General features: G+C 67.9%; 50 protein-coding genes (2 of these 50 running past the window's edge). 21 read left to right on the top strand and 29 right to left on the bottom strand.

Annotation, left to right across the window (positions count from 1 at the left end; genetic code table 11):
• Together ACTWJ5_RS22895 and ACTWJ5_RS22900 are read right to left on the bottom strand one after the other, a co-directional pair.
• Positions 1-907, bottom strand: the 5' portion of a protein-coding gene (locus ACTWJ5_RS22895) for a polyamine ABC transporter substrate-binding protein (RefSeq protein ID WP_253409863.1). The gene continues 194 nt to the left of window position 1, outside the view; only the first 907 of its 1,101 coding nucleotides appear in the window; the start codon lies at positions 905-907; its stop codon lies off the left edge, out of view.
• A gap of 26 nt (positions 908-933) precedes the next feature.
• Complete coding sequence (locus tag ACTWJ5_RS22900) at positions 934-1,974, bottom strand: histone deacetylase family protein (RefSeq protein WP_253409861.1); 1,041 nt, start codon at positions 1,972-1,974, stop codon at positions 934-936.
• Between the two features lie 223 nt (positions 1,975-2,197).
• Here ACTWJ5_RS22900 and ACTWJ5_RS22905 point away from each other — a divergent pair, with 223 nt between their 5' ends.
• Complete coding sequence (locus ACTWJ5_RS22905; protein WP_253409859.1) at positions 2,198-4,597, top strand: DUF3772 domain-containing protein; 2,400 nt, start codon at positions 2,198-2,200, stop codon at positions 4,595-4,597.
• A gap of 158 nt (positions 4,598-4,755) precedes the next feature.
• Here the strand turns inward: ACTWJ5_RS22905 and ACTWJ5_RS22910 are convergent, their stop codons facing one another.
• Together ACTWJ5_RS22910 and fabF are read right to left on the bottom strand one after the other, a co-directional pair.
• Positions 4,756-6,678, bottom strand: coding sequence for a UvrD-helicase domain-containing protein (locus tag ACTWJ5_RS22910; protein WP_444436622.1), 1,923 nt, complete (start codon positions 6,676-6,678; stop codon positions 4,756-4,758).
• Positions 6,679-6,763: 85 nt separating this feature from the next.
• Positions 6,764-8,041: a beta-ketoacyl-ACP synthase II gene (gene fabF / locus ACTWJ5_RS22915; protein WP_074977175.1), complete on the bottom strand. Its 1,278-nt coding sequence runs from the start codon at positions 8,039-8,041 to the stop codon at positions 6,764-6,766.
• Between the two features lie 154 nt (positions 8,042-8,195).
• Here fabF and ACTWJ5_RS22920 point away from each other — a divergent pair, with 154 nt between their 5' ends.
• Positions 8,196-8,681, top strand: a complete 486-nt coding sequence (locus ACTWJ5_RS22920; RefSeq protein WP_444436623.1) for a GFA family protein — start codon at positions 8,196-8,198, stop codon at positions 8,679-8,681.
• Here the strand turns inward: ACTWJ5_RS22920 and egtB are convergent.
• A complete protein-coding gene (gene egtB, locus ACTWJ5_RS22925; protein ID WP_444436624.1) occupies positions 8,678-10,795 on the bottom strand; it encodes an ergothioneine biosynthesis protein EgtB in 2,118 nt (705 codons plus the stop codon). The two genes, ACTWJ5_RS22920 and egtB, sit on opposite strands and share 4 nt — an antisense overlap.
• Before the next feature lie 268 nt (positions 10,796-11,063).
• On the opposite strand from egtB, the gene bla reads away from it, so the two are divergent.
• Together bla and ACTWJ5_RS22935 are read left to right on the top strand one after the other, a co-directional pair.
• Entirely contained in the window at positions 11,064-11,948 is an 885-nt protein-coding gene (bla, locus tag ACTWJ5_RS22930; protein WP_444436625.1) for a class A beta-lactamase, read from the top strand.
• Between the two features lie 58 nt (positions 11,949-12,006).
• Positions 12,007-12,456, top strand: a complete 450-nt coding sequence (locus ACTWJ5_RS22935; RefSeq protein ID WP_069866639.1) for an NUDIX hydrolase — start codon at positions 12,007-12,009, stop codon at positions 12,454-12,456.
• An 8-nt stretch (positions 12,457-12,464) separates the two neighbouring features.
• Here the strand turns inward: ACTWJ5_RS22935 and ACTWJ5_RS22940 are convergent, their stop codons facing one another.
• Both ACTWJ5_RS22940 and parS read right to left on the bottom strand, forming a co-directional pair.
• Complete coding sequence (locus tag ACTWJ5_RS22940) at positions 12,465-12,932, bottom strand: RES family NAD+ phosphorylase (protein ID WP_074977182.1); 468 nt, start codon at positions 12,930-12,932, stop codon at positions 12,465-12,467.
• Positions 12,932-13,390, bottom strand: a complete 459-nt coding sequence (gene parS, locus ACTWJ5_RS22945; RefSeq protein ID WP_253390844.1) for a type II RES/Xre toxin-antitoxin system antitoxin — start codon at positions 13,388-13,390, stop codon at positions 12,932-12,934. Before parS ends, ACTWJ5_RS22940 begins: the two co-directional genes overlap by 1 nt.
• A 472-nt stretch (positions 13,391-13,862) precedes the next feature.
• On the opposite strand from parS, the gene ACTWJ5_RS22950 reads away from it, so the two are divergent.
• Both ACTWJ5_RS22950 and mdtI read left to right on the top strand, forming a co-directional pair.
• The gene (locus ACTWJ5_RS22950) at positions 13,863-14,222 is read left to right on the top strand and encodes an SMR family transporter (protein ID WP_253390843.1); all 360 of its coding nucleotides are present in this window, start codon (positions 13,863-13,865) and stop codon (positions 14,220-14,222) included.
• The gene (gene mdtI / locus ACTWJ5_RS22955; RefSeq protein WP_261748019.1) at positions 14,216-14,545 is read left to right on the top strand and encodes a multidrug/spermidine efflux SMR transporter subunit MdtI; all 330 of its coding nucleotides are present in this window, start codon (positions 14,216-14,218) and stop codon (positions 14,543-14,545) included. Before ACTWJ5_RS22950 ends, mdtI begins: the two co-directional genes overlap by 7 nt.
• Before the next feature lie 475 nt (positions 14,546-15,020).
• Here mdtI and gabP read toward each other — a convergent pair whose 3' ends face one another.
• The 5 genes from gabP to glaH all read right to left on the bottom strand — a co-directional run bounded on the left by gabP (position 15,021) and on the right by glaH (position 21,707).
• Positions 15,021-16,421, bottom strand: coding sequence for a GABA permease (gene gabP, locus ACTWJ5_RS22960; protein WP_249917359.1), 1,401 nt, complete (start codon positions 16,419-16,421; stop codon positions 15,021-15,023).
• Between the two features lie 143 nt (positions 16,422-16,564).
• Complete coding sequence (gabT, locus tag ACTWJ5_RS22965) at positions 16,565-17,839, bottom strand: 4-aminobutyrate--2-oxoglutarate transaminase (protein WP_444436626.1); 1,275 nt, start codon at positions 17,837-17,839, stop codon at positions 16,565-16,567.
• 36 nt (positions 17,840-17,875) lie between these two features.
• Complete coding sequence (gene gabD, locus ACTWJ5_RS22970) at positions 17,876-19,324, bottom strand: NADP-dependent succinate-semialdehyde dehydrogenase (protein ID WP_444436627.1); 1,449 nt, start codon at positions 19,322-19,324, stop codon at positions 17,876-17,878.
• 30 nt (positions 19,325-19,354) lie between these two features.
• Entirely contained in the window at positions 19,355-20,608 is a 1,254-nt protein-coding gene (gene lhgO, locus ACTWJ5_RS22975; protein ID WP_256512203.1) for an L-2-hydroxyglutarate oxidase, read from the bottom strand.
• Positions 20,609-20,729: 121 nt separating this feature from the next.
• Positions 20,730-21,707 (bottom strand): glutarate dioxygenase GlaH, encoded by a 978-nt coding sequence (gene glaH / locus ACTWJ5_RS22980; protein ID WP_256512204.1) that lies wholly within the window; start codon positions 21,705-21,707, stop codon positions 20,730-20,732.
• Positions 21,708-21,900: 193 nt separating this feature from the next.
• Here glaH and csiR point away from each other — a divergent pair, with 193 nt between their 5' ends.
• The gene (gene csiR, locus ACTWJ5_RS22985) at positions 21,901-22,602 is read left to right on the top strand and encodes a DNA-binding transcriptional regulator CsiR (RefSeq protein ID WP_444436628.1); all 702 of its coding nucleotides are present in this window, start codon (positions 21,901-21,903) and stop codon (positions 22,600-22,602) included.
• Positions 22,603-22,845: 243 nt separating this feature from the next.
• The gene (locus ACTWJ5_RS22990) at positions 22,846-23,889 is read left to right on the top strand and encodes a class I SAM-dependent methyltransferase (RefSeq protein ID WP_444436629.1); all 1,044 of its coding nucleotides are present in this window, start codon (positions 22,846-22,848) and stop codon (positions 23,887-23,889) included.
• 257 nt (positions 23,890-24,146) lie between these two features.
• Here the strand turns inward: ACTWJ5_RS22990 and ACTWJ5_RS22995 are convergent, their stop codons facing one another.
• The 3 genes from ACTWJ5_RS22995 to ACTWJ5_RS23005 form a co-directional block, all read right to left on the bottom strand.
• Complete coding sequence (locus ACTWJ5_RS22995) at positions 24,147-25,166, bottom strand: AraC family transcriptional regulator (protein ID WP_444436630.1); 1,020 nt, start codon at positions 25,164-25,166, stop codon at positions 24,147-24,149.
• Between the two features lie 162 nt (positions 25,167-25,328).
• Entirely contained in the window at positions 25,329-26,510 is a 1,182-nt protein-coding gene (locus ACTWJ5_RS23000; RefSeq protein WP_116423542.1) for a vWA domain-containing protein, read from the bottom strand.
• Between the two features lie 114 nt (positions 26,511-26,624).
• Positions 26,625-27,470: an AAA family ATPase gene (locus ACTWJ5_RS23005; protein WP_009623574.1), complete on the bottom strand. Its 846-nt coding sequence runs from the start codon at positions 27,468-27,470 to the stop codon at positions 26,625-26,627.
• A gap of 285 nt (positions 27,471-27,755) precedes the next feature.
• On the opposite strand from ACTWJ5_RS23005, the gene cysK reads away from it, so the two are divergent.
• The 3 genes from cysK (at position 27,756) to aceK (ending at position 31,860) form a co-directional block, all read left to right on the top strand.
• Positions 27,756-28,730 (top strand): cysteine synthase A, encoded by a 975-nt coding sequence (gene cysK, locus ACTWJ5_RS23010; protein ID WP_074977209.1) that lies wholly within the window; start codon positions 27,756-27,758, stop codon positions 28,728-28,730.
• A 173-nt stretch (positions 28,731-28,903) separates the two neighbouring features.
• Positions 28,904-30,001 (top strand): polyamine ABC transporter substrate-binding protein, encoded by a 1,098-nt coding sequence (locus ACTWJ5_RS23015; protein WP_074977211.1) that lies wholly within the window; start codon positions 28,904-28,906, stop codon positions 29,999-30,001.
• Positions 30,002-30,126: 125 nt separating this feature from the next.
• Positions 30,127-31,860 carry a bifunctional isocitrate dehydrogenase kinase/phosphatase gene (aceK, locus tag ACTWJ5_RS23020; protein WP_436410240.1) on the top strand — a complete coding sequence of 578 codons (1,734 nt, stop codon included), beginning with the start codon at positions 30,127-30,129 and terminating at the stop codon, positions 31,858-31,860.
• 650 nt (positions 31,861-32,510) lie between these two features.
• Here the strand turns inward: aceK and ACTWJ5_RS23025 are convergent.
• Complete coding sequence (locus ACTWJ5_RS23025; protein WP_444436631.1) at positions 32,511-33,464, bottom strand: GlxA family transcriptional regulator; 954 nt, start codon at positions 33,462-33,464, stop codon at positions 32,511-32,513.
• 121 nt (positions 33,465-33,585) lie between these two features.
• Between ACTWJ5_RS23025 and ACTWJ5_RS23030 the strand changes: the two genes are divergently transcribed.
• Positions 33,586-34,215, top strand: coding sequence for a cysteine hydrolase family protein (locus ACTWJ5_RS23030; protein WP_444436632.1), 630 nt, complete (start codon positions 33,586-33,588; stop codon positions 34,213-34,215).
• A 129-nt stretch (positions 34,216-34,344) separates the two neighbouring features.
• Here ACTWJ5_RS23030 and ACTWJ5_RS23035 read toward each other — a convergent pair whose 3' ends face one another.
• From ACTWJ5_RS23035 to ACTWJ5_RS23045, 3 genes are all read right to left on the bottom strand, one after another.
• The gene (locus ACTWJ5_RS23035; protein ID WP_009623586.1) at positions 34,345-34,869 is read right to left on the bottom strand and encodes a DUF2937 family protein; all 525 of its coding nucleotides are present in this window, start codon (positions 34,867-34,869) and stop codon (positions 34,345-34,347) included.
• Positions 34,870-34,882: 13 nt separating this feature from the next.
• Entirely contained in the window at positions 34,883-35,656 is a 774-nt protein-coding gene (locus ACTWJ5_RS23040) for a class II glutamine amidotransferase (RefSeq protein ID WP_074977221.1), read from the bottom strand.
• A gap of 171 nt (positions 35,657-35,827) precedes the next feature.
• The gene (locus ACTWJ5_RS23045; protein ID WP_074977223.1) at positions 35,828-36,304 is read right to left on the bottom strand and encodes an MFS transporter; all 477 of its coding nucleotides are present in this window, start codon (positions 36,302-36,304) and stop codon (positions 35,828-35,830) included.
• Between the two features lie 98 nt (positions 36,305-36,402).
• Between ACTWJ5_RS23045 and ACTWJ5_RS23050 the strand changes: the two genes are divergently transcribed.
• Together ACTWJ5_RS23050 and ACTWJ5_RS23055 are read left to right on the top strand one after the other, a co-directional pair.
• Positions 36,403-38,463: a S9 family peptidase gene (locus ACTWJ5_RS23050; protein WP_116423169.1), complete on the top strand. Its 2,061-nt coding sequence runs from the start codon at positions 36,403-36,405 to the stop codon at positions 38,461-38,463.
• Positions 38,463-38,828, top strand: a complete 366-nt coding sequence (locus ACTWJ5_RS23055; protein ID WP_074977226.1) for a CPCC family cysteine-rich protein — start codon at positions 38,463-38,465, stop codon at positions 38,826-38,828. The genes ACTWJ5_RS23050 and ACTWJ5_RS23055 overlap by 1 nt, the downstream gene beginning before the upstream one ends.
• A gap of 779 nt (positions 38,829-39,607) precedes the next feature.
• Here the strand turns inward: ACTWJ5_RS23055 and ACTWJ5_RS23060 are convergent.
• Positions 39,608-40,057, bottom strand: coding sequence for a YcgN family cysteine cluster protein (locus ACTWJ5_RS23060; protein WP_009623592.1), 450 nt, complete (start codon positions 40,055-40,057; stop codon positions 39,608-39,610).
• A 212-nt stretch (positions 40,058-40,269) separates the two neighbouring features.
• Between ACTWJ5_RS23060 and ACTWJ5_RS23065 the strand changes: the two genes are divergently transcribed.
• Entirely contained in the window at positions 40,270-40,863 is a 594-nt protein-coding gene (locus ACTWJ5_RS23065) for a nitroreductase family protein (protein ID WP_058072850.1), read from the top strand.
• Positions 40,864-40,895: 32 nt separating this feature from the next.
• On the opposite strand, the gene ACTWJ5_RS23070 is transcribed toward ACTWJ5_RS23065, so the two are convergent.
• The 3 genes from ACTWJ5_RS23070 to rnd form a co-directional block, all read right to left on the bottom strand.
• Entirely contained in the window at positions 40,896-41,828 is a 933-nt protein-coding gene (locus ACTWJ5_RS23070) for a D-2-hydroxyacid dehydrogenase (RefSeq protein WP_256512211.1), read from the bottom strand.
• 228 nt (positions 41,829-42,056) lie between these two features.
• Positions 42,057-42,350, bottom strand: a complete 294-nt coding sequence (locus ACTWJ5_RS23075) for a YcgL domain-containing protein (protein WP_009623596.1) — start codon at positions 42,348-42,350, stop codon at positions 42,057-42,059.
• Positions 42,347-43,486, bottom strand: coding sequence for a ribonuclease D (gene rnd, locus ACTWJ5_RS23080; RefSeq protein WP_444436633.1), 1,140 nt, complete (start codon positions 43,484-43,486; stop codon positions 42,347-42,349). The genes ACTWJ5_RS23075 and rnd overlap by 4 nt, the downstream gene beginning before the upstream one ends.
• Before the next feature lie 135 nt (positions 43,487-43,621).
• Here rnd and ACTWJ5_RS23085 point away from each other — a divergent pair, with 135 nt between their 5' ends.
• Positions 43,622-44,680, top strand: a complete 1,059-nt coding sequence (locus tag ACTWJ5_RS23085) for an SMP-30/gluconolactonase/LRE family protein (RefSeq protein WP_444439644.1) — start codon at positions 43,622-43,624, stop codon at positions 44,678-44,680.
• Positions 44,681-44,686: 6 nt separating this feature from the next.
• Here ACTWJ5_RS23085 and ACTWJ5_RS23090 read toward each other — a convergent pair whose 3' ends face one another.
• The gene (locus ACTWJ5_RS23090; RefSeq protein ID WP_444436634.1) at positions 44,687-45,484 is read right to left on the bottom strand and encodes a lysophospholipid acyltransferase family protein; all 798 of its coding nucleotides are present in this window, start codon (positions 45,482-45,484) and stop codon (positions 44,687-44,689) included.
• A 106-nt stretch (positions 45,485-45,590) separates the two neighbouring features.
• Between ACTWJ5_RS23090 and ACTWJ5_RS23095 the strand changes: the two genes are divergently transcribed.
• The 3 genes from ACTWJ5_RS23095 (at position 45,591) to ACTWJ5_RS23105 (ending at position 48,629) form a co-directional block, all read left to right on the top strand.
• Positions 45,591-46,445, top strand: coding sequence for a sulfurtransferase (locus ACTWJ5_RS23095; RefSeq protein ID WP_043270950.1), 855 nt, complete (start codon positions 45,591-45,593; stop codon positions 46,443-46,445).
• Between the two features lie 251 nt (positions 46,446-46,696).
• Positions 46,697-47,176 carry a hypothetical protein gene (locus ACTWJ5_RS23100; protein ID WP_253390830.1) on the top strand — a complete coding sequence of 160 codons (480 nt, stop codon included), beginning with the start codon at positions 46,697-46,699 and terminating at the stop codon, positions 47,174-47,176.
• A gap of 175 nt (positions 47,177-47,351) precedes the next feature.
• Positions 47,352-48,629 carry an outer membrane protein transport protein gene (locus ACTWJ5_RS23105; protein ID WP_074977238.1) on the top strand — a complete coding sequence of 426 codons (1,278 nt, stop codon included), beginning with the start codon at positions 47,352-47,354 and terminating at the stop codon, positions 48,627-48,629.
• 819 nt (positions 48,630-49,448) lie between these two features.
• On the opposite strand, the gene ACTWJ5_RS23110 is transcribed toward ACTWJ5_RS23105, so the two are convergent.
• The 4 genes from ACTWJ5_RS23110 to ACTWJ5_RS23125 form a co-directional block, all read right to left on the bottom strand.
• On the bottom strand, positions 49,449-50,003 hold the full coding sequence (locus ACTWJ5_RS23110) for a glutathione peroxidase (protein ID WP_009623611.1): 555 nt from the start codon (positions 50,001-50,003) through the stop codon (positions 49,449-49,451).
• Between the two features lie 58 nt (positions 50,004-50,061).
• Positions 50,062-50,184: a hypothetical protein gene (locus tag ACTWJ5_RS23115; protein WP_024128567.1), complete on the bottom strand. Its 123-nt coding sequence runs from the start codon at positions 50,182-50,184 to the stop codon at positions 50,062-50,064.
• Complete coding sequence (locus ACTWJ5_RS23120; RefSeq protein ID WP_444439646.1) at positions 50,181-51,377, bottom strand: MFS transporter; 1,197 nt, start codon at positions 51,375-51,377, stop codon at positions 50,181-50,183. The genes ACTWJ5_RS23115 and ACTWJ5_RS23120 overlap by 4 nt, the downstream gene beginning before the upstream one ends.
• A 75-nt stretch (positions 51,378-51,452) precedes the next feature.
• A complete protein-coding gene (locus ACTWJ5_RS23125; protein ID WP_043312766.1) occupies positions 51,453-51,869 on the bottom strand; it encodes a MarR family winged helix-turn-helix transcriptional regulator in 417 nt (138 codons plus the stop codon).
• Between the two features lie 143 nt (positions 51,870-52,012).
• On the opposite strand from ACTWJ5_RS23125, the gene ACTWJ5_RS23130 reads away from it, so the two are divergent.
• A complete protein-coding gene (locus tag ACTWJ5_RS23130) occupies positions 52,013-53,833 on the top strand; it encodes an acyl-CoA dehydrogenase C-terminal domain-containing protein (protein ID WP_444436635.1) in 1,821 nt (606 codons plus the stop codon).
• Between the two features lie 350 nt (positions 53,834-54,183).
• On the opposite strand, the gene ACTWJ5_RS23135 is transcribed toward ACTWJ5_RS23130, so the two are convergent.
• Positions 54,184-55,548, bottom strand: a complete 1,365-nt coding sequence (locus ACTWJ5_RS23135; RefSeq protein ID WP_141679839.1) for a DEAD/DEAH box helicase — start codon at positions 55,546-55,548, stop codon at positions 54,184-54,186.
• Between the two features lie 134 nt (positions 55,549-55,682).
• On the opposite strand from ACTWJ5_RS23135, the gene ACTWJ5_RS23140 reads away from it, so the two are divergent.
• Positions 55,683-55,797, top strand: the 5' end (the start) of a protein-coding gene (locus tag ACTWJ5_RS23140; protein ID WP_444436636.1) for an MFS transporter. It continues 1,250 nt past the right edge of the window; only the first 115 of its 1,365 coding nucleotides appear in the window; it begins with the start codon at positions 55,683-55,685; its stop codon lies beyond the right edge, outside the window.

A 55,797-nucleotide genomic window follows, 5' to 3' on the forward strand; every position in this document is an offset into this window, starting at 1 on the left:
GCGCCACCACCTCCGGGCGCAGCAGGTAGTTGAGGAAGGCGTGGGCCTGCTCGACGTTCTGCGCGTCCCTGGGAATGGTCAGCACGTCGAACCAGGCCGCGGTGCCTTCCTTGGGAATGCGGTATTCGATGTGGATGCCGTTGTTCGCTTCCTTGGCACGGTTGGCCGCCTGCATGGCGCCGCCGGACCAGGCCATGGCCACGCAGACGTCGCCGTTGGCCAGGTCGGTGACGAACTTCGAGGAGCTGAAGTAGGTGATGTACGGGCGCAGGCTGCTGAGCAGCGCCTCGGCCTTGGCATAGTCCGCGGGGTCGTGGCTGTTCGGCGACAACCCCAGGTAATGCAGGGCCTCGGGGATCACCTCGGTGGGCGAGTCAAGGAAAGCCACGCCGCACTGCTTGAGCTTGGCGAGGTTCTCCGGCTTGAAGATCAGGTCCCAGGAATCCACTGGCGCGTTGTCGCCGAGGATGGCCTTCACCTTGTCGACGTTGTAGGCGACGCCATTGGTGCCCCACATGTACGGCATGGCGTACTGGTTGCCCGGGTCCTTGCTCTCCAGCACCTTGAGCAGCGCCGGGTTGAGGTTCTTCCAGTTCGGCAGCTTGCTCTTGTCCAGCTTCTGGAACACGCCGGCCTTGAGGTAGTTGGGCAGGAAGCTGTCGCTGGGCACCACCAGGTCGTAGCCCGAATGCCCGGAGAGCAGCTTGGCCTCCAGCACCTCGTTGCTGTCGTAGACGTCGTACTTGGGCGCGATGCCGCTGTCCTTCTGGAAGCCCTTGAGGGTGTCCGGGCCGATGTAGTCGAACCAGTTGTAGATGCGCACCACTGGTTCGGCGCTGGCGATGCCGGCGGCGGCCAGCAGCGCGGCGCCGAGCAGGCCGCGGATGATCTTGTTGTTCTCGCGCATGACTCGCTCCTCGAAACGGCGCGCCCTCAGCGGGCGGCGCCTTCGTAACCCTGCAGGACGTTGACCGCGTTGACGCCGATGGCCTCGACCGCGTAGCCGCCTTCCATGATGAACAGCGTCGGCAGGCCGAGGGCGGCGATGCGCTCGCCCATGCGCAGGTAGTCCGGGGAGTCCAGCTTGAACTCGGAGATCGGGTCGTCCTTGTAGGTGTCCACGCCCAGGGACACCACCACCGCGTCCGGCGCGTAGGCGGCGATCTTCCGGCAAGCGTCCTCCAGAGCGGCGGACCAGCCGTCCCAGCCGGTGCCGTGGGCCAGCGGGTAGTTGTGGTTGAAGCCTTCGCCCGCGCCTTCGCCGCGCTCGTCGGCGTGGCCGAGGAAGTACGGGTATTCCACCAGCGGGTCGCCGTGGATCGAGGCGAACAGCACGTCGCCACGGTCGTAGAACAGCTCCTGGGTGCCGTTGCCGTGGTGGTAGTCGACGTCGAGGATGGCCACGCGCTTGGCGCCCTGGTCGAGGAAGGCCTGGGCGACCACGGAGGCGTTGTTGATGAAGCAGTAGCCGCCCATGAAGTCGCTGCCGGCGTGGTGGCCCGGCGGACGGCACAGGCCGAAGGCGGTGCGCGCGCCCTGGCGCATGTGGTCCTGGGCGGTCAGCGCGACCTGCGCCGAGCTGTACACGGCCTGCCAGGTGCCGGCGGTGATCGGCGCCTCGGTGTCGAAGCTGTAGTGGCCCAGCTCGCCCATCAGGGCGGTGGGGATGGGGCCGTCGCGGCGCAGGCGGCGGCCCGGGAAGGTGGTGGAGACCAGGTCGCCGCTGTGGCCCTCGGCGGCCCAGCGGGCCCAGGCGCCCTTGAGGAAGGCAACGTACTTCGGATCGTGCACGCGGTGGATGGCATCCAGGCCGAAATCCTTCGGCGCGATGATCTCGCCGAGTTGCTGCGACTTCACCCGGGCCAGCACGGTGTCGGCGCGGCTGGGCATTTCGAAGCAGGGCTGGAGCTTGCCATCGACCAGTTCGGACTGGCCGAAATGCAGGCGGTGATCGTCGCTGTAGACGGTCAGCATGAGTAAAACCTCTCGGCTTTGTTGTTCTTGGTGGGGGGATTCTGCCCATTCGGGCGGCCTCGGCTGAACGGTGGCGGCGGCCAAAAGGGGATAGATATGGCCAACATTTATGGCCCTTTACTACAGTGAACCTGCGTATCCACGCCGGCTCGCTATGCTCTGGGGAATGGCTGCCGGCCCCATCGGTCGAACAGCATGCACCTGGCGAAGGAAGGAAGAAGAGATGTCGGGGGACCGCAAGATCCTGCTCCGTTGCCTGTTGATCCTGAACCTGTTCTGCGCCGGCTGGGCCCTGGCCGCGCCGGCCCCGGGCCTGCCCGCCGACGAGCTGCCGGCGCTGGCCGACGACGCTGGCCTGCCAACCCTGGCCGAGCGCCTGGAAAGCATCCGCCAGGGCGTCTCCGAGCAGGTCGGCGACGACGAGCTGGCGCGCCTGCGCCTGGCCACCCTGGAAGTGCAGAGGATGGCGGGCCAGCACGGCGACGATCTGCAGGCCCGCCTCGACCGCCTGTCCGACCAGCTCAACGTGCTCGGCCCGCCGGTAGAGGGCGAGGCCGCCGCCCTGGCCCTGCAGCGCACCGAGCTGAACCAGCAGAAGGCCGAGCTGCAGGCCCAGGCCACCCAGGCCGCGCAGATCCTGCGTTCGGCCCAGGACCTGGCCGCGCAGATCGTCAACCTGCGCCGCAGCCTGTTCAACTCGCAGATCGCCACCCGCTCCGCGCCGCCCTTCAGCCCCGTCTTCTGGTCCACCCTGACGCGCCCCACCGAGGACGACCTGGCGCGCCTGCGCAACCTGGGCGACAAGTTTACCGCCAGCCTGGAGGACACCTGGCATGGTGCGCGCCTGCCGCTGCTGGCCTGCCTGGTCGCCGCCGTGCTGCTGTGGATACCGGGCCGGCGCCTGCTGGAAAGGTTCGCCGGCTACCTGGCCAGCCACTTCATCCCCGAGGGCCGCCTGCGCCGCAGCAGCCTGGCCCTGGCCATCGCCCTGGCCAGCGTGGTCACCTTCGGCGGCGCCGCCGCGCTGGTCCACCAGGGCCTGGACTGGAACGAGGGCTTCGACAACGGCCTGGCCAACCTGGCCGGGCAGATGGTCACCCTGGCGGTGTTCAGCGCCTTCATCACCGGCCTGGGCCGCGCCCTGCTGATGGTCAGCCGGCCCTCCTGGCGCCTGCTGCCGATCCCGGACGCTGCCGCCAGGGCAGTGGCCCACTTCCCCGGGCTGTTGGCGATAGTGGCCATGCTGCTCGGCGCCCAGGACCGCATCAACAGCGCCATCGGCGCCAGCCTGGCGCTGACCGTGGCGGTCAACGGCCTCACCGCGCTGCTGATCGCCGTGCTCTTCGGCCTGGCCCTGCTGCGCCTGCGCCGCAGCGACGAGGAGGACGAGGAACACCCGCGCCCGGCGCTGGCCGGGGTGATCCACCTCATCGCCCTGCTGGTGGTGCTGCTGATCGTCCTGGCGCTGCTCAGCGGCTACCTGTCGCTGGCCTTCTACCTGGCCACCAAGCTGCTGTGGATCAGCGCCGTGGCGGCGACCGGCTACCTGATCACGGCCTTCTTCGGCGACCTCTGCGACACCCTGCTGTCACCGCGCCAGGACAGCGGCAAGACCCTCGCCCGCGCCCTCGGCCTGTCGCCGCAGCACCAGGCCCAGGCCGCCACCCTGCTGTCCGGGGTGGGCCGCACCCTGCTGGTGCTGATGACGCTGATGGTGATGCTCTCGCCCACCGCCAGCACCCCCGACGAACTGCTCGCCGGCGTCGAGCGCCTGGCCCAGGGCGGCCAGGCGCTGGGCAACCTGAACATCGTCCCGCAGGACATCCTGCTGGCCCTGCTCACCCTGCTCGGCGGGCTGTTCGCCCTGCGCCTGCTCAAGCGCTGGCTGGCCGAGCGGCTGCTGCCGGAAACCAGCATGGACGCCGGCATGCGCGCCTCGCTGGTGACCCTGGTCGGCTACCTCGGCTTCGTCCTGCTCGGCCTGCTGACGCTCTCGGCCCTGCGCATCAACCTGACCAGCCTGACCTGGGTGGTCAGCGCCCTGTCGGTGGGCATCGGCTTCGGCCTGCAGGCCATCGTGCAGAACTTCATCAGCGGCCTGATCCTGCTCACCGAGCGCCCGGTGAAGGTCGGCGACTGGGTCAGCCTCGGCGGCGTGGAAGGCGATATCCGCCGGATCAACGTGCGCGCCACGGAAATCCAGCAGTCGGACAACTCCACGGTGATAGTGCCCAACTCGCAACTGATCACCCAGAACGTGCGCAACGTGACCATGGGTGGCGCCCTGGGCAGCGTCGGCATCAGCCTCACGCTGCCGCTGGACACCGACGTGCACAAGGTCCGCGAACTGCTGCTGGCGGCCTACGCCGAGCACCCGGCGATCCTGGAAACCCCCAGGCCCTCGGTGAGCTTCACCCAGCTCACCGAGCAAGGCCTGACGCTGGCGGCCAGCGGCAGCGTCAGCAGCCCGCGCGGGGTCTCCAGCGCCCGGAGCGACCTGCTGTTCACCATCTTCGGCAGGTTGCGCGAGGAAGGCATCAGCCTGGTGGCGCCAAGGAGTTTGCGCCTGGTGGGGGGTGGCAAGGAACGGATCGAGGATGCCGCGAGCGATACCGGGGCGTAGGGCGGATAACGTTCGACGTTATCCGCCGCCTGACCTTGGCCACAGCCAACTCGAGGTCGAACACGAAGCGCCCCGTGTCGAGCGCCCAGGTCAGCCACGCGGTCGACTATGGGCGGGGTGTAACGGCGTACAACCGCGAACGGTTGTACGCCCTACGCTCACCCTCGCCTCGCCAACAACGCCGCCGCTCCCTGCGCCTTGCGCGAGTACCAGAACACCCGGTTCACCCCGCGCGTCACGGCCACATAGGCCAATCGCAAGCTCTCATCCTGCATCGCCTGGTCATAGCTGTTGCGGAAGAACCCGCTGTGCGCATACAGCACGTTGCGCAACGGATGGCGCTCCGGCGGCGCGCAGTCGTCGATGATGATCGCCACCTCCGCCTGCAGGCCCTTGGCGCGGTGGATGCTCATAGCCTTCACCGGCAGCTTGGCGTCCAATTGCGCCTGGATCTGCTGCAGCGGCTCGTTGCGTCGGCTCAGCAGCATCACCGCGGTGCTCTCGCGGCTGCCGCGCTGGGCCACGTGCTCGCACTGGGCGCGGATGTCGGCCACCAGCCTGGGCAGGTCGCGGGCCAGGTCGAAGCGGGTTTCCACGCGCACGCCGTGGTCGCCCGGCTGCATCGGCTTGAAGGCGCGGCAGGTCTTGGCCTGCTTGAAGTTCACCTCGGCCAGCACCGACTCGGCATCGCGGATCACCGGCTCGATGCTGCGGTAGTTGGTCTCCAGCAGCAGCACCGTGCTCTGGCGGCTACGGCCCTTGCTGGGGAAGTGCTTGTCGAAGTCCATGAACAGCTCCGGCGAGCTGCCGCGCCAGCCGTAGATCGACTGCCAGTCGTCGCCGATGGCCATCAGGCTCGGCGCCTTGCCGCTGCGCGCCAGGAAACGGTGCAGGGCCTGCAGCCAGAGGACGATCTGCGGCGAGATGTCCTGGAACTCGTCGATCAGCAGGTGCGTCATCGGCTCGGCCGCTTCCAGCTTGGCGTCGCCCTCGGCGAAGCGCTTGGTGAGCTGCTGGAAGGCGGCGTTGAAGGTGGTCAGGCGCTGGCGCTTGAGCAGGGCCAGGAAGAAGCTCCAGTAGATGGCCAGGGCTTCGAGGAAGATCTTCTCGCGGGTCGAGCAGCCCAGCTCGGCCACCTTCAGGTCCTGCGGGCGCAGACCGAGGCTTTCCATGAAGCCCGCCTGGGTGTGGAAGACTTCCACCAGCGGCGCCTCGACGAACTCGCCGGGCAGGCGGAACGGCTGGACCGGCGCCGGGCCCGGCACTTCCTCCGGCTTCTCCAGGCCCAGCAGGCGGTGCACCTTGGCGCGGAAGGCGCCGTTGACCGCGTAGCACTCCTCGTAGGCCTCCAGCAGCAGGCGCTGCTGCGCCGGGCGCAGGCGGCCACCGGTGAGGGGGTTGTCCGGCTCGTCGGGGTTGCGCTCTTCCAGTTGCTCGAACCAGCGCTGCTTGCCCAGCAGCTCGCGGGCCTGCACGCCCATGGCCGAGTGGAAGGTACGCACGCATTCGCGGGCGCGGGCCATGTCGAAGGGGTACTGCCAGAAGGCGAGCACGCGCACCAGCTGTTCGCGCAGTTGCGCGCAGGAGGCGTTGGTGAAGGAGATCACCGTGACCTTGTCCGCCTCGATCCCCAGGTGGCAGAGCATGAACACCAGGCGCAGCACCAGGGTGGTGGATTTGCCCGAGCCGGCGCCGGCGAAGATGCGCGCCAGCGGCTGGCGGCACAGGATCATCGCCCACTGCTCGTCCGACGGCGGGCTGATCACGCCGGCGCTGACCGCCTGGCGCACCCGCTCGCGCATCGCCTCGACCTGCTCCGGGCGCACCGCCAGGGCGCGCGCCGGGTAGATGCCGGCGGGGCTTTCCGCCGAAGGTTTCTCGCCCGCCTCAGCCTTGGGTTTGCGCGGCGCGCGGGGCTTGGCCGCGGCGCCGTCCTTCTTCCGCGCCGTGGCGCGCGGCTTCTTCGCCGTTGGCGCCTGGGCGGCCTCGTTCTGCTCGCGCAGGTAGGCGGTGGTGCGCGGGAAATACCGCGCCAGGGATTCGGACAACAGCAGTTTGTAGCGCCTTACGGCAGACAGCATCGGAAGGCTCCGGCCCTGGAGGATGTCGCTGAATGATAAGGGGTTTCAGTGACGATCCGACAGCGCCGGGCGCCTTGCGTTCGCCTCAGGCGCCGGTCCAGCGGCGCAACAGCACGCTGGCGTTGACGCCGCCGAAGCCGAAACCGTTGGACAGCGCGTATTCCGTCTGCAGCGCCCGCGGCGCGCCCCGCACCAGGTCGATGCCGGCGGCGGCTTCGTCCGGCTCGTCGAGGTTGAGGGTCGCCGGGGCCAACTGGTCGCGCAGGGCCAGCAGGGTGAAGATCGCCTCCAGCCCGCCGGCCGCGCCCAGCAGGTGGCCGGTGGCGGACTTGGTGGCGCTCACCGCCACCGAGCCGGTGTCGCCGAACACCGAGCGGATGGCCGCCAGCTCGCCCTTGTCGCCCACCGGCGTGGAAGTGGCGTGGGCGTTCAGGTGGCCGATCGACGCCGGGTCGATGCCGGCCTGGGCGATGGCCAGTTGCATGGCCCGGCGCGCTCCGCTGCCGTCCTCGGGGCCGGCGGTCAAGTGGTAGGCATCGGCGCTGGTGCCGTAGCCGACCACCTCGGCCAGCGGCTGCGCGCCGCGGGCCAGGGCGTGCTCCAGCGACTCGATCACCAGCAGCCCGGCGCCCTCGCCCATGACGAAGCCATCGCGCTGGCGGTCGAAGGGCCGCGAGGCCTGCTGCGGGCGGTCGTTGAAGCCGCTGGACAGTGCCCGCGCCGCGGCGAAGCCGCCCAGGGCGACGCGGTCGATGGAAGCCTCGGCGCCGCCGCACAGGGCGATGTCCGCCTCGCCGGCGCGGATCATCCGCGCGGCGTCGCCGATGGCCTGGACGCTGGCGGCGCAGGCGGTCACCGGCGCGCCGATCGGCCCCTTGAAGCCATGGCGGATGGATACGTGGCCGGCCGCCAGGTTGACCAGGAACGACGGGATGGTGAACGGCGACAGGCGCCGCGGCCCGCGCCCGTCGGTAGTGCGCACGGCGTCGGCGATGGCGCTGAAGCCGCCGATGCCCGAGCCGATCACCGTGGCCGTGCGCGTCTGCCCGCGCTCATCCTGGGGCGCCCAGCCGGCCTGGGCCAGGGCCTCCTCGGCGGCGGCCAGGGCGAAGAGGATGAAGCGGTGCATCTTCTTCTGCTCCTTGGCCGGCGCGGCACGCTCGGCATCGAAGCCGGCCTCGGCGTCCACGGCGATGTCCGGCACCGGGCCGCCCACCTCGCAGGGCAGGTCGCGGACGAATTCGTCGGCCAACCGGACAATGCCGGAGCGCCCCTGCAGCAGGCGCTGCCAGGCCTTCTCGGTGCCACATCCGAGGGGGCTGACCACCCCGGTCCCGGTTACCACGATGCGTTGTACAGCCATGATTTCACCTGCCTGAGGATGGCTTTGCCATCATTGAATTACGATCAACATATAACATCCCGGGCGAGCCGACCATCCGTCGTCGCGCCCGGCGCGGCGGGGCGCGATCGACCACCCTTGCCCAGGCCCCGTATCCCTACAGAGGAGATTAGCCATGCGACTGGAAGGCTCCTGCCATTGCGGCGCCGTGACCTTCAGCCTGGAGAGCGCCCACCCCTATCCCTACCAGCGCTGCTACTGCTCGATCTGCCGCAAGACCCAGGGCGGCGGGGGCTACGCCATCAACCTCGGCGGCGACGCCGCCAGCCTCAAGGTGCGCGGGCGCAAGCACCTGCGCGTCTACCACGCCAAGTTGCGCGAGCCCGGCCAGCGCACCTGCACCAGCACTGCCGAGCGCAACTTCTGCGGCGAATGCGGCAGCGCGCTGTGGCTGTTCAGCCCGGAATGGCCGGAGCTGATCCACCCCTTCGCCTCGGCCATCGACACCCCATTGCCGGTGCCGCCGGAACACACCCACCTGCTGCTGGACTCCAAGGCCCCCTGGGTGGAGGTGGAAAAGCACCCGCGCGACCTGTACTTCGACGGCTACCCGGAGGAATCCATCGCCGACTGGCACCGGCGCCTGGGCCTGGAGCGCTAGGCCTGCAGGCGGAACACCGCGAAGGCCGGCTCGGCGCTGGTCCAGTGCTCGCGCACCAGCCAGCCGCCGCGCTCGGCCAGCGCGCGGAAGTCGTCGATGGCGTACTTGTAGGAGTTCTCCGTGTGCAGGCGCTCGCCGGTGCGGAACAGGTACTCCATGCCGGCGATGCGCACGCGCTGCTCGACGCGGCTGACCAGGTGCATCTCGATGCGGCTGTGCTCGGCGTTCCAGAAGGCCAGGTGGTCGAACTGGTCGAACTGGAAGTCGGCGCCCAGTTCGCGGTTGATGCGCTGCAGCAGGTTGAGGTTGAAGCGCGCGGTCACACCCTCGGCATCGTTGTAGGCGGCCTCCAGCACTTTCACGTCCTTGCGCAGGTCCACCCCGACGATGAAGCTCGCACTCGGCCCCAGCAGTTCGTGGGCGCCCTGGAGGAAGGCCAGGGCCTGCTCCGGGGCGAAGTTGCCGATGGTGGAGCCGGGGAAGAAGCCCAGCCGTGGGCCGTCGGCCAGCGCCGGGGGCAACGCCTCAAGGCGGGTGAAGTCGGCGCACAGGGGCTCGACACGCAGCGCCGGGTAGTCGCGCTGCAGGCGCGCGGCGGCCTTGTCCAGGGCCGCCGGGCTGATGTCGATGGGCACGTAGCGGCGGATCTGCGGCACCGCGTCCAGCAGCAGGCAGGTCTTCTCGCTGGCGCCGCTGCCGAACTCCACCAGGGTGCAGTCGGCCGGGATGCGCTCGGCCAGGGCCGGGGCGATACGCTTGAGCAACGCGGTCTCGCTGCGCGTGGGGTAGTACTCGCGGGTGCGGCAGATGGCCTCGAACAGCTCGGAGCCGGCGGCATCGTAGAAGTACTTGGGCGACAGTTGCCGCGGCTGCAGCGAGAAGCCCGCCTCCAGGTCCTCGGCCAGCTCGCGGGCGCGCGGGTCCAGCGCGGCCTGTTCGGGCAGGTCGCGGGCCAGGCGCAGGCCGGCGAACATCCAGCGCTTCTCGGGGTGGAAGAAGTTGCGGTAGCTGGGCCGCGAATGCCCGGCCGGGGTGATGCAGGCGCCGCCGCGCAGGACCATCTGGCTGACCATGAACTTGCCGTTGTACTCGCCCACCGCCCCGGCGCCGGGGCGGAAGCCGGGATACGCCGCATAGGCGCTCTGCGTCCACTGCCAGGCGGCGTCGTAGAGCTGGCGCAGGCGGCCGTCGCGGGCGGCCACTTCCCACTCCATCTCCGTGGGCAGCCGCGCGCTGGCCCAGTTGGCGTAAGCGCTGGCCTCGTAGTAGCTGACGTGCAACACCGGTGCATCCAGGTCCAGCGGGCGCAGGCCGGCCAGGCCGAACTCGTGCCAGCCGTCATCCTGCCGTCGCCAGTACAGCGGCGCTTCCCAGCCCTCCTCCTGCACTTTGGCCCAGCCGTCGGACAACCAGAATTCCGCGCGCCGGTAACCGCCATCCTCGATGAACGCCAGCCACTGGCCATTGCTCACCAGCGACTCGGCGATCTCGAAGGGCGCCAGGAAGCAGCGGTGCGCCGGCGCCTCGTTGTCGAAGGCAAAACCCTGGCCGTCATGGCCGATGCCCAGCAGCCCGCCCTGGATCGCCAGGAAGCGCTGCGGCCCGCAGGCCGGGGGCGCGTATCCGTCGCCATAGGCCGGCGCCAGCGGCGACAGGCTGAACAGGTGGAGGATGTCCATCAGCAGCAGTTCCTGGTGCTGCTCCTCGTGGGCCAGGCCCAGGCGCACCAGGGCTTCCAGCTCAGCATCGGCTTCCACGGCGAGCAGCGCCTGCATGTGCTCGTCGACGTGCAGCCGGTAGTCGAGCACCCGGTGCAGTGGCGGCCGCGTCAGCATTCCCCGCTGCGGCCGCGGCTGGCGCGCGCCCAGGGCCTCGTAGTAGGAGTTGAACAGGTAGCCGAAGCTGGCATCGAATTCGCTGTACCCGGCCAGCCGCGGCTTGAGCAGGAAGGTCTCGAAGAACCAGGTGGTGTGCGCGATGTGCCACTTGGCCGGGCTGGCGTCGGGCATCGACTGGGTGACCGCGTCCTCGGCGCTGAGGGGGGCGATCAGTTCCTCGCTGTGCCGCCGCACCTGGCGGTAGGCATCGAGCAGAGACGGGGCCTTGCTGGACATGGGGTGGTCCCCTTTTCCGTGGGCGGGTTCGGAACGCAGGCGGTCATTCGTTCTCGAGGTTGACCTTCTCCGGGTGGAAGGCACCGCTGCGGCGCACTCATCGGGTTCGAGCCGCGGCCCTGGACAAAGGTTGCAACGAATTGTCGCCGAGGCCGCACCTTTTCAGGGTAGAAGCGCTCGCCGCGCCGGCCGGGAAAAACCGATGGGCGTGCCCGCTTGCCCCACCCCGCCCGGCTGGCCGATAGTCGCGCTTCGACAAGGAGGCAGAATGTTCAGCAGAAGACAGATCAACCGCGCCATGCTCCTGGCGCCCCTGGCAGGCCTGCTCGCCGGCACCGCGCAGGCGGATGGGCAATCCACGCTGGAGCGCCTGAAGCAACTGGAACGCGACAGCGGCGGACGCCTGGGCGTGGCCGTGCTCGACACCGGCAATGGCCGCCGCTTCGGCCTGCGCGAGGACGAACGTTTCCCGCTGTGCAGCACCTTCAAGCTGCTGCTCGCCGCCTGCGTGCTGGCCCGCGTGGATCGTGGCGAGGAGCAGTTGGCGCGGCGCATCGTCTACGGCCAGGCGGACCTGGTGGAGTATTCGCCGGTCAGCGAGCGCCACGTCGGCCAGCCGGGCATGAGCGTCGCCGACCTCTGCGAGGCGGCGATCACCCTGAGCGACAACGGCGCCGCCAACCTGCTGCTGGCCAGCCTGGGCGGCCCCGCCGGCTTGACCGGCTGGCTGCGCAGCACGGGCGACGACATCAGCCGCCTGGACCGCAACGAGCCCACCCTCAACCAGGCCCTCCCGGACGACCCGCGCGACACCAGCACCCCACGGGCGATGGTCGCCACCCTGCAGCGCCTGCTGCTGGGCGACATCCTGCAACCCGCCTCGCGCGACCAGCTGAATGCCTGGCTGGCGGCCAACAAGACCGGCGACAAACGTATCCGCGCAGGCCTGCCAACGGGCTGGAAAGTCGGCGACAAGACCGGCACCGGCGAGCGCGGCACCAGCAACGACGTGGCCATCCTCCGGCCGCCGGGCCGCGCGCCGATCCTGGTGGCGGCCTACCTCACCGGCAGCCCGGCCCCGGCGGAAAAGCGCGATGCGCTGCTGGCGGAGGTTGGACGGCTGGCGGCGGGGTTGGTGTCGGACCCGGGCTGATATCGCGCTTGAATGGCCGGCGCTATCATTGCCGGCCATTCGTCAGGAGGAAATGAACATGTCCCAGGGACGGATCCGCGCGGTAGCCCTCTGCGTCTTTCACCACCAGGGGCGAATCCTGGTCAATCAGGCCTACGACCCGGTGAAGGAACAGCATTACTACCGCCCGCTGGGCGGCGGCATCGAGTTCGGCGAAAGCAGCGTCCAGGCCGTGGCGCGGGAGATTCGCGAGGAACTGGGCCTGGAAGTGCTCGAACCGCGCCTGCTGGGCGCACTGGAAAACCTCTTCACCTACGCCGGCAGGCCGGGCCACGAGATCGTCATGGTCTACGACGGCCGCTTCGCTGATGCCGAAACCTACCTGCGCACCGAACTGCCGGGCAACGAAAGCGACGGCCAGCCCTTCACCGCCGTCTGGCGCGGCATCGCCGACTTCGATGAAGGCACGCCGCTGTATCCCAATGGACTGGGGGAACTATTGCGCGCCCAGGGACTGTTCGGCGCCTGACAGCCTCGTCAAGCGCGCGCCTGGAACATCCGCTCGTCATACATGAAGTCGTAACTGTCCTCGACCCGCACCCGGCTCATCGCCGGGTGCCGCGGGTTGAGCAGGAGGTTCCACTCCAGCGGCAGCACCGCCGAGGGCACTATCAGGCCGAGCTGTTCGCCGGCCTGCAGCCAGCGGGTGCCGTAGTCCATGCTTGGGCGGTCCGCCGGCAGGCTGTTCCAGCCTTCGGGCAGGTCCCGGGGATCGGGCTTGAGGTAGAGGTCGTCGCCTTCCGGGAGCCGGAAGGCGGTGATCTTCATGGGGAAGGTCGGCCGGCCGCTGGCGTGCACGAAGGTTTCCAGGCAGCAGATGGCCGGCGTCAGGCCCAGGTAGACGACCGGCACGTCGCGGTGGTTCCAGCGCCCGCCGAGGATGGCCGCGCCCTGACCGCTCAGGTCGCTGGCCCGGGCCGCCTTGGCGACGCGCCAGGCCCGCATCAGGCGACCCCGCCCCACTCCAGCGCGTGCAGCACGCGGCGTACCTGGTTGGCGCCTATCTCGGTGTCGCAGAGGCTCAGCGGCGTCAGGCCACCAAGGGCCTGGTTGGGGCGCTCCAGCCACTGGGCTGCGGCGTCCTTGTCCTCGAACACCTGCTCGGCCAGCACGGCCACCGAGGCCAGGCGGTCGAGGCGCTCCGAGGTGACCAGGTCCAGCGCCTGGTCGGCCTTCTTCTTGCGCTCGTAGGTGGACAGGGAGATGTTGAACAGCTCGACGAAGCCGGAGCCGCTGATGCGGAAGGTATCGCGCACCGATTCGACCCAGCGCCAGCTCAGGCCGTGGCGGATGTGCTGCAGCCGCTGGGCCTCGGTGAGGCTGGCATGGTCGTGCACCAGATGCCAGAACACCGGGGACGGCGAGTCGCTGCGACGACGATCTTCCGTCTTGATGGCCAACATGCGACCTCCTCAAATGATGAAAAATAAACCGTCAAATGAAGGCTACTCCTTTCCGGCGGATTTGCCCAGCCAAGATGACAGGAGCGGGCGGGCGCACAGCATAATGAACAAAATATTGCACACATCTTTTGAGCAGCTGATTCCCCGCCTAAGGCTCACTCCAATAAAACAGGGAGATCCGTTGTCATCGACTCATTGCCTGAGCCTATCGATTTGCCAATTTCCCTAAGCTCAGGCAATATACCGTGCATTATGTTGAACACAACGCTTTACCGCCTCTCCACTTCCCGCCTGGTCGCCCGCGAGCGTCACTGGACCGGCGACCTCTAGCGCCCTCCCCGAAGTCACGTCTTTGGTGACGATGCGCCCGAGCGTATCACCGCTCGCCCAGCGTCACCTCCCCGTTCCGACTTTCCGCCTGGCCACGCGTCCGTTCGCGAGGGCAGCGGCTTGCCCAAGGGAGGGCTCGATCATGCGTTCCTGGATCTATCTGTTCGCCGCCATCGGTTTCGAAGTGGTCGGCACCACTTCGATGAAACTCACCACCACCCTGGCCCCGTTCTATGGCCACCTGCTGATGTACGCCATGGTCGGCCTGTCGTACTACTTCCTGTCGCTGGCCATCAAGCGCGTGCCGGTGGGCGTGGCCTACGCCCTCTGGGAGGGCATCGGCATCGTCCTCATCACCCTGGTCAGCGTCGCCTGGCTGGGCGAGAACCTGGCCCCGGAGAAGGTCCTGGGCCTGGCCGTGATGATCGCCGGCATCCTGCTGGTGAAGTCCGGCACCCGCAGCAAGGGCGAGCCGTCCGCAGAGGAGGCCGTCACATGCTGAGCCTCGATTGGGTTCCGTTCGCCTGGCTGGGCCTGGCGATCGTGCTGGAAGTGATCGCCAACCTGCTGCTGAAGTATTCCGACGGCTTCCGCAGGCGCGCCCTGGGCGTCACCTCGATCCTCTGCGTGCTGGGCGCCTTCTCGGCCCTGGCGCAGGCGGTGAAGGACATAGAACTGTCGGTGGCCTACGCGGTGTGGGGTGGCTTCGGCATCCTCGCCACCGTGGCCATGGGCTGGGCGCTGTTCGGCCAGCGCCTGGTGTGGCGTGGTTGGTTGGGGTTGGGCTTGCTGGTGGCGGGGATGGTGCTGTTGAAGCTGGCCTGAGGAAACGAAAACGGGGCGCCGCATTGGCGCCCCGTTTTCGTTTGGGACTGACAGATACCTGTAGGAGCGGGCCCTGCCCGCGATTTCGCGCGCAGGGCGCGCTCCTACAGGGGGCACGGCGTATGGGCAACCTGTAGGAGCGGATCTCATCCGCGAATCGCGCCGGGATGGCCGGCTATCGCGGACAAGGTCCGCTCCTACGGTTGAACTACGTGCCTCACGGAAACCTGTTGTAGGAGCAGGCCCTGCCCGCGATTTCGCGCGCAGGGCGCGCTCCTACAATGGCATGGCGTATGGGCAACCTGTAGGAGCGGATCTCATCCGCGAATCGCGCCGGGATGGCCGGCTATCGCGGACAAGGTCCGCTCCTACGGTTGAGCTACGTGCCTCACGGAAACCTGTAGGAGCGAGCTTGCTCGCGAACCAACCCCGCTGCGGAGCCGTTCGCGAGCAAGCTCGCTCCTACGAAGAGCTATCAGCGCTCGGCCACGCTCAGGCGTGTGGCGCCCTGTTCGCCACGCGCGCGGCGGCGGGTGACCAGCAGGCCGGAGCAGACGATGAGGATGCTCAGCAACGCGGTGGCGGTCACTTCCACGCGGTGGTCCGGGCGCAGCAGCATCAGCACCAGTACGCCGACGATGAACAGGATCACGCCCCAGGTCAGCCAGGGGAACAGCCACATGCGGTACTGCGGCACCTGGCCTTCGGCGTTCATGCGCTTGCGCATGCGCAGCTGGGAGATGGCGATCACCAGGTACACCAGCAGGGCGATGGCGCCGGAGCTGGCCATGAGGAAGCCGAACACCTGCGCGGGCACCAGGTAGTTGGCGATCACCGTGGCGAAGGCCGCGGCGGTCGACAGCAGCACCGCCACCACCGGGGTGCCGGCGCGGCTGGTGATGCGCGCGGCGGCCGGGGCGTCGCCGCGGCTGCTCAGCGAGTAGAGCATGCGCGAGGCGGTGTACAGCGAGGAGTTCAGGCAGCTGGTCACCGAGGTCAGCACCACCACGTCGATCAGCGCCTTGGCGTGGGGCACGCCCAGCACTTCCAGCACGGTCACGTAGGAGCCGTCGGCAGCCAGGCGCGAATCGGTCCAGGGCACCAGGGCGACGACGATGAAGATCGACAGGATGTAGAACAGGGTGATCCGCCAGATCACCGAATTGGTGGCCTTGGAAATCTGCTTTTCGGCAGCGTCCGACTCGGCGGCGGCGATAGTCACCACTTCCGCGCCGAGGAACGAGAACATGGTGATCAGCATGGCGCTGAGCACCGCGCCGAAGCCGTTGGGCATGAAGCCGCCGTTGTCCCACAGGCGCGATACGCCGCTGACGCCGGTATCGGGCAGCAGGCCGAGGATGGCGCAGGCGCCGAGGACGATGAAGCCGACGATGGCGATCACCTTGACCAGCGCCAGCCAGAACTCGAACTCGCCGTAGTTCTTCACGCTGAACAGGTTGGTGACGGTGAGCAGCAGGGTGATGGCCAGGGACAGCACCCAGATGTCCAGCTGCGGCACCCAGCTGTTGATGATGGTGGCGGCGATGTTCGCCTCGATGGGGATCACCAGGACCCAGAACCACCAGTACAGCCAGCCGATGGTGTAGCCGGCCCACTTGCCGATGGCGCGGTCGGCGTAGGTGGAGAAGGAGCCGGTGTCGGGCGACGCCACGGCCATCTCGGCCAGCATGCGCATGACGATCACCACCAGGGCGCCGGCCAGCATGTACGCGAGGATGGCCGCCGGGCCCGCCTCGGCGATGGCGCGGCCGGAGCCGACGAACAGGCCGGCGCCGATCACGCCGGCGATGGACAGCATGGTCACATGCCGCGATTTCAACCCATGGCTCAGGTTGTTCTTGTTGAGCTGTTGCATGGTCTCACCTTGTAAAGCTGCGTCCCTGCGGCGGAAATGGCCCGGCCCACCCGTGCGTGGGCACGGGCGGGTACGGGGTCCGTCTTTGTTCTCTTCGGCGCGACCCCTTCAGGGAAAGGGGCCGCGGGGCACGCGGAGGAACCTCAGGCCAGCTCGTCGAAGCACTCGCCGATGATGCCCAGGCCACGCTGCAGGTCGGCGTCGCTGACGGTCAGCGGCACGAGGATGCGCAGGACGTTGTAGTAGGTGCCGCAGGACAGCAGCACCAGGCCCTTGTCGCGGGCCTTGGCGACGATCTTCGCGGTCAGCTCGGCGGCCGGGGTCTGGCCGTCGGCTTCGAACAGTTCCACCGCGACCATGGCGCCGAGGATGCGCACGTCGCCGACGCTGGCGTGGCGCTCGCCGATCTGGCGCAGGCCGGCGCCGAGGATCTCGCCCACGGCCTGGGCGCGCTGCAGCAGGTTCTCTTCCTCGAAGGCCTCGATCACCGCCAGGGCGGCGGCGCAGGAGATCGGGTTGCCGGCGTAGGTGCCGCCCAGGCCGCCCGGGGCCACCGCGTCCATCAGTTCAGCCTTGCCGGCCACGCCGGCCAGCGGGAAGCCGCCGGCGATGGACTTGGCGAAGGTGGTCAGGTCGGCGGCGACGCCCATCTGCTCCATGGCGAAGAAGGTGCCGGTGCGGCCGGCGCCGGTCTGCACTTCGTCGGCGATCAGCACGATGCCGTGCTCGTCGCACAGGGCGCGCAGGCGCTGCATGAAGTCCTTCGGCGCCGGGTTGAAGCCGCCCTCGCCCTGCACCGGCTCGAGGATGATCGCGGCGATGTCGCGCGGCTGCGCGTCGTTCTTGAAGATGCGCTCGATGCTGGCGATGGCGTCGTCCACCGACACGCCGTGCAGCGCGTTCGGGTACTGCGCGCGGAACACGCCGCCGGGCATCAGGCCAAGGCCGGCGGAGTACGGCACGACCTTGCCGGTCAGCGCCAGGGTGTAGTGGGTGCGGCCGTGGTAGGCGCCGGTGAAGGCGATCACGCCGCTGCGGCCGGTGGCGGCGCGGGCAATCTTGATGGCGTTCTCCACGGCTTCGGCGCCGGTGGTCACCAGCAGGGTCTTCTTCTCGAAGTCGCCGGGGATCATGCCGTTGATCTTCTCGGCCAGGGCCACGTAGCCCTCGTAGCCGAACACGTGGAAGCAGGTGTGGGTCAGCTTGGCCATCTGCGCCTGCACGGCGGCCATCACCTTCGGGTGCAGGTGGCCGGTGTTGAGCACGGCGATGCCGCCGGCGAAGTCCAGGTATTCGCGGCCTTCCACGTCCCAGATGGTGGCGTTCTCGGCGCGCTCGGCGTAGATCTGGTGGATCTGGCCGACGCCGCGCGGGATGGCGGCCATGCGCCGCTCTTGCAGGCTCTGGTTGCTGTTCATAGCTGTCTCCAGGTCAGGAATGGGGGTGGCCGCGGCTTACACGCCGATGCACAGGTATTTGATTTCCAGGTAGTCCTCGATGCCGTACTTGGAGCCTTCGCGGCCCAGGCCCGAGGCCTTGATGCCGCCGAAGGGGGCGACTTCGTTGGAGATGATCCCGGTGTTGATGCCGACGATGCCGTACTCCAGCGCCTCGCCGACGCGGAACACGCGGCCCAGGTCGCGGGCGTAGAAGTAGGCGGCCAGGCCGAACTCGGTGTCGTTGGACATGGCGATCACCTCGGCCTCGTCCTTGAAGCGGAACAGCGGCGCCAGCGGGCCGAAGGTCTCTTCCTTGGCCACGGCGGCGTCGTTCGGCACATCGACCAGAATGGTCGGCTCGAAGAAGGTGCCGCCCAGGGCATGCGGCTTGCCACCGGCGACGACCTTGGCGCCCTTGCCCACGGCGTCGGCGATGTGCTCCTCGACCTTGGCCACGGCCTTGGCATCGATCAGCGGGCCGGTGGTGATGCCCTGCTCCAGGCCGTTGCCGATGTTCAGCTTGGCCACGGCAGCCTTGAGCTTCTCGACGAAGGCGTCGTACACGCCGTCCTGGATGTACAGGCGGTTGGCGCAGACGCAGGTCTGGCCGTTGTTGCGGTACTTGGAGACCAGCGCGCCGTCCACGGCGGCATCCAGGTCGGCGTCGTCGAAGACGATGAAGGGCGCGTTGCCGCCCAGCTCCAGGGAGACTTTCTTGATGTCCTTGGCGCACTCGGCCATCAGCTGGCGGCCGATTTCGGTGGAACCGGTGAAGGTCAGCTTGCGCACGATGGGGTTGCCGGTCAGCTCCCCGCCGACTTCGCCGGCGCTGCCGGTGACCACGCTGAACACGCCTTTCGGAATGCCGGCGCGCTCGGCCAGCTCGGCCAGGGCCAGGGCGGAATACGGCGTCTGCGAAGCGGGCTTGAGCACCATGGTGCAGCCGGCGGCCAGGGCCGGGCCGGCCTTGCGGGTGATCATCGCCGAGGGGAAATTCCACGGGGTGATGGCCGCGGTGACGCCGATGGGCTGCTTGATCACCATCAGGCGCTTGTCCGGCTGGTGGCCGGGGATCATGTCGCCGTAGACGCGCTTGGCTTCCTCGCCGAACCACTCGAGGAAGGAGGCGGCGTAGGCGATCTCGCCCTTCGCCTCGGTCAGCGGCTTGCCCTGCTCGAGGGTCATCAGGCGGGCCAGGTCGTCTTGGTTCTCGATCATCAGTTCGAACCAGCGGCGCAGCTTGTTGGCGCGCTCCTTGGCGGTCAGCGCGCGCCAGGCCGGCAGGGCGCGGTCGGCGGCTTCGATGGCGCGGCGGGTCTCGGCGGCGCCCATCTTCGGCACGCTGCCGATGATCTCGTTGCTGGCCGGGTTGTTGACCTTGAGCGTCTGGCCGTTGTCGGCATCCACCCAGGCACCGTCGATGTAGGCCTGCTGGCGGAACAGGCTGGAGTCTTTGAGTTGCACGCGTTCTTCCTCGTTATCGGTGGGGGCGGCTCAGCCGGCGGCCCGCAGGTTGTTGTCCGGGGTGGCGGCCCTGGCGAAGTCGCCGCCTTGGGCTGCGACCTGTTCGCGGACCTTCTCGACGATGTAGGCGCCGATCGGGATGGCCGAGGTGGCGGCCGGCGACGGCGCGTTGCAGACGTTGACGCTGCGCCTGGTGTTGACGAAGAGGAAGTCGTCGATCAGCTTGCCGTCGCGCGACACCGCCTGGGCGCGCACGCCGGCCGGGTACTCGGTGAGGTCGCTCTTGACGATGCTCGGGCAGTACTTCTGCACTTCCTTGAGGTAGCCGCCCTTGAACAGCGAGTTCTTCATCTCGATCAGGCCCGGGCGCAGGTTCTTCGCCAGCACCTTGAGGATGCCCGGCGAGGTCAGCGTCTCGAACAGGTCGGAGAGGCTGACGTCGGTCTTGCGGTAACCCTCGCGCTTCATCGCCAGCACCGCGTTGGGGCCGACGGTGACGGTGCCGTCGATCATCCGCGTCAGGTGCACGCCGAGGAACGGCATGGACGGGTCGGGGATCGGGTAGATCAGGTGGTTGACGATCTGGTTGTGCTGCTTGGGCAGCAGGTAGTACTCGCCGCGGAACGGGCAGATGATGAACTGCGGCTCCAGGCCCAGCATGCGCACGATGCGGTCGGCCATCAGGCCCGAGCAGGTGACCAGGTAGCGGCCGCGGAATTCGTTGTCGGTGGTGCGCACCACCACTTCCTCGGCGCGCTCATCCAGCGCCGTCACCTCGGCGTTGTAGCGGATCTCGCCACCGGCGGCCTGGAACTCGCGGCCCATGGCGGCGGTGACTTCGGCGTAACTGACGATGCCGCTGGAGGGCACGAAGATGCCGCCCATGCCGACGATGTTCGGCTCGCGCTCGCGCAGCTCGCCGGCGCTCAGCCAATGGCGCTCCAGGCCGTTGGCCGCGGTGCGTTCCCAGAGCGCCCGCATGCGCTCCATCTCCAGCTCGTTGGTGGCCACCAGCAGCTTGCCGCATTCGTCATAGCGGATGCCGTGCTTGTCGCAGAAGGCCTTGGTGGCCTTGTTGCCGGCCAGGCAGAACTTCGCCTTGAGGCTGCCAGGGGTGTAGTAGACGCCGGCGTGGATCACGCCGCTGTTGTGCCCGGTCTGGTGGCGCGCCGGGCCGGCTTCCTTCTCCAGCAGGAGGATCTTCGCGTCCGGGTAGACCTGGGTGAGTTGCATCGCGGTGGACATGCCGACGATGCCGCCGCCGATGATGATGAAATCGTACACAGCCATTACCTCGCGCACTGGCTCAGCTGAAAAAGACCCACAGGAGCGGGCCGCCGGCGAAGACCGTGCGCGGACCTTCGCGGGCGAGCCCGCTCCTGTGGCAAGGGTGACGCTGTCGGAATTACTGGCCGCGCTGATACAGCGGCTTCTGGTAGGCGATGTAGCCGCGCTGGCGCATCAGCTCGCGGCGCAGGCCCTCGTGCGGGGTGAAGCGGTCGCGGCCGTGCAGCCAGAACAGGTTGTTGATCAGCAGGAAGCAGCCCTGGGGCACCGGCACCGAGAGCTTGGCCGGGCTGGTTTCCAGGGACTCGGACAGGGCGTTCAGCCAGATGCCTTCCTCGAAGTCCTTGGGCTGCACGAACTGGTCGATGTAGCGCATGGTCGGGCGACCTTCGGCGTCGCAGTCGAACACCGAATGGAACACGTCCTCGCTGACCTTCTTGCTCGGCGGCGCGGTCCAGCGCATTTCGCGGCGGGCCAGCGGGTGGCGGTAGAACTCGTCCAGCTCGTTCCAGTCGTCCAGGTGCAGCAGCAGCGAGTTGCCGCCCTCCATGTTCTTCTCTTCGATCTTCATCATCAGCACGTAGTCGGTGATCTGATTGACGAAGGTGCCGTCGTTGTGCAGCTCCATCACGCGGTGCGGCTGGCGCAGGTAGCTATCGGAGTTGTCGCTGTTGACCACCACGAAGCGGGCGTAGAACTGGCCGCTCATGGCGTCGTAGTTGGAACGGCCGATCAGGTGCGCGATGGCGGTGGAGAACTTCACCATGTCCTCGGCCTGGGCCACGTCGTCCAGGCCCTCGGGCTTGACCAGCATGCCGCCGGTGGCGCGGTCGAGGATGGTGTTCAGCAGCACCGGGCGCAGGGTGCCTTCGCACAGCTCGTCGAGGATCTGGGCGACGCGGAAGCGCAGGAACGACTTGTACTCCAGGGCCTGCACCGGCCACTGCGCTACCGCCTCGACGAAGGCCTTCACGGTTTCACGGGCGAAGGTCAGTTCCAGCAGGCGCGGCGACTGCGCCGAGGGCGCTACCGAGTAGCCGCGGGTCTCCAGCGGCAGGGGCATGGCGAGGTCCTGGATGGAGGTGAAGGCGTTCATGGCGGTGTCCTGGCAATGATGGGGTGGCGCCGTCCGGCAATGACCTGGATCAGGCGGGCAGGAGAAAAATATCGTCACAAACTAAAAATGTCTACATTTTTATTTTTCGACGACAAATAGGCGTCCTGTCTATTGTTTTTCGTCCATACGACATTTGGGTATGATCCAGCGCAAATCCCCACAGGAGCTGGATTTGGAAGCGATCGCCCCCCGTCAGAACTCGGCCGTCAGCGGTTACGAGTGGCTCAAGAAGGACATCATCCGCGGCGTCTTCAAACCCGGCGAAAAGCTGCTGATGAGCACCCTGAAGGAGCGCTACGACCTGGGCGTGGGCCCGCTGCGCGAGGCCCTGTCGCAACTGGTGGCGGAGCACCTGGTGGTGGCCATCAGCCAGAAGGGCTACCGCGTGGCGCCCATGTCGCTGGAAGAGATGCAGGACATCTACGATGCCCGCGCCAACCTGGAAGCGATGATCGTCGGCCTGGCCATCCAGCGCGGCGACGACGCCTGGGAAGCGCAGGTGCTGGCGCACTCGCACACCCTGGCCAAGGTGGTGGAGGTGAAGACCCGCGAGCAACGCCTGGACGTCTGGGACGAGCGGCACAAGGCCTTCCACACCGCCATCGCCCAGGGCTGCGGCTCCAAGCACCTGCTGCAGGCGCGCACCTACCTGTTCGACCAGGCCGAGCGCTACCGCCACCTGTGGCTGACGCACACGGTGTTCTCCGAACAGGCCCTGGAGCTCAAGCGCCAGGAGCACACCGCGCTGGTGGAGGCGATCCTCGCCCGGGATGCCGCCAAGGCCAGCGAGATGATGCGCAACCACCTGATGACGCCGGTGCCGATCATCGCGCAGATCATGCGCAACGGCGGCCTGGGCGAAGCCGCGCGCTGACGCCGGGCGTCGGCCGGCGCCACCCGCCGCGGCCGCAGCGCTAGACTGAAACGACGCCCCGCCGAGGGGCCGCCCGCCCCGGGCCGGCAATGACGCGCGAACCGCGGCTGCCGGCACGCGCCCGTCCCGGGCCGGCGCCTGCCCTGCCCCGCTGTTCGCCTCGCGTACGGAGAACCGGCACCTCCCGCCATCCACCCGGAGCCCCCCGCCGCCGCGCGGGCGCCCGACAGCGGAGGAGTTGCCATGGACGAAGCCAAACTCAACGACTTCATGGGCCGCCTGGTCGCCGACATGGGCGGCGCGGCCATGCTGGCGAACGTCATCCTCGGCGACGAACTGGGCCTGTACCGGGCCATGGCCGACAACCAGCCGGTAAGCCCGCAGGCCCTGGCCGAGCGCACCGGCTGCAACCCGCGGCTACTGCGCGAATGGCTCAGCGCCCAGGCCGCCGCCGGCTACCTGGAGCACGAAGGCGGCAACTTCCGCCTGCCCGAGGAACAGGCCATGGCCCTGGCCATCGAGGACTCGCCGGTGTACGTGGCCGGCGGCGCCGGCGTGCTGGCTTCGCTGTACCAAGACAAGGACAAGCTGCTGGCCGCCATGCGCGGCGACGGCGCCCTGCCCTGGGGCGACCACCACCCCTGCCTGTTCCGCGGCACCGAGCGTTTCTTCCGCCCCGGCTACCGCGCGCATCTTGTAGAGGAGTGGCTGCCGGCGCTGGACGACGTGGTGGCCAAGCTGCAGAACGGCGCGCGGGTGGCCGACATCGGCTGCGGCCACGGTGCTTCCACGGTGATCATGGCCCAGGCCTTCCCGGCCTCGCGCTTCGCCGGCTTCGACTACCACGCGCCCTCGGTGGAAACCGCCAGCCAGCGCGCCCGCGAGGCCGGCGTCGAAGACCGCGTGGCCTTCTCCCAGGCCAGCGCCAAGGACTACCTGGGCGAGTACGACCTGATCTGCTACTTCGACTGCCTGCACGACATGGGCGACCCGGTGGGCGCCGCCCGCCACGCCCTGCGCCACCTGGCGCCGGACGGCTCGGTGCTGCTGGTGGAGCCCTACGCCGGCGACCGCCTGGAAGACAACCTGACGCCCATCGGCAAGCTGTTCTACGCCGCCTCGACCTTCATCTGCACGCCCAACTCGCTGTCCCAGGAAGTGGGCCTGGGCCTGGGCGCCCAGGCGGGCGAGGCGCGGTTGCGCGCGGTGTTCGAAGAAGCCGGGTTCACCCGCTTCCGCCGGGCGGCGGAGACGCCGTTCAACCTGATCCTGGAGGCGCGGCCATGAGTGGTCGATCGTAGGAGCAACTGTCTTGCAGGCCGCGCCGGGCTGCTCTTCGTAGGAGCGAGCTTGCTCGCGAACAGATTCCGCTGCGGGGTTCCGTTCGCGAGCAAGCTCGCTCCTACGAGAAGCCGTGCCCGCCGGTACGTTCGGCTATCGCGGATAAGCCGTTCCCGGCACCGTGCCTCCTGTAGGAGCGGGCCCTGCCCGCGATTCGCGCGCAGGGCGCGCTCCTACAAAGGAGCAGCATGCACCTACGCAACTCAGGCGCGGAAATGGCTCGGCGGCTGGCCGCTCCAGCGCTGGAAGGCGTGGCGCAGGCTGGCGGTTTCGCTGAAGCCGAGTTCCTCGGCGATGCGGTAGATGGGCATGTCGCCGCCCTGCAGCAGTTCCTTGGCGCGGGCGAAGCGCAGTTCGTCGAGCAGTTGCTGGTAGCTGGTCTGCTGTTGCTGCAGGTGGCGGCGCAGGCTGCGCGAGGAGCAGTTCAGGCGCCGCGCCAGTTCCTCCAGGCCCGGCGGCGACTGCAGGCGCTCGCCGAGGATGCCGCGGACCTTGTCCAGCCAGGCGCGGCGGGCGGCCAGGTCGACGTTCTGCCGGCGGCACTGTTCGAGCATCTCGCGGTGGGTCACCGGGTCGGCCAGCGGCAGGCGGCGCTCCAGCCAGGCGGCGGGGAAGCCGAAGGCGCTGCGCGAGGCGCCGAAGCGCAGGCCGCAGGCGAAGCCTTCGGCGTAGGCGGCCTCGCGCTCAGGCGAGCCGGCATAGTCGAACTCCGCGCACAGCAGCTCCAGCGGCTGGCCCAGCAGGTCGCCGCAGGTGACCTTCATCGAGCCCAGGCACAGTTCGGTGTTGAACGGCCGCAGGGCCTCGTCCTCGCTGTAGCCGGTAGCCACCAGCCAGGCCACCTCGCCTTCGACCTGCAGAGACAGGTGGAAATAGGTGCCCAGCAGCACCGGGTAGCTCAGGCCGATGCGCAGCGCCTCGCCGAGGGTCGGCGCCGAAAGCAGCGCATAGCCCAGCAGGCCGTAGGCGGAAATCCGCGTGCGCAGGCCCAGGCGCAAGCCCAGGGCGGGTTCGGCGGCCAGGCGCTCGGCGTTGGCGAACACCTGCTGCTCCTGCCAGGGGCTGACCAGCCGGCGCAGGTCCACCAGGTCGGCGGCGGTGATACCGCTGCCTTCGAGGATGCCGTCTCGATCATGGCCTTCGGCTTCCAGCAGGGAAACCGTCAGGGTGGTCATGTGCAGGGAGTTGAGCCAGGTGTTGCGGGAGAAGCTGGTTCCGGTCATGTCTTGCCCATCGGTGCGCTGCGCCGTGCCCGCGATGTTACCGTCGCGGGCATGGGATTTGGCAAGGCAAAGGCGGCAATTGTAGGAGCGGGCCCTGCCCGCGATTCGCGCGCAGGGCGCGCTCCTACAGGGGAGCGCGATGGTTGGTGCAGCACAGCGGGCTCAACCGCGCGAAAGGAAGCGCATCCCCTCTTCCAGCCCGCGCAGGGTCAGCGGGTACATCTGGTCCTTCACCAGTTCGCGCACCAGGTTGGTGGAGGCGGTGTAGTTCCAGGTGTCCTTCGGGTACGGGTTGATCCAGATGAGCTTCTTGTACTTCTCCATGAAGCGCTGCATCCACACGTAGCCGGCTTCCTCGTTCCAGTGCTCGACGCTGCCGCCGGCCTGGGTGATCTCGTAGGGCGCCATGGCCGCGTCGCCGACGAACACCACCTTGTAGTCCGGCCCGTACTTGTGCAGCAGGTCGAAGGTGGCGGTGCGCTCGTTGCCGCGGCGCAGGTTGTTCTTCCACACCGACTCGTAGATGAAGTTGTGGAAGTAGAAATATTCCAGGTGCTTGAACTCGGTCTTGCAGGCCGAGAACAGCTCCTCGCAGACCTTCACGTGGGCGTCCATCGAGCCGCCGATGTCCAGCAGCAGCAGGAGCTTCACGGTGTTGCGCCGCTCCGGGCGCATCTGGATGTTGAGCAGCCCGGCGTCCTTGGCCGTGTGGTCGATGGTGCCGTCGATGTCCAGTTCTTCCGCCGCGCCCTCGCGGGCGAACTTGCGCAGGCGGCGCAGGGCGATCTTGATGTTGCGCGTGCCCAGCTCGACCTGGTCGTCGAGGTTCTTGTACTCGCGCTGGTCCCACACCTTGGCCGCCTTGCCCTGGCGCTTGCCGGCGTCGCCCACGCGGATGCCCTCGGGGTTGAAGCCGCCGGAGCCGAACGGGCTGGTGCCGCCGGTGCCGATCCACTTGTTGCCGCCGGCGTGGCGTTCCTTCTGCTCCTCAAGGCGTTTCTTGAACTCCTCGATGAGCTTGTCCAGCCCGCCCAGGGACTGGATCTGCGCGCGCTCCTCGTCGGTCAGCAGGCGCTCGAACTCCTTGCGCAGCCATTCCTCGGGAATCAGCGCCTTGAGGTGGTCGTCGAGCTTCTCCAGGCCCTTGAAGTAGGCGCCGAAGGCCCGGTCGAACTTATCGAAATGGCGCTCGTCCTTCACCATGATGGTGCGGGCGAGGTAGTAGAACTCGTCCATGTCGGCGAACACCACGCGGTGCTGGAGCGCGTTGATCAGGTCCAGCAGCTCGCGCACCGACACCGGCACCTTGGCCGCGCGCATTTCGTTGAACAGGTTGAGCAGCATGGCTGCATCCTCTCGTGAAGCACATGCCCTGTAGGAGCGAGCTTGCTCGCGAACGAGCCCCCGTAGCGGAGTCTGTTCGCGAGCAAGCTCGCTCCTACGAAGAGCCGGTCAAATTCAGCGTGAAGCGCGGCGGCTCATGAACGCCAGGCGCTCGAGCAGTTGCACGTCCTGCTCGTTCTTCACCAGGGCGCCGGCCAGCGGCGGGATGGCCTTGGTCGGGTCACGCTCGCGCAGCACCGCCTCGCCGATGTCGTCGGCCATCAGCAGCTTCAGCCAGTCGACCAGTTCGCTGGTGGAGGGCTTCTTCTTCAGGCCCGGCACCTTGCGCACGTCGAAGAAGATGTCCAGCGCCTCGCTGACCAGCGAGGCCTTGATGCCCGGATAGTGCACGTCGACGATCTTCTGCAGCGTCTCGCGGTCGGGGAACGCGATGTAGTGGAAGAAGCAGCGGCGCAGGAAGGCGTCCGGCAGCTCCTTCTCGTTGTTCGAGGTGATGATGATGATCGGCCGCTGCCTGGCCTTGATGGTCTCGTTGGTCTCGTAGACGTAGAACTCCATCTTGTCGAGTTCCTGCAGCAGGTCGTTGGGGAACTCGATGTCGGCCTTGTCGATCTCGTCGATCAGCAGGATGACGCGCTCGTCAGCCTCGAAGGCCTCCCAGAGCTTGCCCTTCTTGATGTAGTTGCGCACGTCGTGGACCTTGTCCACGCCCAGCTGCGAGTCGCGCAGGCGGCTCACCGCGTCGTACTCGTAGAGGCCCTGGTGGGCCTTGGTGGTGGACTTGATGTGCCAGGTGATCAGCTTGGCGCCGAAGGCTTCGGCCAGCTGCTCGGCGAGCATGGTCTTGCCGGTGCCCGGCTCGCCCTTCACCAGCAGCGGGCGCTGCAGGGTGATGGAGGCGTTGACCGCCAGCTTGAGGTCGTCGGTGGCGACGTAGGACTGGGTGCCTTCGAACTTCATCGGGGAATCCTCGAACGGTATCGGCCGGGCCTATGCCCGGGCTGTAGGAACTGGGAGACAGACTGCGACTATACCGCGCAGCTCCGTCGACTGTGAACGCAGGCATGGCATTCAGTCACTGAATGCGCAGCCACTCGTCCATTCGTCGAACGACGTCGACCGCGCACCACCCTCTCACCGACGCCGCTGCCCTGGAGCCGACCTTTCCGACGGTTTCGCAGCTTTACGGCCAGGGCGCCGGGGAATAGGCTGGTGGGTCAGCATCGATCCACAAGGACACCCATCATGAGCCGCATCTTCGCAGACAACGCGCAGTCCATCGGCAACACGCCGCTGGTCCAGATCAACCGCCTGGCCCCGCGCGGCGTCACCATCCTGGCCAAGATCGAGGGCCGCAACCCCGGCTACTCGGTGAAGTGCCGCATCGGCGCCAACATGATCTGGGATGCCGAGTCCAGCGGCCGCCTGAAGCCGGGCATGACCATCGTCGAGCCGACCTCGGGCAACACCGGCATCGGCCTGGCCTTCGTCGCCGCCGCGCGCGGCTACAAGCTGGTGCTGACCATGCCCGCCTCCATGAGCCTGGAGCGGCGCAAGGTGCTCAAGGCCCTCGGCGCCGAGCTGGTCCTCACCGAGCCGGCCAAGGGCATGAAGGGCGCCATCGCCAAGGCCGAGGAGCTGGTGGCCAGCGACCCGGCCCAGTACTTCATGCCGGCGCAGTTCGACAACCCGGCCAACCCGGCGATCCACGAGAAGACCACCGGCCCGGAAATCTGGAACGACACCGACGGCGCGGTGGACGTGCTGGTGGCCGGCGTCGGCACCGGCGGCACCCTCACCGGCGTGTCGCGCTTCATCAAGAACACCAAGGGCAAGCCGATCCTCTCGGTGGCCGTGGAGCCGACCAGCTCGCCGGTGATCAGCCAGACCCTCGCCGGCGAAGAGGTCAAGCCCTCGCCGCACAAGATCCAGGGCATCGGCGCCGGCTTCGTGCCGAAGAACCTCGACCTGGCCATGGTCGACCGCGTCGAGCTGGTCGGCGACGACGAGGCCCGCAGCATGGCCCTGCGCCTGATGCAGGAGGAAGGCGTGCTCTGCGGCATCTCCAGCGGCGCCGCCATGGTCGCCGCCGTGCGCCTGGCCGAGGAACCGGCGATGCAGGGCAAGACCATCGTGGTCATCCTGCCCGACTCGGCCGAGCGCTACCTGTCGAGCATGCTCTTCGAAGGCGTGTTCGAAGAACAGGAAATGGTGCAGTAAGCCCCCGCGCCGCCCCACTGCGGGGCGGCGCCCCGCGCGGCGGCCCTTTGCCACTGTCTGCGGACCCGCGGGCAACCGCGCCCCCTCCAAATCCTCCGGCAATCCGGTTATTCCTTGAGCAGCCGCGGCCCCACCCCGGCCGCGCCACTACCGTTTGCCGTCAGGAAACAACAATGAAAACGACCGCACCGCTGTCCAGTGCCCTAGCGCTTTCCCTCACCCTGGGCGTCGCCGCCGGCGCCCAGGCCGAGTCCCTGAAGATCTACAACTGGTCCGACTACATCGCCCCCGACACCGTCGCCAACTTCAGCAAGGAAACCGGCATCCAGACCACCTACGACGTCTACGACAGCAACGAGACGCTGGACGGCAAGCTGATGACCGGCAAGTCCGGCTACGACATCGTGGCGCCCTCCAACCACTTCATGGCCAAGCAGATCCAGGCCGGCGCGCTGAAGAAGCTGGACAAGAGCCAGCTGCCCAACTGGAAGAACCTCAACCCGGTGCTGATGAAGGCGCTGGAGGTCAACGACCCGGGCAACCAGTACGGCTTCCCCTACCTGTGGGGCACCACCGGCATCGGCTACAACCCGGCCAAGGTCAAGGAAGTGCTGGGCGCAGACGCACCGGTCGATTCCTGGGACCTGTTCTTCAAGCCCGAGTACATGCAGAAGCTGGCCAAGTGCGGCGTGGCGGTGCTGGACAACGGCCCCGAGCTGCTGCCCATCGCCCTGAACTACCTGGGCCTGCCGCACCACAGCCAGAACCCCGAGGACTACAAGAAGGCCGAGGAAGCGCTGCTCAAGGTGCGCCCGTACATCGCCTACTTCCACTCCTCGAAGTACGTCAGCGACCTGGCCAACGGCAACATCTGCGTGGCCGTCGGCTTCTCCGGCGACATCCTGCAGGCCGCCACCCGCGCCAAGGAAGCCAAGAACGGCATCGAGATCCACTACTCCACGCCCAAGGAAGGCTCGCCGCTGTGGTTCGACATGATCGCCATGCCGGCCGACGCGCCCGACGAGAAGGCCGCCTACGCCTTCATGAACTACCTGCTGCGCCCGGAGGTGATGGCCGGCATCAGCAACTACGTGCACTACGCCAACGGCAACCTGGCCTCCGAGCCGCTGGTGGACGCGGCGATCAAGGCCGACCCGGCGATCTACCCGCCGCAGGACAAGATGGCCAAGCTGTTCGCCCTGCAATCCATGCCGATGAAGATCGACCGCCTGCGCACGCGCATCTGGACCAACGTCAAGACCGGCAAGTAATCCCCCGCACGACGTACTGAACGAACGGGGGCGGCGACGCCCCCGCTTCCTGACCGGCCGGTCGGCCGTGTCGCTTTCGCCGCCCCCGGAGTCTGGCTAAGCTCGCTGCACATCCCATGAACGAGATGCGCCCCATGAGCCATGCCCAGATCGCGCAGACCATCCTCGACGGCTTCGACGTCTACCGCGAGCGCTTCAAGCAGATCACCGACGGCGCCCAGGCGCGCTTCGAGCAGGCGCAGTGGCAGGAGATCCAGCGGACCTCGGCCGAGCGCATCGACCTCTACGAGGAGAAGGTCGCCGAGACGGTGGCGCGGGTCGGCAGCAGGTTCAGCCCCGCGGAGTTGCTGGACGTGGAGCGCTGGCCGCTGATCAAGAGCGCCTACATCGCCCTGATCGATCCGCGCAACGACGACGAGCTGGCGGAAACCTGGTTCAACTCGATCTTCTGCGGCCTGTTCAGCCACGACAACATCAGCGACGGCACCATGTTCGTGCACACCACGCGGCCGTCGCTGCGGCCCCATGCGCGCGACCCGCATACCCGCGTCTACCGGCCCCGGGGCAACCTGCGCCAGGCGCTGCAGCAGATCTTCGCCGACTACCGCTTCCAGGTGCCCTACGAGGACGCCGAAGGCGACCTGGCGCGGCTGGACGCCCTGCTGCACAGCAACCTGCCGGACTGGGTGTGCAAGGACCCGGAGCTGGCCCTGGAGCTGATCGGCTCGGTGTTCTACCGCAACAAGGGCGCCTACCTGGTGGGTCGCCTGTTCACCCCCGACGAGCAGTGGCCGCTGGTGTTCCCGCTGATCCACCGCGAGGGCCGCGGCATCCGCTTCGACACCGTGATCACCGACGAGGCGGAGGTGTCGATCATCTTCTCCTTCACCCGCTCCTACTTCATGGTCGACGTGCCGGTGCCGGCGGAGCTGGTGGCCTTCCTCAAGCGCCTGCTGCCGGGCAAGCACATCGCCGAGCTGTACACCTCCATCGGCTTCTACAAGCAGGGCAAGAGCGAGTTCTACCGCGCGCTGATCAACCACCTGGCGAGCACCGACGACCGCTTCGTCATGGCCCCCGGGGTGCGCGGCATGGTGATGAGCGTGTTCACCCTGCCCGGCTTCAACACCGTGTTCAAGATCATCAAGGACAACTTCAACCCGGCCAAGACCGTGGACCATGCCACCGTGGTACAAAAATATCAGCTGGTGAAGAACCACGACCGCGTCGGCCGCCTGGCCGACACCCAGCAGTTCGCCGACTTCCGCTTCCCGGTGGCCAAGTTCGAGCCCGAGTGCCTGGCCGAACTGCTGCAGGTGGCGCCTTCCACCGTGGTGATGGAGGGCGACGTGGTGCTGATCCGCCATTGCTGGACCGAGCGCCGCATGACCCCGCTGAACCTCTACCTGGAGCACGCCACCGAGGCCCAGGTGCACGAGGCGCTGTACGACTACGGCCTGGCCATCAAGCAGCTGGCGGCGGCGAACATCTTCCCCGGCGACATGCTGCTGAAGAACTTCGGCGTCACCCGTCACGGCCGCGTGGTGTTCTACGACTACGACGAGATCAGCTACCTCACCGAGGTGAACTTCCGCCACATCCCGCCGCCGCGCTACGAGGAGGACGAGATGTCCTCCGAGCCCTGGTACTCGGTGGGGCCGATGGATGTGTTTCCCGAGGAGTTTCCGCGTTTCCTGTTCGTCGATCTGAAGCTGCGTCGGTTGTTCGCCAAGTTGCATGGCGATCTCTATGACGCGGATTACTGGAAGGGGCTGCAGGCGCAGATACGGGCGGGCAAAGTGATAGACGTGTTTCCTTATCGGCGTAATGAGTTGCCGGAGAAGGTGTTGGAGGAGTAGGAGCGAGCTTGCTCGCGAACCTTTATTCCGTGCTCCGATTCTCACCCCCGTCATTCCCGCGAACGCGGGAACCCAGCTGCCTTCTTGTTTGGGTGTGTTTGCGCCGCTTCGGCGTGCTCGGATGTTTTTTGTTTCGCCCCCTCGGGCGAGTCCCTTTTGTCAAACGCCACAAAAGGAACCAAAAAGGCTTGCCCCGCATACGGGCCCGACGGAGTCGGGCTACCCTCACGAATTCCCCCGCCACGGAGGCCCGCCCCGAGGGTACGTCCCTGTAGCCCGCGGGGCTCTCGCGACATCCATGTCGCATGACCTCCTGAGCGGGGGTTTCGCTCGGCCTTCTGAAGGGGCACTCCGGTGCGCGCGGATGTTCCTCTGGAAGTCCAAGAGCAAACGCGCTTTTGCTTTTGCTTTTGCTTTTCGTAGGAGCGAGCTTGCTCGCGAACCGCCCGTCACTGGTTTCCCGCGTTCGCGGGAATGACGGGGCGGGGTTAGGAGTATCAGGATGACTCAGGATTCTCCCCTCACTCAGGACAGCCCCCTCTCCCTTCAGGGAGAGGGCTGGGGAGAGGGAGCTCTTACCCCCAACACCGCAGCCACCGGTAACCACTGTTCGCGAGCAAGCTCGCTCCTACAAAAGCCGGAGCCCCCGCTCACCCCCGAAACGCCTGCCGATAGGCACTCGGCGACACCCCCAGTGCCACACTGAAATGCTGCCGCAACGAAGCCACCGAACCAAACCCCGCCAGCGCCGCCACCTCCGGGATCGGCTGTTCGGTGGACTCCAGCAGTCGCTGCGCCAGGGCCAGGCGTTCGCCGCGCAGCCAGTCGCCCAGGGTGCTGCCGGTGAGCTGGCGGAAGTGCCGGCTGAAGCTGCGCCGGCTCATCAGCGCGCGTTCAGCCAGGCTGTCCAGGTCGTGGGGCTGGTCGAGGCGTTCGCGTACCCAGTCGAGCAGGCCGGAGAGGCGGTTGTCCCGCGCCGTGGCCGGCAGCGGCTGTTCGATGAACTGGGCCTGGCCGCCCTGGCGGTGCGGCGCCACCACCAGGCGGCGGGCCTGCTGGTTGCTCAGGCCGGCGCCGCAGCGCTGGCGCAGCAGGTGCAGACAGCAGTCGATGCCGGCCACGGTGCCGGCGGAGGTGAGGATCGGGCCATCGTCGACGTAGAGCACGTCCGGCTCCACCCGCACCTGGGGATAACGCTGGGTGAAATAGTCTGCCCACAGCCAGTGGGTGGTGGCCCGGCGGCCATCGAGCAGACCAGCCTCGGCCAGGACGAAGGCGCCCAGGCACAGGCCCACCAGCTGCGCGCCGCGCGCATGCGCAGCCACCAGGGCGTCGAGCAGGGCCTGCGGCGGGCGCTCCGCCGGCTCGCGCCAGCTCGGCACTATCAGGGTATCGGCGGTTTCCAGCGCCTCCAGGCCGTGGCGCGTATCGATGACAAAACCGGCCGTGGTGCTCAGCGGCCCCGGCTCGGCAGCGCAGACCTGCAATTCGAAGCGCGTGCGCGAGCCGCCCGGGTCGCCCTCGCCGAACACCAGACAGGGCACCGAGAGGTGGAAGGGGCTGATCTGGTCGAAGGCCACCACGGCCACGCGATGGGTTTCCATGGACATCATCCGGGCAAGGCTTTGGCCCGATTCTAGCGAAAGCTGTCTTGCGGGCCACTCACGCCGACCGTCGGCCCCTGCGCAGAATAGCCCCATCCCCACTCCAGCGGAGACACCCAGCATGATCAACGCCCCGAAACGCGCCCTGATCGTCATCGACGTGCAGAACGAGTACTTCAGCGGCAACCTGCGCATCGAATACCCGCCGGTCGGCGACTCGCTGCCCAACATCCTGCGCGCCATGGACGCCGCCCACGCCGCCGGCATCCCGGTGGTGGTGGTGCGTCACCTGGCCCCGGCCGGCGCGCCCATCTTCGCCCCCGGCAGCCACGGCGTGGAACTGCACCCGCAGGTGGCCGAACGCCCCCGCGACCTGCTGCTGGACAAGAGCAAGGCCAGCGCCCTCAGCGGCACCGGGCTGGGCGACTGGCTGCGCGAGCGCGGCGTCGACACCCTGACGCTGGTCGGCTACATGACGCATAACTGCGACGACTCCACCGCCCGCCAGGCCGCCCACGAAGGCTGGCAGGTGGAATTCCTCGACGACGCCAGCGGCTCGCTGCCCTACGCCAACGCCGCGGGCGCGGCCACTGCCGAGGAAATCCACCGGGTGTTCAACGTGGTGCTGCATTCGTCGTTCGCCGCGGTGGCCAGCACCGCCGACTGGCTGGCGGCAGTGGCAAGCGGCAAGGCCCTGGAGCGCGACAACATCTACGCCTCCAACCAGCGCGCCATCAACGCCCGCGGTTAGGAAAACGGCGGATAACGTCGAACGTTATCCGCCCTACGCAAAGCTCACTCCTGGCGTAGGGCGTATAACCGCTCGCGGTTATACGCCGCCTGACCGCCCTCCCCGTCCCGCACGGAGTCCAACCGGCCCTCAGCTCCAATGCCGCCGCGCAACGTTGCGGTTGTCGCCCAACCCCGCCAGCGCGCCGACCGAAACGATCAGCAGCTCGACGATCCAGGCCAGCAGCAAACCGCCGCCCAGGGCCCAGCCGATGGCCTCCGGCGCCAGCACCACCTGGTAGCTGTAGCCGTCGAGGGTCTCCTGCAGCAGCTCGCGGTTCGGCGCGCTCAGCAGGTGCCAGGCGCGGGCGTACCAGGGGCCCTGCAGGGCCTGCCATTCGTTGTCGAACAGCTTGGCGCGGCGCAGCAGGCGTTCGACGTTGTCGCCATCGCGCTGGAACACCGGGTCCGGGCTGCCGCGGTAGTGCGCCACCAGGGCGTCGAGGTCACCCTGGAAGTACTGCCCGGCGGTGTTGCGGTAGCCCTCCAGGGCCTGCAGGGCTTCCTGGCGGTGGGCGTCGACGCGGATCGAATAGTCCTTGATGAAACCCGGCACCTGCACCCCGACCAGCAGGCCGAGGGCGAAAAGCACCAGGCGGATGTAGCTGCGCAACATGGGAGTCCCCCTCTCAGACGCGGCCCTGGTCGAGAATCTCGCCGCGCCACCAGAGCATCCACTCGCCGCTCTGCTGCACCGACCAGTGCTCGTTGTCGGTCAGCGGCTCGGTGGCGATCACCGTGACCACGTCGTTGGGCGTGGTCTCGGACTGGAAGTCCACGGTCAGGTCGGCATCCTTCAGCCGCGCCGGGCCGAAGGGCGCGCGGCGGGTAATGTACGCCAGCTTGCTGGAGCAGAAGGTGAACAACCAATCACCGTCGCTCAGCAGGCAGTTGAACACGCCCTTCTGCCGGTACTCGGCGCAGGCGGAGACCAGCGTCGGCAGCAGCACCTCCACCGGCACCGGCTCGGGGAAGGCCCGGCGCACGCGGTTGAGCAGGTCGCAGAAGGCCGCCTCGCTGTCGGTGTCGCCCACCGGCCGGTACAGCCCCGGCGGCGGAGCGAAGTCGGCCAGTTGGCCGTTGTGCGCGAAGGTCCAGTAGCGCCCGCCCAACTCGCGCACGAAGGGGTGGGTGTTGGACAGGCAGACCTTGCCGACGTTGGCCTGGCGGATGTGGCCGATCACCGTCTCGCTCTTGATCGGGTAGCGCTGCACCAGGCGCGCCACCTCCGACTCGACGCTGGCGCTCGGGTCCTGGAACAGGCGCACGCCGCGCCCCTCGTAGAAGGCGATGCCCCAGCCATCGCGGTGCGGGCCGGTGCCGCCGCCGCGCTGCATCAGGCCGGTGAAGCTGAAGACGATGTCGGTGGGGACGTTGGCGCTCATGCCGAGCAGTTCGCACATGGTCAGCGCTCCTGTGGCAGGCGGTCGCCCGGCACGCGGTGGAAAGTGAAAAGGGAAATCAGGCGCCGGCCTGGCGTGAAGGTCTTGGGCTGCATCGGGCTCGTTCCGCTACGGCTATGCCGCCATGCTGAACGCCGGGCGGGCGCCGCGCAAGGGCGGCGCCGGGGTCGCTCAGAGGCGCGGCTCGATGCGCATGCCGCGGTTGCCGTTGCGCTCGTCGGCGCGGCTGTCGTCCACGTCGGGCATCAGCTGCGGCTGCATGAGCTGGCGCATGGTCGGCTCGTCCTCCGCCTCGGCGCGCTGGCGGCGGTTGCGCGCGGCGCGCTCGATGGGCCAGCGCACGGCGACGAAGATCAGGTACACGACGAAGGCCGCCAGCAGCACCAGGGCCAGGTCGGACACGGCGCGCCAGGCGTTGTTGCCCACCTTGAACAACACGTCCAGCGCGGTGATGGCGATGGCCGGGGCGTATTCGTTGTTGGCCGGGTCAACCGGCGTCGGGGTGAACAACAGCACGAGCACGATCACCCGCAGCGGTTCGCGCAGCCAGCGCCACATCCAGCCGGTCATCAGGAACCAGACGACCAGGAGTCCGAAAGCGGCGAACAGGTAGACGCCCCAGGCGAGTTGATAATCGTGTTCGTTCATGCGCGTGCGTGCGATGGCGGCGGAAGGGGGCTTATGATAGCCGCTTTTCCCCACGGGTGCGCAGCCGGGTGTCACCCCTGCCCCGCCAAGGAGCCGCCATGACCGACCGCCAGCCCCCCGTCGCCCACCGCGAAGCCGCCGCCGATCCCTACGCCTGGCTGCAGCAGCGCGACAGCGCCGAAGTGCTCGACTACCTCAAGGCGGAGAACGCCTACCTCGAAACCGAACTGGCCGGCCAGGCCGAACTGCGCGAACAGCTGTTCCAGGAGATCAAGGGGCGCATCCGCGAGACCGACCTGTCACTGCCCTCGCCCTGGGGCCCGTGGCTGTACTACCAGCGCACCACCGCCGGCGACGAGTACCCGCGCCACTACCGCTGCCCGCGCCCGGCCGACGACTCGCTGAGCGTGGACGAAAGCGCCGAGCAACTGCTGCTGGACCCCAACGAGCTGGCCGCCGGCGGCTTCCTCTCCCTCGGCGCCTTCAGCATCAGCCCCGACCACTCGCGCCTGGCCTACAGCCTGGACACCAGCGGCGACGAGATCTACCGCCTGTACGTCAAGGACCTGGCCAGCGGCGCCGTGGAGGAACTGCCCTTCGACGACTGCGACGGCAGCATGACCTGGGCCAACGACAGCCGCACGCTGTTCTTCGGCGAGCTGGACGACACCCACCGCCCGCACAAGCTGTACCGCCACACCCTGGGCGAGCCCGGCGCCGAGCAGGTGTTCGAGGAGCGCGACGGGCGCTTCTTCCTGCACTGCTACCGCGCCAGCTCCGAACGCCAGCTGGTGCTGCTGCTGGGCAGCAAGACCACCAGCGAGGCCTGGGTGCTGGACGCCGAACAGCCGCGCGGCGAATTCCGCTGCATCGCCCCGCGCCAGGAAGATCACGAGTATCACGTCGACCACGGCCGTCTGGACAATGAGTGGACCTGGTTCATCCGCAGCAACCAGAGCGGCATCAACTTCGCCCTCTACAGCGCCAGCGAAGCGGCGCCCGACCGCGAGCACTGGCGCGAGCTGATCGCCCACCGCGACAGCGTGATGCTCGAAGACATCACCCTCAACCAGGACGCCTTCACCCTCAGCCTGCGCGAGGGCGGCCTGCCGATCGTCGAGGTCCATGCCGCCGGCCAGGCGCCGCGCCGCGTGGAGCTGCCGGACGCGGCCTACAACCTGTACGTGCAGGACAGCCTGGAATTCCACAGTCCGGTCATCCGCCTGCGCTACGAGGCGCTCAACCGCCCGGCGCAGATCCGCCAGCTGGGCCTGCTCGACGGCGCCCAGCAGGTGCTCAAGGAAACCCCGGTGGAAGGCCCCTTCGACGCCGACGCCTACGAAAGCCGCCGGCTCTGGGCCGCCAGCGTCGACGGCGTGCAGGTGCCGATCAGCCTGGTGGCGCGCCGCGAGGTGCTGCAGGGCATCGCCGCCGGCCGCCCGGCGCCGCTCTACCTGTACGGCTACGGCGCCTACGGGGCGAGCCTCGATCCCTGGTTCTCCCACGCCCGCCTGAGCCTGCTGGAGCGCGGCTTCGTCTTCGCCATCGCCCACGTGCGCGGCGGCGGCGAACTGGGCGAGGCCTGGTACCGCGCCGGCAAGCTGGCCAACAAGCAGAACAGCTTCAGCGACTTCATCGCCTGCGCCGAGCACCTCTGCGCCGAGGGCTACAGCACGCCGCAGCAGACCGTGATCAGCGGCGGCAGCGCCGGCGGCCTGCTGATGGGCGCGGTGCTCAACCAGCGCCCGCAGCAGTTCGCCGCGTGCATCGCCGAGGTGCCCTTCGTCGACGTGCTCAACACCATGCTCGACCCGGACCTGCCGCTGACCGTCACCGAGTACGACGAGTGGGGCAACCCGCAGGAGCACGAGGTGTACGAGCGCATCCGCGCCTACGCGCCCTACGAAAACGTCTGCGCCCAGGACTACCCGGCGCTGCTGGTGGTGGCCGGCTACAACGACAGCCGCGTGCAGTACTGGGAAGCGGCCAAGTGGGTGGCCAAGCTGCGCGCCAGCAAGACCGACGACAACCTGCTGCTGCTCAAGACCGACCTGGGCGCCGGCCACGGCGGCATGAGCGGGCGCTACCAGGGGCTGAAGGACGTGGCCCTGGAATACGCCTTCGTGCTCAAGGTGCTGGGCCTGCTGGAGGCGGCCTGATGCTCTACACCTGCCCGTGCTGCGGCCACTTCAGCTTCGCCGACGCGCCGGGCTCGTATGAAATCTGCCCGATCTGCTTCTGGGAAGACGACCTGCTGCAACTGTGCTTCCCCGACGCCCGCGGCGGCGCCAACGCGGTCAGCCTGATCGAGGCGCAGGTGAACTACGTGCAGTGGGGCGCCTGCGAAAGGCGCTTCCGCGAGCAGGTGCGGCCGCCGACCATCGAGGACGAGAAGGACGAACGCTGGTTCGCCCTGTGGCAACGCCGGGCGGACTACCCGAGCCTGGAAGAAGACAGCGGCGGCCCGCTGGTGGCTGGGGAGGAAGCCTGCTACTGGTTGCGACCGGTGCCGAGTGGGCGTTAGGTGACGTAGAGTCTGTCTGGCCCCGAGCCAATGTTGCGGGAAAAAAGAGCCAGTTCGGTGTGTTGCTGTCTGCATCGTTTCCCTATTTAAGAGCGCCCTCTCCCCAACCCTCTCCCTGAAGGGAGAGGGGGCCGTTCGGAGCGGGAGGAAAATCCTGAGTCATCCTGAAACGCCTAACCTCACCTCGTCATTCCCGCGAACGCGGGAACCCAGAGACTTTGGGGTTTGGTGTGGCGCGTCGCTCCGAGTGCTCGGATGTTTCTTGTTTCGCCCCCTCGGGCGAGTCCCTTTTGTCAAACGCCACAAAAGGAACCAAAAAGGCTTGCCCCGACATACGGGCCCGATGAAGCCGGGCTACCCTCACGAACTCCCCCGCCACGGAGGCCCGCCCCGAGGGTACGTCCCTGTAGCCCGCGGGGCTCTCGCGACATCCATGTCGCATGACCTCCTGAGCGCCGGTTTCGCTCGGCCTTCTGAAGGGGCGTTCCGGTGCGCTCGGATATTTCTCTGGAAGTCCAAGAGCAAACGCGGGCGCGCGTTTGCTTTTCGTAGGAGCGAGCTTGCTCGCGAACCCCGCAGTCACTGGATTCCCGCATTCGCGGGAATGACGGGGTGGAAGGATGGTGCCGGACTTCCAGGCCGCTCAGGACAGCCCCCCTCTCCCTTCAGGGAGAGGGCTGGGGAGAGGGAGCGGAGTAACCCCGAAACACCAATGCAGCCGGGAAATGCCATTCGCGAGCAAGCTCGCTCCTACAATAACCAATCCCCGTCCCGGCCCATCACCCCGCCCGGAAGATCAGATGCTCTTCCCAGTCATCCTCAGCCACCACAGTCTCACTGAGCATCCGCCCCGACTGCGAAATCCGCTCATGATGCACCGCATCGGGATCACCACAGACCAGGTGATGCCACAACGGCAGGTCCTTGCCCTCGGCCACCAGGCGGTAGCCGCAGGTCGGCGGCAGCCAGCGGAACTCGTCGGCCTGGGCCGGGGTGAGCTGGATGCAGTCGGGCACGCTGGCACGGCGGTTGGCGTAGTCGGTGCAGCGGCAGGTCTTCAGGTCCAGCAGCTTGCAGGCGATGCGCGTGTAGTAGACGGTGCCGTCGTCCTCGTCCTCGAGCTTCTGCAGGCAGCACAGGCCGCAGCCGTCGCACAGCGACTCCCACTCTTGCTGATCGAGCTGTTCGAGGGTCTTGCGTTTCCAGAAGGGTTCGACTTTGGCGGCCATCGTTTTTCTAGGTGGGGCTTTTCACGGGGGCGCCAAGTCTATGCCCAGGCGCCGCGCCGGCCAAGCGCAGGTGACCACCGGAGCGCTTGCCAGGGGCCGCGCGGCTGGGTAGTTTTCCCCCACCATCAGGCCCGAGCGGGCCGCCGCTTCACCCACGATCCGCGATGCCCAGCCGTCCACGGCACCATCCCCCTTTGCCAGCAGGAGCCGCCATGAGCGCCAATCCCCGCGTTGCCGACTATCCCATCGACCCGCAGTTCATCAATCGCTGGTCGCCCCGCGCCTTCAGTGGCGAGAGCATCCCCGAGGAGACCCTGCTGGGCTTCCTCGAAGCCGCGCGCTGGGCGCCCTCCTCGTTCAACTCGCAGCCCTGGCGCTTCCTCTACGCACGCCGCGACACGCCGAACTGGCAGCGTTACCTGGACCTGCTGGGCGAGTTCAACCGCGGCTGGGCGCAGAACGCCGCGGCGCTGGTGATAGTGCTGTCCAAGACCACCTTCGCCCCGCCCGGCTCCAGCGAGGAGAAACCGGCGCTCTGGCACACCTTCGACACCGGCGCGGCCTGGGGCTTCCTGGCCCTGCAGGCGAGCCTGGCCGGCTGGCACAGCCACGGCATGGCCGGCTTCGACCGCGAGGCCACCCGCGTCGAGCTGAAGGTGCCGGACGACCACGAAATCCACGCCGCCATCGCCATCGGCAAGCTCGGTGACAAGTCGATCCTCTCGGAAAGCCTGCAGGCGCGCGAAATCCCCAGCCCGCGCCGGCCGCTGGAGCAACTGGCCGCCGAGGGCGATTTCAGCCTGTGAGGGACAGGGCGCCCCGCGCGGGGCGCCCGCTTTCAATAGCCGCGGGTGAAGTCCACCTCGCCGCGCATGGGCTGCCCGGCCCAGAAGCGCGACAGGTTCTCGCGGAACAGTTCCACCATCGGCCCCGGCAGCGTCGGCGCGGCGGTGTGGCCGGTGAGCAGCAGGCGCGGCGCGCTCCAGAACGGGTGCTGCGGCGGCAGCGGCTCCTGGCGGCAGACGTCGATGACGGCGCCGGCCAGACGGTTGCTTTCCAGAGCGCTGGCCAGGTCGGCATCGACCACCGCGACGCCACGCCCGGCGTTGATGAACAGCGCCGAGGGTTTCATCCGCTGGAACAGCGCCAGGTCGAAGATGTCCTGGGTATCCGGGGTGTCGGGCAGCAGGTTGACCACGTAGTCGGCAGTCTCCACCAGACGCGGCAACTCGGCCAGCGAACCCACCCGCTGGAACGGCTGCAGCGGCCGCGGCGTGCGCGCCACGCCGGTCAGCTCGACGCCGAAGGCCGCCAGCATGTGCGCCACCGCCAGGCCGATTTCGCCGGTGCCCACCAACAGCACGTGGCGGCCACGCAGGCTGCCGGGGGCGCGGTCGTCCCACTGGCTGCCGACCTGGCTGGCCAGGCGGCCGAGGAACTGGCGCTCGTGGGCCAGCATGTAGGTCAGCAGGTATTCGCTCATCACCTGGCCGAAGATGCCCACCGCGCGGCTCAGCGCATAGTCCTTGGGCAGGTCGTCGGCCAGCAGCGGGGTGATGCCGGCCCAGGTGGACTGCACCCAGACGGGGTGCACGCCCTTGCGCAGCAGTTGCGCCACCAGGTCGGGCTCGCCCAGCCACACCGGGCATTCGGCGGCGGCTTCGACGAGGTTGTCGGGTTTGTCGCCGGACACCACGCTGAGGCTGGGCTCGGCAGCCATGGTCAGCGCGGCGTAGAGGGTGTGTTCGCGATCGAGGATGAGCAGGCGCATGGTCTAGATCGCACCGGGATGGCAAGGCGTAGGCACGTTGATTGGCATTGTCGTTATCGTCCCTGCATGCAGCGGCGATTTTGTGCGAGTTGAACGAAGGGCCTGTAGACCGGCTGGAAGCCCAGGCGTTCCGCTTACTCAGGCAATTTCTGACGCAATAATGCTCTTGAGCCTACAACTTGCACAGCAATTTCGTACCAATTCGCGAAAGCGACGGCTTTTCGACGCTTACAACGGATCGTTCATGCGCAACAGCTCTTCCGGCAGGTGCTCGATGTATTCCTCCTCCACTGGAGGCATCTGCAGGTGGAAACCCTGCTTCTCGATGTTCTCCAGCACCTTGTGGATATCTTCGCGGGCCAGCTTGCGCTCGGGGCTGAGCACCAGGTCGAAGGCGTGCTGCGGCGCGCCGAACGCCGCCAGCAGCGCCTCGGGCACGCGGCTCAGGGCCTCGCGCTTGTCGACGTACAGGTACATCTCGTTCTTGCGCGGGCTCTTGTAGATGGAGCAGATGCGTTTCATGGTTTCTCCGGGGTGGCCAGGCAGTCCAGCAGGGCCTGGCCCATCAGTTCACGGCGCCAGCCCTGCAGGGAATCGGGCAGGCGGTAGGGGCCATCGGGGTAGCCGGTCTTGAGCAGCGCCTCGAGAATCTTCTTGCGCAGCATCAGCTCCGGGGCCATGCCCTGGCGCTCGGCCTCGCGCTGGCCGACCTCGCGCAGTTGCTTGAGCAGCGGCGTCACCTCACGCGGCAGCGGCTCGGGCAGCGGCCCGGGCCACTGCTCGGCGGGCAGCGCGGCGGCGTGGGCGAGCAGCGCCAGCAGGGTGTCGCCGTCCTGGCGCACGGTGCGCGGGTGCATCTCGTCGATGCGCGACAGCGCCAGCTTGTCCTTCGGCTGCAGACGCGCCAGCGGCCACAGCGTCTGCTCGCGCAGGATGCGGTTGCGCGGCTGGTTGCGCAGGCGCGCCTGTTCCTCGCGCCAGGCGCAGAGTTCACGCAGCACAGCGAGCTGCTGCGGGGCCAGCTTCCAGGCCAGCTTGACGTCGCGCCAGGCCTGGCGCGGGTCGCTGACGCGGGTCTGGTTGGCGACCAGGTCGGCGCCGTCGGCCAGCAGCCAGGCCAGCTTGTGCTCGGGCAGGCGCGGCGCCAGCTTCACGTAGACCTCGGCCAGGTGCTGCACGTCCTCGGCGGCGTAGCGCACCTGCATGTCGGTCAGCGGGCGCTGCAGCCAGTCCGAACGCGTCTCGTCCTTGGGCAGGTCCAGGCCGAGCATCTCCAGCACCAACTTGGAATAGCCCATGGAATGCGCCATGCCCAGGTAGGCGGCGGCCAGCTGGGTGTCGAACAGCGGCTGCGGCAGGCTGCCGGTCAGGCGCTGGAAGACTTCCAGGTCCTCGCCGCAGGCATGGAACACCTTGACCACCGAGGACGCCTCCAGCACCTCGGCGAAGGGCGACCAGTCGCGGATCAGCAGCGGGTCGATCAGCCACGCCCGCTCGCCGTCGCCGACCTGCACCAGGCCGGCTTCGGGGTAAAAGGTATCGACGCGCATGAACTCGGTATCGAGTGCCAGGTACGGCCTTTGTTTCCAGTCCCGGCATTGCTGTGCCAGGCTGGCATCGTCGCGGATCCACCGGATATCGAGGGCGCTCACGAACATCTCCTTGCTTTACGTGGAGCGCAGTATATCGGGCTGGATGATGTCCGAGCATTCCGCTTTTGCTTGCAAGGCTGTACAGACGCGAACGAAGGCTTATCTTTCCTGCCCCAGGAACCCCGACAAGAAGCCTTCATGATGAAGAAACTCGCAAGCCTGCTGGTACTGCTGATCGCCGCCGCCGCGGTCTACCTCGCCATCACCCCCAGCCCCATCGACCCCGTGGCCTGGAACCCGCCGCCGGCGCCGCCGATGACCGGCGTGCTGGAACCCAACGACACCCTGATGAAGGCCGAACTGCTCGGCCTGGGCCAGGTGAAGGGCCCGGAAGACACCGCGGTGGACGCCCAGGGCCGCGTCTACGCCGGCCTGGACGACGGCCGCGTGGTGCGCCTGGACAACGGCCAGGTCAGCACCTTCGCCGAGACCGGCGGCCGCCCGCTGGGCATGGACTTCGACGCCCAGGGCAACCTGATCGTCGCCGACGCCTGGAAGGGCCTGCTGAAGATCGACGCGCAGGGCAAGATCACGGTGCTCAGCACCGAGGCCGACGGTGTGCCCTTCGCCTTCGCCGACGACCTGGACATCGCCAGCGACGGGCGCATCTATTTCAGCGACGCTTCCAGCCGCTTCCACCAGCCCGACTACATCCTCGACTACCTGGAGACCCGCCCCCACGGCCGCCTGCTGCGCTACGACCCGGCGAGCGGCAAGACCGAGACGCTGCTCAAGGACCTGTACTTCGCCAACGGCGTGACGCTGTCGGCCAACGAGGACTTCGTGCTGGTCAACGAGACCTACCGCTACCGTATCGCCCGCTACTGGCTGAAAGGCCCGAAGGCCGGGCAGCAGGACATCTTCATCGACAACCTGCCGGGGCTGCCGGACAACCTCCAGGGCGACCGCAAGGGCACCTTCTGGGTGGCCCTGCCGACGCCGCGCAAGGCCGACGCCGACTTCATCCTCGGCCAGCCCTGGCTCAAGCGCCAGCTGACCAAACTGCCGCGCGCGCTGCTGCCCAAGCCGGTGCCCTACGGCCTGGTCATCGCCGTGGACGAGAACGGCAAGATCGTGCGCAGCCTGCACGACACCAGCGGCCAGCACCTGCGCATGATCACCTCGGCCAAGCCGGTGGGCGACTACCTCTACTTCGGCAGCCTGGAAAACGACCGCATCGGCCGCCTGAAGATTCGCTGAAGCGCCTCAGCCCAGCGCCAGCGGCTCCTCGCGGGCCGCTTCGGCGCATTTCGCGGCGCCCGGCTCCAGCAGTTCCTGCATGCGCCCGCGTACCTCGCCCATCAGGGCCTCCAGGCCCTGCCCGTGGAAGGCCGCGGCGTCCACCGGGCGGCCCACCAGCAGGTCCACCGGCTGGCCCAGGTTGAGGTCGAAGGTGCGCGCCGGCAGCACCCGGTGGATGCCGCGGATGGCCACCGGGATGATCACCGCGTCGGTGTCCAGCGCCAGGCGGAAGCAGCCCTTCTTGAACGGCAGCAGGCGCCCGTCGTCCGAGCGGGTGCCTTCCGGCGCCGCCCACAGCACTATGCCGCTCTCCATCATTTGCCGCGCGCGCTGCAGGTCGGCGCGGGCGCGCTGGCTGTTGTGCCGGTCGATGGAGGGGAACTCGGCGGCGCGCATGGCCCGGCCGAGCACAGGGATGCGGTACAGCTCACTCTTGGCCAGCATGCGGATCGAGCCGGGCAGCGCGGCGAAGCTGGCCGGGATGTCGTAGTGGCTGGAGTGGTTGCAGAGGATCATGTAGCGCCGCCCGTCGCCGAAGTCCGGCATGGCCCCGTGCACACTCAGGCGCATGCGCACCAGGCGCAGCAGCAGGCCCGACCACTGGCGGGTGTAGCGGTCCACGCGCTCGCGGCGCAGGCGGCCGATGGCGGCCTGCGACAGCACCAGCAGGCTGTAGTAGAGGGTGATCAGGCCGGTCGCCAGGGCGATGGCGCAGACGCGCGCCCGCGAGGCCGCCTGGGTCGCCGGTTGCAGACTGAACATGGGCGAAAACTCCATCGGATCGAAGAAAGCCGCCGCGAACCGGCGTTTTCCATTGCACAAGCCTTATGATGCGCGAGGAAACCGTCACGACACAGGAACCCGAACGATGTCACTCGCCCGCCTGCTCAGCCCGCAACAACTGGCAGCCCGCCTGGACGAACCCGGCCTGCTGATCCTCGACTGCCGCTTCGCCCTGGACGACCCGGGCTACGGCGCCCGCGTGTTCGCCGAGAACCACATTCCCGGCGCCCAGTACGCCGACCTCGAACGCGACCTCTCGGCCCCGGTGGTCAAGGGCGTGACCGGCCGCCACCCGCTGCCCGACGCCGACGCGCTGATCCAGCGCCTGCGCGCCTGGGGCCTGGACAACAGCGACGAGGTGGTGCTCTACGACGACGGTCCCGGCGCCTTCGCCGCCCGCGCCTGGTGGCTGCTGCTGTGGCTGGGCAAGCGCGACGGCGTGTACCTGCTCGACGGCGGCATGAACGCCTGGCGCGCCGCCGGCCTGCCGCTGACCACCGCCGAGCCGGCGGTGCCGACGGGCGCCTTCCACGGCGAGCCGGACAACGGCCTGCTGATCGACGCCGGCGAACTCTCGGCGCTGCTGGCCGACCCGCAGCTGCCGCTGATCGACGCCCGCGCCGAGCCGCGCTTCCGCGGCGAGGTGGAGCCCATCGACCCGGTCGCCGGGCACATCCCCGGCGCGCAGTGCGCGGCCTTCACCGACAACCTCGGCAGCGACGGCCGCTTCCTGCCGCCGGCGCAGTTGCACCAGCGCTTCGCCCACCTGCTGCGCGGCCGTCCGGCCCAGGAGCTGGTGGCCTACTGCGGTTCCGGCGTCACCGCTTGCCACAACCTGTTCGCCCTGAGCCTGGCCGGCTATCCCCTGGGCCGCCTCTACGCCGGCTCCTGGAGCGAGTGGATCACCGACCCGCGGCACCCGGTGGCCACCGGCGCCTGACGCCCCCGCCCCAGGCCGCGGCCGACGCGGCCTGGGGCTCCTTCCCCGGCACAGTAACCCGCTATCGACTAATCACATCGAGGAATATGCCTGCGCCGCAGAAAGTCAAAACAATTTAAAAACAGTCCTTTACAGCGGGTTTATCGCACTACACTTCAAATCGAGCGGCTAAGTCCGCTTACGGCGGGGCCCAGGAGAACATCAGAAGCTGCCAAGACGCCCAGCCCCGCCGTTCATTGAGGGACAAGACCATGGGAATCGCCGCCTGCGACCTGCGACAGCACGTCATCCGGCCCACCCTGCTGTACCTGGAACGTCACAGCGGGGCGGCCGAGGCGCTGTTGCTGGGAGCGGCGGCCTGTCAATCGGCGCTTGGCAGCAGCCTGGACAGCGGCCGCGGACACGGCCTGTTCCGCATCGACGAACACCGCCACCAACAGCTCTGGGATCGCTACCTGGCCCTGGACCCGAACCTCGCCAGCCGCGTGCGCGGCCTGGCCAGCCAGCACGCCTTCCTCGACGCTCCGCACCTGGAACTGACCGTGAACCTGCGCTACAGCACCGCCATCGCCTGGATGCTGGTGGAATCCCAACGCCTGCCACTGCCCGAAGCCTGCGACCACCTCGGCCAGGCCAGGGTCTGGCGGCGGGTCTTCCAGCCCCACGGCCACCTGCGTGATTTCCTCGACGCCTGGCAGGCGTACATAGGCGATCCACTGCTCGCCGCCTGATCGCGATCAATGACCGATCAGTCAACTTTCATTTACATACATTAACGAAGGGAAAACCTCGCACAAGGACGGCACTTTACGCGCAAATGCCCGATATAGAGCCCCCAGAGGTACTACCAAAGGCCTGGGAATCTTGGTAGCTTGCGCGCCGTTGACCACAGGAGTTGCTCTTACAATGAAAACAACATGGCTCAAAACCACTCTCGCACTGACGATTAGCGCTGCCTCTGCCCAGGCCCTGGCCAACGGCATCGCCATCAACGAACAAAGCGCCAGCGGCGCCGGCACCGCCTACGCGGGCCGTGCCTCCTCCGCGCTCGACGCCAGCACCATCTACGGCAACCCGGCCGGCCTGTCCAAGCTCAAGCGCACCGAAGTCAGCGGCGGTCTGGCCGTCGTCGACGCCAAGGACGACATCAGCCAGGCCCACGGTGGCGGCACCGGCACCAACAAGGGCGACTCCGTGCCCCTGGCCGCCGTTCCGTTCGGCTACTTCTCCACGCCGATCAACGAAGACTTCACCTTCGGCCTGGGCATCTACGTGCCCTACGGCATCATCAACGACTACGAAAGCAGCTTCCAGGGCCGTGCCCACGGCTCCTACAGCAAGGTCCAGGTGATCACCGTCCAGCCGACCATCGCCTACAAGTTCAACGATGTCGTGTCGGTCGGCTTCGGCCCCACCTTCAACCGCATCGACGGCAAGCTGGAGAACTACCTGGCCACCGCCGGCCTGGCCGGCGCCGCCAACGACACCAAGATCAGCATCAAGGGCGACGACACCGCCATCGGCTACAACGTCGGCGTGCTGGTCACCCCGACCGACAGCACCAGCCTGGGCCTGACCTACCACTCCAAGGTCGACTACCACCTGGGCGGCCACACCACCGTGTCCGGCTCGCCGCTGGGCCTGTTCGACTCGCGCATGGACGCCAAGCTGGACATCACCCTGCCGGAATCGGTGGACATGTCCATCACCCAGAAGCTGGACGACAAGTGGACCGTGTACGGCGGCACCACCTGGACGCGCTGGAGCCGCCTGAAGGAAATCAGCGTGCGCAACCAGGGCGCCCCGGTCGCCCAGTTCAACACCATCGGCGAAGAGCTGAACTGGCAGGACACCTGGTCGGTGGCCGTCGGCACCTCCTACCAGTTGACCCCGGAATGGGTGCTGCGTACCGGCTTCGCCTACGATCCGTCGCCGACCAGCAACGCGGACCGCAACGTGCGTATCCCGGTGGGCGATCGCAAGATCTTCACCCTGGGCGCCGGCTGGTCGCCGAACGCCGACCTGACCGTCGACGTGGCCTACGCCTACCTGTGGGAAAACACCGCGAGCGTGAACCAGCCTGACGGCCCGAGCGTCCTTGGCCTGAACGTCCAGCCGGCCTACAGCGCCAAGTACGACAACAGCGCTCACGGTCTGACTGCGCAGGTGACCTATCGCTTCTGATAGTTAGTCGCCAGCGCACGGGGAAAGCCGGGTAGATGTCCTGATGCTGTTCCCTTAAAAAGAATGCCGTTTCTCTCCATGGGGGAAACGGCATTTTTTCATTTGGGATGGGGCTGTGGCTTCGCTTGCGGCTCTTAGCCCTGGGCTCCGATCTCGAACCCGTCATTCCCGCGAACGCGGGAACCCAGAGACTTCTTCGGGATTGGGCTTGGTGTAGCGCGCCGCTCCGAGTCTGCGGAGATTTTTTGTTTCGCCCCCTCGGGCGAGTCCCTTTTGTCAAACGGTGGAAGGCCACCCCCGCAAAAAGGAACCAAAAAGGCTTGCCCCAACATACGGGCCCGATAAAGCCGGGCTACCCTCACGAACTCCCCCGCCACGGAGGCCCGCCCCGAGGGTACATCCCTGTAGCCCGCGGGGCTCTCGCGACATCCATGTCGCATGACCTCCTGAGCGCGGGTTTCGCTCGGCCTTCTGAAGGGGCACTCCGGTGCGCTCGGACGTTTCTCTGGAAGTCCCAAGAGCAAACGCGCTTTTGCTTTTCGTAGGAGCGAGCTTGCTCGCGAAGGGAGTTTCCCGGCGGCTGCGGTGTTTTGGATCGACTCCGCTCCCTCTCCCTAACCCTCTCCCTGAAGGGAGAGGGGACCGTTCGGAGCGCTTGGGTATTCCCGCATCAGCCGGCAGCTCCGGCGCTTCCGGCTAAAACCATTGTCGACGTTGGCACGGACAAGCCCCCTCTCCCTTCAGGGAGAGGGCTGGGGTGAGGGTGCGGAGCCAAGCTTGCCACCTTCGCTGAACCAAACACTGCCCGGCTTTTCATCCCTACGGCTGGCTGGCAATGGCCTTCTCGATAGCCGCCTGCAAGGCCGGATCATCCGGCTTGGTCAGGCTGGGGAACTGCGCCACCACCTTGCCCTGGCGGTCCACCACGTACTTGTAGAAGTTCCAGCGCGGCGCCTGGTCGGCCTGGCGCGCCAGCTCGCGGAACAGCGGGATGGCGTCGTCGCCGCGCACCGGCTGCACCTGGGTCATGTTGAAGGTCACGCCGTAGTTGCCGTAGCAGACCTGGGCGGTCTCGGCGGCGTCGTCGGCCTCCTGCTTGAAGTCGTCCGAGGGCACGCCCAGCACTTCCAGGCCCTGGCCCTTGTAGCGCTGGTAGATCGCCTCCAGGCCCTTGAACTGTGGGGTGAAGCCGCAGTGGCTGGCGGTGTTGACCACCAGCAGCGGCTTGCCGGCGTAGAGCCCGCAGAGGTCGAGGTCGACCTTCGAGCGCAGCTTCTGCAGGTGCCCCTGCTGCGCCAGCAGCGGCGGGCAGTCGGCAGCCTGGGCGGCCAGGGGCAGGCAGCACAGCAGGCCGAGGAACAGGTAGCGGGACATGGCGATTCTCCTTCTTCGATCGAAGGACGCTACTCCCCTGCCCCGCCCGCGGCAATCCTCAGAAGCAATGGCCCAGGCCGGCCTGCAACAACGCCAGGCCACCATGCCGCCAGCCCCACCAGGCCAGGCCCAGCAGCGCCGCGGCCAGCACGGCCGCGCCCAGGCGCAATAGCGGCCTCACGCTACCTCCGCGACGCCCAGGCGCGCCACCGGGCGCTCGCGCACCGGCCAGTTGAGCAGGCCGGCGAGCAGCGAGAGGAGAATGGCGATCCGCCAGACCAGGTCGTAGTTGCCGGTGTGGTCGTAGACGTAGCCGCCCAGCCAGCCGCCAAGGAAGGCGCCGATCTGGTGGAACAGGAAGGTGATGCCGCCGAGCATCGACAGGTTGCGCACGCCGAACAGGGTGGCCACGGTGCCATTGGTGAGCGGCACCGTGGACAGCCACAGCAGGCCCATGGCGATGCCAAAGGCGTAGGCCGTCCACACCGTCAGCGGCGCCCAGAGGAAGGCCAGGATCACCAGGCCGCGGATCAGGTACAGCCCGGTCAGCAGCTTCGGCTTGCTGAAGCGCCCGCCGAGCCAGCCGGCGATGTAGGTGCCGAACACATTGAACAGCCCCACCAGCGCCAGCACCGTGGTGCCGACGGTGGCCGGCAGGTGGCGGTCCACCAGGTAGGCCGGCAGGTGCACGCCGATGAACACCACCTGGAAGCCGCAGACGAAGAAGCCCAGCGACAGCAGCCAGAAACCGGAATGTCCGCAGGCCTCGCGCAGCGCTTCGCCCAGGGATTGTTCATGGGATTGCACCGGCAGCGGCTTGTCGCGCATCAGCCCGGCCAGAGGCACGATCAGCGCCACCAGCAGGCCGAGGGCGAGCAGCGCCGCCGACCAGCCGAGCCAACCGATCAGGCCGAGAGTGCCGGGCAGCATGGCGAACTGGCCGAAGGAGCCGGCGGCGGCGGAAATGCCCATGGCCATGCTGCGCCGCTCCAGCGGCACGGCGCGGCCGACGGCGCCGAGGATGACCGAGAAGGAGGTGCCGGACAGGCCGATGCCGATCAGCAACCCGGCGGACAGCGACAGGCTGGTTGCCGAGTCCGAATAGCCCATCATGACCAGGCCCAAGGCGTACAGCAGGCCGCCCACCAGCACCGCGCGCGCCGCGCCGAAGCGGTCGGCCAGGGCGCCGGTGAAGGGCTGGGCGATGCCCCAGATGAGGTTCTGCAGGGCGATGGCGAAGGCGAACACCTCGCGGCCCCAGCCGAACTCGGCGCTCATCGGCGCGAGGAACAGGCCGAAGCCGTGGCGGACGCCCAGGGACAGGGCCAGGATCAGGGCGCCGGACAGCAGGATCCAGAAACCCGCACGCGACAGCTTGGACATTGTTCTTCTCGCTCCAACAGGGGTATATACCCGCATTCATCCATACGAACGCCCTTGGCAAGGCGTTCAATCGAGGGCTTCCAGCTCCCCCAGCAACGCCATCAGTTGCTCGCGGCGCTCCACCCCGAGGCGTTCGTACATCCGCCGCTGCGCCGCTTCCCAGGGCTGCGCGCCCTGCTCCAGGCGCTCGCGCCCGGCGGCGGTGAGCAGCACCAGGCGGTTGCGCTGGTCGCCGGCATCGCCCTGCAGCTCCACCAGGCCCTCGGCCTGCAGCGGGCGCAGGTTGCGCCCCAGGGTGCTGCGGTCCAGGCCCATGGCTTCGGCCAGCTCGGAAATGCTCGGTCGCTCCAGGCGCGCCAAGTGGCGCAGCAGGGAAAACTGCGCAACCGTCAGCCCGATGCCCTGCAGGGCATCGTCATAGACGCGGGTGACACCTCGGGCGGCGCGGCGCAACTGGGTGCAGAGGCATTGGGTGGTCAGCATGATACGTGTATATACCCGCGATACCCGCGAAGGTCAATCGCGGTCGATTGTCCGATCTGCCAGGTGCCGGCTGTTGCCGCTGCCAAGGCCAGGCCGGGTGCGCGGCCGTATAACTGCGCCACCGTCCTTCCGAGATCACCGCGATGCCCGTCTACAAAGCCCCGCTGCGCGACACCCGCTTCCTGCTCAACGAGGTCTTCGACTTCCCCGAGCACTACCGCAACCTGATCAACGGCGCCGAGGCCACGCCGGACATGGTCGACGCCATCCTCGGCGAATGCGCGAAGCTCTGCGAGGAAGTGATCGCCCCGCTCTACCACTCCGGCGACGAGGAAGGCTGCCACCTGGAGAACGGCGAGGTACGCACGCCCAAGGGCTTCAAGGAAGCCTACGACGCCTACGTGGCCGGCGGCTGGCAAGGCCTGTCGCACCCGGTGGAATACGGCGGCCAGGGCCTGCCGATGAGCCTGGGCGCGCTCAAGCAGGAAATGCTCGGCACCGCCAACTGGCCGTTCTCGATGTACCCGGGGCTGTCCCTGGGCGCCATGAACACCCTGATGCAGCACGGCACCGAAGAGCAGAAGCGCACCTACCTGACGCCCCTCACCGAAGGCCGCTGGGGCGGTACCATGTGCCTCACCGAACCGCAGTGCGGCACCGACCTCGGCCAGGTGAAGACCCGCGCCGAGCCCAACGCCGACGGCAGCTACGCCATCACCGGCACCAAGATCTTCATCTCCTCCGGCGAGCACGACCTCACCGAGAACATCGTGCACATCGTCCTCGCCCGCCTACCCGACGCGCCCAGGGGCACCCGCGGCATCTCGCTGTTCATCGTGCCCAAGTTCCTGCCCGGCGAAGGCGGCGGCCTCGGCCCGCGCAACGGCGTGAGTTGCGGCGCGCTGGAGAAGAAGATGGGTATCAAGGCCTCGGCCACCTGCGTGATGAACTTCGACGAGGCCAGGGGCTTTCTCATCGGCCCGGCGAACAAGGGCCTGGAATGCATGTTCACCTTCATGAACAGCGCGCGCATCGGCACCGCCATCCAGGGCGTGGCCACCGCCGAACTGGCCTACCAGGGCGCCCTGGCCTACGCCCGCGAGCGCCGCTCGATGCGCGCGCTGTCCGGCACCAAGGAACCGGAACAGGTGGCCGACAGCCTGATGCACCACGGCGACGTGCGGCGCATGCTGCTGACGCAGAAGGCCGTGGCCGAGGGCGGCCGCACGCTGGTCTACCTGGCCACGCAGTACGCCGACAAGATGATCCAGGGCCTGCTGACCAGCGACAACGCCGAGTACGAACGCTGGGACGACAAGCTCGGCTTCCTCACCCCGATCCTCAAGGGCTGCCTCACCGAGCTGGGCCTGGAGAGCGCCAACCTGGGCATGCAGGTGTTCGGCGGCCACGGCTACATCCGCGAGCACGGCATGGAACAGATCGTCCGCGACGCGCGCATCGCCACGCTCTACGAGGGCACCACCGGCATCCAGGCCCTGGACCTGCTCGGGCGCAAGGTGCTGCTGATGACCCAGGGCAAGGCGGTGCGCGACTTCACCAGGGTGGTGGCGAAATTCGCCACGGGGTTGCTCAAGGAAGAACCGGCCATGCGCGGTCGCGCGCTGACGCTGCTGAAACTGTGCGCGCAGTGGAACCTGCTGACCCTGCGCATCGCCCTGAGCGCCCGCAAGCAGCGCGACCTGGTGGGCACCGCCAGCCACGACTACCTGATGTTCTCCGGCTACGTCGCCCTGGCCTACGCCTGGGCGCTGCAGGAAGCCACGGCCCGCAAGCGCCTGCGCCAGGGCGGCAGCGAGTCGAGCGACTTCTACAAGGCCAAGATCGCCACCAGCGACTTCTACTTCGCCCGCCTGCTACCCCGCGCCAAGGGCCACGCGGCGGCCATGGGCAAGCCGGTGCGTTCGGTGATGGGGCTGAAGGCGGAGCATTTCGCCTTCGAGTGATCCGGGACGCCCGCCAGGTTCCGGCAGTTGTTGTAGGAGCGAGCTTGCTCGCGAACGAACCCCGCTGCGGAATCCGTTCGCGAGCAAGCTCGCTCCTACGAAAAGCCCTGGCGCAAACTACGCCGAGGCGCTCTTCGTAGGATGGGTTGAGCTTGCGAAACCCATGCGGTCATGGCGATGGGTATCGCTTCGCTCAACCCATCCTACGGGGCTGAGAGCGCCCTCTCCCCAGCCCTCTCCCGCAAGCGGGAGAGGGAGCCGTCCGGAGCAAGCACAAGGGTCGGCGCAATCCTGTAGGAGCGGATTCATCCGCGAATCGCGGACAGGGTCCGCATCACAGGAGCGGAGGCTTACTCGGCAGCCGGCTTCTTGCGCTTGAGCGGCGCCATGCCGTCGTTGCTGACCACCGACGAGGGCGCCGCCTTCGGCTTGTTCGCCGGCTTGCGCTTGGCGGCGGGCTTGGCCCCGGCCTTCTTGCCGGAATCGGTCTTTTTCTTCTTGGTGCCGGCGGCCTTGCCCGAGGCCTTGACCTTCTTCGGCCCCTTGTAGCTGCCCTTGAGCTCCTTGATGGTGCGCTGTTCGAAACGCACCTTGAGGTAGCGCTCGATGCTCGACATCAGGTTCCAGTCGCTGTGCGACACCAGCGAGATGGCCAGGCCGGCCTCGCCCGCGCGGCCGGTGCGGCCGATACGGTGCACGTACTCGTCGCCGCGGCGCGGCATGTCGAAGTTCAGCACCAGGTCCAGGCCCTCGACGTCCAGGCCGCGGGCGGCCACGTCGGTGGCGACGAGGATCTTCACCGCGCCCTGCTTCAGGCGCTCGATGGCCAGCTTGCGGTCCTTCTGGTCCTTCTCGCCGTGCAGCACGAAGACCTTGTGCCCGGCGGCGATCAGCCGGCCGGTCAGGCGGTCGGCCTGGACGCGGGTGTTGGTGAAGACGATGGCCTTTTCGAAGGTCTCGTTCTCCAGCAGCCAGTGCAGGATGGCTTCCTTGTGGGCGTTGTCGTCGACCAGGATGACCTGCTGCGCGATGTCCTCGTTCAGCTCGCTGACGCGGTTCAGCTGCAGGCTTTCCGGCTCGCGCAGGACCTGCTCGACCATCGCGTGCAGGCCGCTGCCGGCGGTGGCGGAGAACAACAGGGTCTGGCGCTGCGCCGGGCAGGCGCCGGCGAGCTTGAGCACGTCCTCGGCGAAGCCCATGTCGAGCATGCGGTCGGCCTCGTCCAGCACCAGCACCTCGACGTCGCCCAGCGGCAGGTTGCCGGCGTTGAACTGCTCGTTCAGCCGGCCGGGGGTGCCGATGATGATCTCCGGGTTCTTGCGCAGGCGCGCGCCCTGCACCTTGAAATCCTCGCCGCCGGTGATCAGGCAGGCCTTGATGAAGGTGAACTGGGCGAAGCGCTCGACTTCCTTGAGGGTCTGCTGGGCCAGCTCGCGGGTCGGCAGCAGGATCAGCGCGCGGGCGCCGGTCTTGGGCTTCTCCTCGCTGAGCAGGCGGTGCAGCAGCGGCAGCACGAAGGCGGCGGTCTTGCCGCTGCCGGTCTGCGCGGTCACGCGCAGGTCGCGGCCCTCCAGCGCCTTCGGGATGGCCGCGGCCTGGACGGCGGTCGGCTCGGTGAAGGACAGGGTTTCCAGCGCCTTGAGCAGGCGTTCGTGGAGGGCGAATTGGGCGAACAAGGCAGACCTCGGGAAGACGAAAAGACCAAATAGCTGCATAGCCTAACGGTTGCCGCGCCCGAAAGCAGGTTTTATTCGCCGGTCGCGATCCGCACGCCCCGTGTCGCCCTCGAGCAAGTCCACCGCGCAGGCCCGTCCCAGACTGGCCGCAGGACAGCCTAAGGAGTGTCGAGATGCCGCATCGCCCCACCGCCGCCGAGCGCCTCGAGCGCCTGCCGCTGAGCCCCTACCACCGGCTGATCTTCGTGATCATCGCCCTGGCGTTCTTCTTCGACTCCATGGACCTGG

Origin of the sequence: Pseudomonas sp. A6 (assembly GCF_052367875.1) — a bacterium.
Lineage (GTDB): Bacteria > Pseudomonadota > Gammaproteobacteria > Pseudomonadales > Pseudomonadaceae > Pseudomonas > Pseudomonas citronellolis.

Coding starts and splice junctions, on each gene's coding strand:
- ACTWJ5_RS22900 (WP_253409861.1), bottom strand. CDS start 1,974: ATGCTGACCGTCTACAGCGACGATCACCGCCTGCATTTCGGCCAGTCC.
- ACTWJ5_RS22905 (WP_253409859.1), top strand. CDS start 2,198: ATGTCGGGGGACCGCAAGATCCTGCTCCGTTGCCTGTTGATCCTGAAC.
- ACTWJ5_RS22910 (WP_444436622.1), bottom strand. CDS start 6,678: ATGCTGTCTGCCGTAAGGCGCTACAAACTGCTGTTGTCCGAATCCCTG.
- fabF (WP_074977175.1), bottom strand. CDS start 8,041: ATGGCTGTACAACGCATCGTGGTAACCGGGACCGGGGTGGTCAGCCCC.
- ACTWJ5_RS22920 (WP_444436623.1), top strand. CDS start 8,196: ATGCGACTGGAAGGCTCCTGCCATTGCGGCGCCGTGACCTTCAGCCTG.
- egtB (WP_444436624.1), bottom strand. CDS start 10,795: ATGTCCAGCAAGGCCCCGTCTCTGCTCGATGCCTACCGCCAGGTGCGG.
- bla (WP_444436625.1), top strand. CDS start 11,064: ATGTTCAGCAGAAGACAGATCAACCGCGCCATGCTCCTGGCGCCCCTG.
- ACTWJ5_RS22935 (WP_069866639.1), top strand. CDS start 12,007: ATGTCCCAGGGACGGATCCGCGCGGTAGCCCTCTGCGTCTTTCACCAC.
- ACTWJ5_RS22940 (WP_074977182.1), bottom strand. CDS start 12,932: ATGCGGGCCTGGCGCGTCGCCAAGGCGGCCCGGGCCAGCGACCTGAGC.
- parS (WP_253390844.1), bottom strand. CDS start 13,390: ATGTTGGCCATCAAGACGGAAGATCGTCGTCGCAGCGACTCGCCGTCC.
- ACTWJ5_RS22950 (WP_253390843.1), top strand. CDS start 13,863: ATGCGTTCCTGGATCTATCTGTTCGCCGCCATCGGTTTCGAAGTGGTC.
- mdtI (WP_261748019.1), top strand. CDS start 14,216: ATGCTGAGCCTCGATTGGGTTCCGTTCGCCTGGCTGGGCCTGGCGATC.
- gabP (WP_249917359.1), bottom strand. CDS start 16,421: ATGCAACAGCTCAACAAGAACAACCTGAGCCATGGGTTGAAATCGCGG.
- gabT (WP_444436626.1), bottom strand. CDS start 17,839: ATGAACAGCAACCAGAGCCTGCAAGAGCGGCGCATGGCCGCCATCCCG.
- glaH (WP_256512204.1), bottom strand. CDS start 21,707: ATGAACGCCTTCACCTCCATCCAGGACCTCGCCATGCCCCTGCCGCTG.
- ACTWJ5_RS22990 (WP_444436629.1), top strand. CDS start 22,846: ATGGACGAAGCCAAACTCAACGACTTCATGGGCCGCCTGGTCGCCGAC.
- ACTWJ5_RS22995 (WP_444436630.1), bottom strand. CDS start 25,166: ATGACCGGAACCAGCTTCTCCCGCAACACCTGGCTCAACTCCCTGCAC.
- ACTWJ5_RS23000 (WP_116423542.1), bottom strand. CDS start 26,510: ATGCTGCTCAACCTGTTCAACGAAATGCGCGCGGCCAAGGTGCCGGTG.
- ACTWJ5_RS23005 (WP_009623574.1), bottom strand. CDS start 27,470: ATGAAGTTCGAAGGCACCCAGTCCTACGTCGCCACCGACGACCTCAAG.
- cysK (WP_074977209.1), top strand. CDS start 27,756: ATGAGCCGCATCTTCGCAGACAACGCGCAGTCCATCGGCAACACGCCG.
- ACTWJ5_RS23015 (WP_074977211.1), top strand. CDS start 28,904: ATGAAAACGACCGCACCGCTGTCCAGTGCCCTAGCGCTTTCCCTCACC.
- aceK (WP_436410240.1), top strand. CDS start 30,127: ATGCGCCCCATGAGCCATGCCCAGATCGCGCAGACCATCCTCGACGGC.
- ACTWJ5_RS23025 (WP_444436631.1), bottom strand. CDS start 33,464: ATGGAAACCCATCGCGTGGCCGTGGTGGCCTTCGACCAGATCAGCCCC.
- ACTWJ5_RS23030 (WP_444436632.1), top strand. CDS start 33,586: ATGATCAACGCCCCGAAACGCGCCCTGATCGTCATCGACGTGCAGAAC.
- ACTWJ5_RS23035 (WP_009623586.1), bottom strand. CDS start 34,869: ATGTTGCGCAGCTACATCCGCCTGGTGCTTTTCGCCCTCGGCCTGCTG.
- ACTWJ5_RS23040 (WP_074977221.1), bottom strand. CDS start 35,656: ATGTGCGAACTGCTCGGCATGAGCGCCAACGTCCCCACCGACATCGTC.
- ACTWJ5_RS23045 (WP_074977223.1), bottom strand. CDS start 36,304: ATGAACGAACACGATTATCAACTCGCCTGGGGCGTCTACCTGTTCGCC.
- ACTWJ5_RS23050 (WP_116423169.1), top strand. CDS start 36,403: ATGACCGACCGCCAGCCCCCCGTCGCCCACCGCGAAGCCGCCGCCGAT.
- ACTWJ5_RS23055 (WP_074977226.1), top strand. CDS start 38,463: ATGCTCTACACCTGCCCGTGCTGCGGCCACTTCAGCTTCGCCGACGCG.
- ACTWJ5_RS23060 (WP_009623592.1), bottom strand. CDS start 40,057: ATGGCCGCCAAAGTCGAACCCTTCTGGAAACGCAAGACCCTCGAACAG.
- ACTWJ5_RS23065 (WP_058072850.1), top strand. CDS start 40,270: ATGAGCGCCAATCCCCGCGTTGCCGACTATCCCATCGACCCGCAGTTC.
- ACTWJ5_RS23070 (WP_256512211.1), bottom strand. CDS start 41,828: ATGCGCCTGCTCATCCTCGATCGCGAACACACCCTCTACGCCGCGCTG.
- ACTWJ5_RS23075 (WP_009623596.1), bottom strand. CDS start 42,350: ATGAAACGCATCTGCTCCATCTACAAGAGCCCGCGCAAGAACGAGATG.
- rnd (WP_444436633.1), bottom strand. CDS start 43,486: ATGTTCGTGAGCGCCCTCGATATCCGGTGGATCCGCGACGATGCCAGC.
- ACTWJ5_RS23085 (WP_444439644.1), top strand. CDS start 43,622: ATGAAGAAACTCGCAAGCCTGCTGGTACTGCTGATCGCCGCCGCCGCG.
- ACTWJ5_RS23090 (WP_444436634.1), bottom strand. CDS start 45,484: ATGTTCAGTCTGCAACCGGCGACCCAGGCGGCCTCGCGGGCGCGCGTC.
- ACTWJ5_RS23095 (WP_043270950.1), top strand. CDS start 45,591: ATGTCACTCGCCCGCCTGCTCAGCCCGCAACAACTGGCAGCCCGCCTG.
- ACTWJ5_RS23100 (WP_253390830.1), top strand. CDS start 46,697: ATGGGAATCGCCGCCTGCGACCTGCGACAGCACGTCATCCGGCCCACC.
- ACTWJ5_RS23105 (WP_074977238.1), top strand. CDS start 47,352: ATGAAAACAACATGGCTCAAAACCACTCTCGCACTGACGATTAGCGCT.
- ACTWJ5_RS23110 (WP_009623611.1), bottom strand. CDS start 50,003: ATGTCCCGCTACCTGTTCCTCGGCCTGCTGTGCTGCCTGCCCCTGGCC.
- ACTWJ5_RS23125 (WP_043312766.1), bottom strand. CDS start 51,869: ATGCTGACCACCCAATGCCTCTGCACCCAGTTGCGCCGCGCCGCCCGA.
- ACTWJ5_RS23130 (WP_444436635.1), top strand. CDS start 52,013: ATGCCCGTCTACAAAGCCCCGCTGCGCGACACCCGCTTCCTGCTCAAC.
- ACTWJ5_RS23135 (WP_141679839.1), bottom strand. CDS start 55,548: ATGCAGCTATTTGGTCTTTTCGTCTTCCCGAGGTCTGCCTTGTTCGCC.